Genomic DNA, 57,671 nt, shown 5'->3' with positions numbered 1-57,671 from the left:
AGCTTTGGCTAATGGGCTACCTTATCTAAGTAATTATTGGAGGCGTAAATTATGAATGAAATTCATTTATCAATTACCGAATTAATTGGCAAAACCCCGATTGTTAAATTAAACCAAGTTGTTCCAGAAGGAGCAGCAGACATTTTTGTTAAATTAGAGTTTTTCAATCCTGGAAGCAGCGTGAAAGATCGGATTGCTTTAGGGATGATTGAACAAGCTGAAATAGATGGTAAATTGAAAGCTGGCGATACTATTATTGAAGCAACTTCAGGGAACACCGGGATTGGTTTAGCGATGGTGGGGGCGGCGAAAGGCTACCATGTGATTATTGTGATGCCTGATACCATGAGCGTTGAGCGACAAAAACTGATGAAAGCTTATGGAGCTGAATTAATTTTGACACCAGGTGCGGAAGGGATGAAAGGGTCAATTGCTAAGGCTAGTGAGTTAGAAGCTGCAAATAATTATTTTATGCCTTTACAATTTGATAATCCTGCTAATCCAGCTGTTCATGAAAGAACGACGGCGCGTGAAATTCAGGAAGCTTTTGAATATCATGGCTTAGATGCTTTTGTTGCTGGTGTCGGAACTGGTGGCACGTTAACAGGCGTCGGTCGGGAACTAAAACGAATTTACCCTGAAATCGAAATTGTAGCTGTTGAGCCGAAAGAATCAGCTGTTTTAGCTGGTGAACCAGCTGGACCTCATAAAATTCAAGGGATTGGCGCAGGGTTCATTCCTAAAATTTTGGATACTAATGTTTATGATCGTTTAATTGATGTAGCCGGCGACGATGCTATAGCAACTGCACGAGCAGTCGGACAAAAAGAGGGCATCCTAGTAGGGATTTCGGCAGGAGCAGCCATCTTTGCAGCAATTCAAACGGCTAAAGAACTAGGAGCAGGCAAAAAAGTTTTAGCAATCGTACCAGATAATGGTGAGCGCTATTTGTCTACTGCTTTATATGATTTTGATTAGTTATTAATAATAATAGCCATTACAATTCTCGCAAGTGGGTTGTAATGGCTATTTAGCTATCAATCAAAAGTGAAATATGCTAAAATTTTTAAGAGAACTGAGATTTTTTGAAAGTGGTGAAACTTTGAATTTTTATTATAATCAACAAAATAAGCAGTATCAAAAAATAATTAACCAGCCACTTTTTAGTGAGATTGTTGCTTATTTTCAAGAGCATCAAGAAACCGAAATTATTTTGCGGAGTTTGAAAAAGCAATTTCCCCAAAAAAACTTTGAAGCCCTTTTAGAAAAAATGATTCAGGCGGGCTTAATCTTGCGAGAAAATCGTCGTTATACTTTAGCTTTTTCGATAATTGCGGAGAAAAAGCTAGATTATCCTAAATTGGATTTTGGTTTTCCGGTGGTTGATGCCGAAAAGTTAGCTTTTTTTAATCGCTTATATGAGCTTTGGTTTGAAGATACAGATTATTTTTTTGCAACTAGTGAAATAGTGCCTTTTTATGAAAAGCGTCTATCAAAAAATCAAAAACTACAATTTACTCATATTGTTAAAAAAGTAGAAAATCAGCAACAATTAGCAGATTATTTTTATATTTTGCAAAATGGCTTGGAGATGCCTAGTAATCTTCAAAGCGTGGAAACTTTAATTGGTGATGTTAATCCTGATTATTTTCTGAATCAAGTGGCTTTGATTATGGAAAATATCAAAAATGGTAAAAAAAATCGTGAGAGTATTTTTTTAACTGCTTTAAAAGAAACGCTGGTAATCAACCAACTAGCTAATGAAATTATTTTGCCAGAAGTGAAAACTCATTTGCTGGCTTTGCCGGAAGCTTTAACGGATTTAACTTTTAGTCAAGATACAACTACTGATCTTTATCAAAAATGGTATTATTTTGATTATTTATTAGCTGAAGCAGGGCTTTCTTCAATCGCTTTTTATGAAATAGCCGAAAAATAATAAAAAAATGATAAAAAAACGCGAATAAGTAGTATCTTTCATGGGCATGTGCTAAAATATTAATAGTAAATGTGAAAAAATGATAGGATGGATTTAATGGAAAACAGTGTTGTGAATATTAAAAGAAAACATGCACGCTTCCCAGTGTATGATGATGAAATTGGTGTAAAAATTAGAAGAGAAAAACGTCGTCGTTTATTTGAAGATAACGATACGATTATTACTGCATCTTTTGGTGGTAGTGATTATGAGGATCGACGTTCTTTGCGTCGTCACTCGAAAGCTGCTCAAGAGAAGTCTGGTCATAGTATTGCCCAACAAGAAGAGTTAAGTCGCCACCGTGCTAACTTACCTGATTACGGCAAAAGAAATCGGATTGAAAAAACACCAACAGGTAAGACACAATTATTTGGTGGTAATGTGAATCAAACTAGCTATGTGCCACGGAATCATCAAGAGCCTACTTCAGCTTACGAAGTGCCAAGAGAAAGCTCAGCTGTAGCAAAAGCTAACGCCAAGAAATTTGTGCCAACTTATGTACCAGCTTCAGTGATTCCTGATAAAGTGGAAAATGAAATCACTAATGTTGAACTAATTGATGCTATGAGAAAACGCTCTAGCTCATTAATAATGTTTGATACAGAACCAGCTGCTTATCAAAGCAAGAGCCATGAAGATGAGCCAACTGTTTCTCAATTTAAAATTGAAAAACCTCAAGCAAAAATGACTCGTAGTGAATATAAAAAATTAGGCAAGAAAAAAGGCTTATTTGATAATAACCGTAAATCTGTCTTAGAGCGTTCATTAAGTGGTTTAATTGAAGAAGATCAACAAGAAATGGAACGTAACGGCGGTTACTTCTCACAAGATTAATAATTTCAAAAGGATACTATCGCAAAGGTAGTATCCTTTTTTGTATAAAAAAGTTCGCAAAAAAAGGACTGGCAATTGCCAGTCCTTTAACAGACTAATTAAGTTAATTAAGCTTTGTTAACGTTAGTTGCTTGAGGGCCACGTTGACCATCTTCAACATCAAAAGTTACTGCTTGGCCTTCTTCTAAAGTTTTGAAGCCGTCACCTTGGATAGCTGAGAAATGTACGAATACATCGTTTCCGCTTTCTGCTGTGATAAATCCAAAACCTTTGTCTGCGTTAAACCATTTTACTGTACCTGTTTCCATAATAAAAATCCTCCTAGAAAATGTTTTTGCAATTACTTATTGGTGAATAGGAAGATGTTTATCTGAAACAAGCTACCACATTACCGAACAGAAACTACAATTAAGATTGTAACATACCCTAAAAGGAATAGCTAGTGCAAATCATATTTTTTTTGAAAAGGATTTCTTGGGAAAATATTTGAAATATCAAGGGATAAACTAGCTTTTTATTGTAAAAGATATGTGTTTTTTTACTGGGAAAAAGGAATTTGGTCGACTTTTCTATTAATAGCAGTGTAAGCCCTTTTCTAAAAAATTAAAAAGATTGCTCATTTATTAAATCAAACGTTAAGTTTTCTAATAAAAATCTTAGCAAATCGCTACGAGTTACTCATGTAAAATAAAAGAGAATGCGTTATTATTGATGTATGCCAATTATCCCGAATTGGTTTTTCATACTTACTCCTACCAAGAGTAAATAACAACCTTCATTTCCACCACATCTAATTGTGGTGGTTTTTTTGTGTTGTCTTACTACACGAGTTCATTACGCATTGCGATTTAACGATATTTTTCTTTAATAAAGTTCAACTAGATATCTTTTTGTAGTATAATTTTGAGAAACAGTGAAAAAATGTGAAACGAGAGGAGCTTTATGAAAAAGACTACATATGCAGTTGTGGATATTGAAACGACTGGAACTGATCCGAAAAAAGATCGCATCATTCAATTTGGCTGTGTATTAGTAGAAAACGACGAAATCGTTACGCGTTTTGCAACTGATATTAATCCCAATCAAATGATTTCTAAACAAATCCAAAGTTTAACAGGTATTTCAAATGGACGGGTACAAAAAGCGCCTTATTTTGAAGATGTTGCTTTGACGATTTACAATTTATTAGCGGACACGATTTTTGTGGCCCACAATATTTATTTTGACTATAAATTTTTGAATCACGAGTTGCAACGCTGTGGTGTTCCGGCATTGACAATTGCCGGGATTGATACAGTGGAGTTAGCGCAGATTTTTTTACCAACGGAAATGAGTTTTCGTTTAGGGGATTTGGCAGAATCTTTAGGCTTAGTTCACGATAATCCTCATCAAGCCGATAGCGACGCCGAAGTAACTGCCGAGCTTTTATTACTGATTCAAAAACGCATGCGGGCTTTACCATTAATTACTTTAGAGAAAATCGCCGAATTAAGCAATTTGACGGGGATGGAAACTAGCCAGTTTATTTTGCAAAATTTAGAGGAAATGCGGCAAGAGCCACAACCTTTAGCTGATAATTTGCAAGTGATTGCCGGTATCGCTCTTAGAAAAAAAGAAGTGACTTTATATCAGGAAGATTATTATTCTGAAAAAAAATATCCTAAAGCAGCCGCGGCGAAAAAGAAAGTTTTTAAAGAGAATTTAGAAGTTCGTAAAGAGCAAAATCAATTGATGAACTTAGTTTATAAGCATTATACCACCAGTCCTGATAAAAATTTGGTGATTGAAGCAGCTACGGGCTTAGGTAAAACGATTGGCTATTTGTTGCCATTAAGCTATTTAGCTACACCGGAAAAGCCTGCGATTATTAGTACCGCTTCAATTGTTTTACAGCAACAAATTTTAAATAAGGATATTCCTTTATTAAATCAAGTTTTAGATAAAAAAATTCAAGCCACTTTAGTTAAAAGTTCACGGCATTATTTGGATTTGCAACGTTTCTATCATAGTTTAGCTGCCCCAGTGCAGCAAAAACAGTATGCCTTATATCAAATGGCGGTGTTAGTTTGGTTGACGGAAACGACGACTGGTGATTTTGATGAATTGCAAATGACCAATTTATCCCATGTATTTTGGCAAGAAGTTTGTCATCAAGGGAGCAACTACTTATCTGAAAACCAACCCTTTTATCAAGCGGATTTCTTATTGCATTTACAGCGGAAAATGCAACAGAGTAATTTTTTAATTGTCAATCATGCTTATTTGGCGCAAGAAAGCGTGCGGGAAACAGTGCAATTGCCAGCCAGTGATTATTTACTGATTGATGAAGCTCATCATTTACATACGCAATTAGAAAAAATCAGCCAAGAGCAATTTTCAGTTAATGCTTTTCAAAAGAAAATTCAACAAGTTTTAGCAGCAGAACAAATTTTTGAAGAATTGCAAGGAGTTTGTCAAAGTAATCAAAATCTTTCAAGAGAACTGGCTTTATTACAGCGAATTTTAGAAGATTTATTAGAAGAACAACAAGATTTTTTCCCACAACTGATTAAGTTATTGCCAAAAGAAAAAAATAGCAATTATCAACGGGTAGAAGGAATGTTTGAAAAGCAACAAATTGAAAGTCTTTCAGCTTTTGGTTTTGCGAAGTTGCAGCAAATTTTGTTGCTTTATAGTGATTTACTGACTTTACAACGGGAGATTCATCAAGAGTTATTAACGACTTTAGGGAGCTGGCAAGCTTATGAAGCTCGTTTGTACGGGGAACTCTTTCAATTGTTTGCCTTTACGGAAAAATATCAACGAATTTTTGAAGCTTGGACGCAAAATTGGCAACCGCAAATTGTTCATTGCTATTATTATGACCCGAAAAAAGAAGATTTAGTCTTGTTTACCATTGATTTTCAAGGGGCCTTATTAGAGAAAACGACTTGGTATCAGCGTTATCCCAAAGTGCTTTTTTTGGGTGGGACTATGAAAATCGGCAACAATCGTCATTATTTCCCACAGCGTTGGGGAATCCCTGAAACCAAAGTTAAAGTGTTAGCGAATCCTTATGATTTTGAAAAACAAGTGAAATTATTTGTTTTAGATGAAGGGGTAGACGTGGGGAAAGTAACGCCTGCTCAGTATAATCAAGAGATTATTGCTAATTTGAAAGAAATTATTAAACAAGAAAACCGCCGACTTTTAGTTTTATTTACGGCTCATGATGTACTGCAAAAAGTTTTTTATGCTTTACATAGTGAGATGCTTGATGAAGGCAGAGAACTGTTAGCGCAAGGCATTAGTGGTGGGCGTGAGAAACTTTTAAAACGTTTCTTTTTATCTGATAATGCAGTTTTGTTAGGGGCTGATAGCTTTTGGGAAGGCATTGATTTACCAGGAGATACTTTACAGTTATTAGTGGTAACTCGTCTGCCATTTGAAAATCCACAACGGCCTTTTGTTAAAGCCTACTATCATTATTTAGAGGAGCAGGGCGTTAATACTTTTTATCAAGAAGCGATTCCTAAAGCTGCGATGCGTTTACGGCAGGCGCTAGGGCGTTTAATTCGTTCAAAAAATGATCAAGGTGTCATGATTGTTTTGGATCGCCGCCTGATTACCGCTAGCTACAGTCGCCAATTATTAAAGGCTTTTCCTGAAAGTTTAGCGATTCAAGAAGCTCCTTTAACCGAAATTTTGGAAGAAACACAAAAATTTTTAACAAAAAATCCGCAAGAAGACTAAATCTCTCTTGCGGAATCTGCTATAATGAATACTAATCAAAATCTTTCTCTAGTAAATGAAACATAGTAGAGAGAAAAATAATACATTAAACTGAGTTAGGGGCTTTTCTTTTGGAAAAACAAGTGAAAAAAGAGAAAATCTCAATTATTTTATTAGCGGCTTCAATTGGCGTTGTGATGATAGCGATAGCAGTCGGGATGTTGCTTTATCGAACAACACGTCCAACCCGCCAAGCGAAACGAGAAGCCATCGCAATTGCCGAAGAATATGCGGACTTAGAGACGGTAGAGAATTTTTATTGGTTCAATGGCCATAAAACTTATTTTAGCGTTTCTGGCGAGACTGGCGCTGGGGAAGATATCATTGTTGTGATTGCTCAAGATGGTCAAGAAATCGAAGTGGTCTCTCAACAAGATGGTTTAAATGAACCAGCAATCCGAGCGATTGTGCGAGAAGATTATAACGACCCAATGATTAAAAAAATCGGGATTGGTTTTTACGAAGACCAAGTCATTTGGGAAGTTGTCGGACAAGACGAACAAAGTGAGGAATTAACATACTATCTATTTTCTTTTGAAACTGGTAAAGAAGTGAAGGTAGTTGCTAATATTTAGAAAAAAATGAAGGAGTTATGTAGGATGAAACTTTCGAAACGGGCTGAAAGATTAGAGCCATCAGTAACACTTGCAGCAGCGGCTAAAGCGAAAGCTTTAAAAGCTAAAGGCATTGATGTATTAAGTTTAACTGTCGGAGAACCTGATTTTGTAACACCTAAAAATATTCAAGAGGCAGCCATTCAGGCGATTCAATCTGGTAAAGCCAGCTACTATACACCATCTGCTGGGATTCCGGAGTTGCGACAAGCGGTTGTTGAGCACATTGAAACTTATTATGGTTTAACTTATGAGATGAGCCAAGTGATTATCACTGATGGGGCGAAATCAGCGCTTTACAATTTATTCCAAGCAATTTTAGATCAAGGGGATGAAGTCATTATTCCTTTGCCTTATTGGGTGAGTTATGCTGAGCAAGTGAAATTAGCCGATGGCACACCAGTTTTTGTAACTTGTAAAGAAGAAGATCACTTTAAAGCGACCGTGGCACAATTAGAAGCTGCTCGTTCTGAAAAGACCAAAGCGATTATTTTAAATTCACCATCTAATCCAACAGGTATGATTTATACCAAAGAAGAATTGCTAGCCATTGGTAATTGGGCAGTTGCCAATAATATTTTAATTGTTGCTGACGATATTTATGGACGTTTGGTTTATCATGGTCATCAATTTACTCCGATTGCGACAGTTTCTGAAGAAATTCGCAAACAAACGATTATTATTAACGGTGCTTCAAAATCTTATGCCATGACTGGCTGGCGGATTGGTTATGCGATTGGCGATAGCGAAATCATCAAAGCGATGATTGATATTGCTTCACAATCAACCAGCAACCCAGCTGCTGTAAGTCAATATGCAGCTTTAGAAGGGCTGACTGGCACACAAGAAACTGTCGAAGAAATGCGGCAAGCTTTTGAAGCCCGCTTAGATGAAGTGTATCCGTTAGTGGCTGCTTTACCAGGCGTGAAGTTAGTCAAACCACAAGGTGCTTTTTATCTGTTTCCTAATGTAAAAGAAACTTTAGCGATTTGTGGTTATGATAATGTTACTAAATGGGTGGATGATTTATTGGAAGAAGCCCATGTAGCCTTAGTGACTGGTGAAGGCTTTGGGGCACCAGAAAACGTGCGTATCAGCTATGCAGCAGATTTAGAGACTTTAAAAGCCGCGATTCAGAGAATTGCTGATTTTATTGAAGCTAAGAGTGCAGCAAAATAATTTATTAGAAGTCAAGCTAATTCGGGATAATTGGTTGTAGGCAAACTTGCTTAACTAATAAAAGAATGTGATAATGGGGCAGAAAACATTATTACAAGTAAGAGGAGAGTCAACAGTGGAACAAATTCAAATTATTGAAGCAAAAAATCACGTAGGTGAAATTGTTCAAATTGGTGCTTGGGTAGCCAACAAACGCTCTAGCGGCAAAATTGCTTTTTTACAACTTAGAGATGGGACTGCTTATTTTCAAGGAATTGTCGTGAAAAGTGAAGTACCTGAAGAAGTTTTCCAATTAGCGAAAAACTTAACACAAGAAACATCTGTTTTGATTACTGGCCAAATTCGTGAAGATAGCCGTTCAAAATTTGGTTATGAAATTGGCGTAACCGCCCTTGAAGTAATTGGCGAAAGTCATGAATATCCAATTACCCCAAAAGAACACGGTACTGATTTCTTAATGGATCATCGTCATTTATGGTTGCGTTCTTCTCGTCAGCACGCAATTATGCAAGTGCGTAACGAAATTATTCGGGCTACTTATGAATTTTTCAATAAAAATAATTTTGTTAAAATTGATCCGCCGATTTTAACTGGTTCTGCACCAGAAGGTACAACCGATTTATTTGAAACTAATTATTTTGATCAAAAAGCTTATTTATCACAAAGTGGTCAATTATATATGGAAGCTGCTGCGATGGCTTTCGGCAAAGTTTTCTCTTTTGGTCCAACTTTCCGGGCTGAAAAATCAAAAACACGTCGTCATTTAATTGAATTTTGGATGATTGAACCTGAAATGGCTTTTATGCACCAAGAAGAAAGCTTAGAAGTGCAAGAACAATATGTGGCCTTTTTAGTACAAAGCGTCATTGATAATTGCGAGTATGCTTTAGATGTTTTAGGTAGAGATGTTGAACTTTTGAAAAAATATACTAAATTACCGTTTCCGCGGATTAGTTATGATGAAGCAGTTGAGTTGTTGCAAAAAAATGGTTTTGATGATATTCAATGGGGTGATGATTTTGGTTCACCACATGAAACCTTTATCGCTAACTCATTTGAGCAACCCGTTTTCATCTTAAATTATCCAAAAGCGATTAAACCTTTCTACATGAAACCACATCCAACACGCGATGATGTTGTCATTTGTGCAGATATGATTGCCCCTGAAGGTTATGGGGAAATCATTGGTGGTTCTGAGCGGGCGGTTGATTTTGATTATTTATTAGAACAAATCAAAGCTCATGGCTTAGATGAAAATGAATATTCATGGTATTTAGATTTACGTAAATATGGTAGTGTTCCTCACGCTGGCTTCGGTTTAGGTTTAGAGCGGACGGTCACTTGGTTAACAGGGATTGAACACGTACGTGAAGCAATTCCATTCCCACGTTTATTAAACCGTATTTATCCATAAAAGATAAAATTTTAAGCTAGAAATTGGCGAAGGCTGATTTCTAGCTTTTAGTAAATAGAAACTAAAATTTCTCAAGAAAAGAAGGTTGGTTATGGACTTAGTATTGGAGCATGTAAGCAAGAAGTTTGATGAAAAAACGATTATTGATGATGCTAGTTTTCATTTTGAAAAAGGTAAAATCTACGGTTTGCTGGGGCGCAACGGTGCGGGGAAAACGACATTATTTAATTGTATTTCAAAAAATTTAGCGATTGATAGTGGCGAAATTGCCTTAGTGAGTGATTCACAAAAAGAATTGAATTATGCCGATACGGAAATTGGCTTTGTTTATACTTCGCCTCATGTACCGATGTTTATGACGGCCTATGAATTTGTTAGATTTTTTATTGATGTTAACAAAGCACGTATCCTTGATGAAAAAACACCTGAAGAGTATTTATCTTCCGTAGGGATTAAGCAAGAAGACCAACATCGTTTGTTAAAAGATTTCTCTCACGGGATGCAAAATAAAGTTCAGATGTTAGTTTCTTTAATGGTAAGACCACCCGTTTTGCTATTAGATGAACCATTAACTTCATTTGACGTAGTGGCGGCCCATGAAATGAAAGAATTGATTTTAGGGATGAAAGAATATTCAGTTGTCATTTTTTCTACACATATTTTACAATTAGCACAAGATTTATGTGATGAAGTCGTCTTATTAAATAAAGGCAAATTACAAGGCGTCTTAGCTGATAAAATTCATGATAAGAATTTTGAAGAAGAAGTTGTGCAATTATTAACTGAGAAAGGAGACTAAGCATGAAAGAAATGCAGAGTTTTCTCAGAGAAGATTGGCTATTTTTTCGGTATCGCATAAATAAAAAAATTAATGGTTTTTTCTATTTTTTAAGAAAAATTCCTGGGCTAAAAAATCTAATCACGGCTGACATTTTCGCAGCCTATGAATTTAAACAAGCTTTTGCAATTTTGGCAACACTGGTTAGTTTTTTGATGGCTTTTGTAAAAAAAATCTTGGTGCTTGTTTTTACTGTTGGCTTGCATATTTTAGCGGTTTGGCGTTTTGATGAAGGGCGCAATTTTAGTGAAGCGGTGCAAGAATTTTTGCCGGGAAGTTTAATGCTGTGGTTTATGCTAGTAGCGATTATGGGCGGTTTTGGTAATCAGTTTTGGGCGATATTGCCTAAAGAGATGATTGCTTTTTATCAAGAGTTTCTTTTATCGAAAAAGCATTTTATTTTAGGGCAACGTTTTGTTGAAGTGTGGAAGCAAGGTCTGTTTTATTTGCCAGCGGCTTTAATTTATGGTGCTATTATCGGGAAACCGTTGCATATGATGATTTTTATTTTCTTTAGTTATGTAACGGCTAATTTTCTTTTTATGTTGCTGGGGAATAGTTTACAATTAGCATTTGTTAAAAAGCCAGCATTTCGTTGGTTGACGGGCATCATTTTTTACGTCATCACTACTGCTGCTGTAATTGCTTGTTATTGGTTCTTGCCTGATGGAATCAACAATCAATTATTATTACAACCATTAGTTTTATTATTGCTAATCCTTTTAAGTGTGGTCGTTTTTTATTTAGTTTGGAACTATCGTCGCAATCAAGAATATATTGATTTAGCTGTGAGTCGTTCCGCTTTTACTTATTCTAAATCAGAAACAACTAAACGAAATAACGCCCAATATATCGGTCAAGGGATTAAAATGCAAAAGCATTTAACATTAACCCACAACGAACGGGTTGAAAAACTAAGTGGTAATGATTATTTGAATGCTTTGTTATTCAGTCGCTATCGCGGGGCTTTTAATCAGCGCTTAAAATATATCGGTATTGGTTTTGCTGTTACAGCATTAATAATTGTTGGAGTAGGGATTTTGGATGGTTGGCAATTTTTAACAGAAGAAATAACTTCGCGCTTAATGCCATCGTTATTTTTAATCATGTATTTCCTATCTTTCGGTAAAGAAATCGTTCAAATGATTTTTGTAAATTGTGATGTTTCGATGTTATATTATCCTTTTTATCGGGAACCAAGAACGATTTTAAAAGGTTTTGGTTATCGCCTAAGACAAATTTTTTATTACAATTCAATTATTATTGTGGGGATTTTCGGTCTCTTTTTATTGTTGCACGTTGCTAATGGTTTTTATTTAAGTCTTTCATTTTTTGCGGTATTGTTATTGCTGTTGGTGAGTTTAACTTTCTTATTTTCTTTTCATGAGCTGTTTATTTACTATTTATTACAGCCATTTACAGATGATTTGGAGGTGCAAAACCCAGCCTATAAAGTGATTGCTGGCATTTTTTATGGCTTTGCCTATGGAAATATGCAGATAAAAACTGCTGGCACGATTTATTTAGTGATTGTTTCAGTTGTTAGCTTATTGTATGTTGCGATTGGCTTAGTAGTGATTTATCGCGTAGCACCAAAAACATTTAAAATTCGCCATTAATAAAAAATAAAACGAAAATCTTCTGAGAGATCACGGATTTTCGTTTTTTTTAATTGCTTTAACAAGAAAATAGCTTTCTTGGCTTTTTATAGAGGGGAACTTGTGCTAAAATAATGCCATTGTCAATGTGGATTAAGAGAGGGATTTTGAATGATAACTTTAGGAATTGATACTTCTAACCAAGCTTTAGCAGTCGGAGTTGTTGAAGATAAGCAGGTGTTAGGTCAAATTCAACTGAATGTAAAACAAAATCATAGTATTGCTTTAATGCCAGCGATTGATACTTTAGTAAAAAGTCTCGGTTTAACGCCTAAAGCAATTCAACGGATTGTTGTCGCAGAAGGCCCTGGTTCTTACACTGGTTTACGAATTGGTGTGACTGTCGCTAAAACTTTAGTTTATACCTTAAATCAAGAATTAGTCGGTGTCTCTAGTTTGCAAGCTTTAGCAGCGAATTGCGTAAGTCGAGAAGGTTGGATTATTCCACTATTTGATGCCCGGCGGGAAAATGTTTATGCGGGAATTTATCAGTGGCAAGCCGGGGAGTTAGTCAATCAGTTAGCTGATCAACATATTGCTTTAACGGATTTATTAACAAAAATTCCTGAAGGTCAAAAAGTTTATTTCGTAGGTAGTGATGTTGCGAAGTTTCAAGAGAAAATTAAAGCAGGCCTACCTCATGCAGAAATTAATCAAGAACCTCACTGGGATCTACCTAGTGGTGCTGTCGTAGCTTTGTTAGGAGAAAACGCCCAGCCAGTTGCTGATGTGCATAGCTTTTTACCTAAATATTTAAAACGGGTGGAAGCTGAAGAAAAATGGTTAGCGACCAACCAAGAGGAAGATCAAAATTATGTTGAAAAAATTTAAACGATTTATTATAAATTTTGGTTCTGCAAAAAAAGAATTTCCCCAAAAACAAGTCAATTTCCTCAATCAAGAGTTTCTGGTGCGAGGGTTAGCCGTTGAAGATGTCAAACAGCTCTTAGATTTAGAGAGGGAAATTTACCATGGCGAGTTGCCCTGGAAAAAAAGTGCTTTTACTTCTGAAATTCGTTCGCGGATTCCTCATTTGTATCTTGGGCTTTTTGATAAAAATGATTTGGTAATTGCTTTTATTGGTTGTCGCGTAATTGGCAGTGATGCCCATATAACTAATTTTGCAGTGAAACCTAAATTTCAAAAAGCTGGCATCGGCACTTTTTTAATGATAGAAGTTGAAAAATTTGCAGTAGAATATCGCTGTGAAACCATGAGTTTAGAAGTCCGTATGGGCAATAAAGACGCTCAGCGTCTTTATCGGAAATTAGGTTTTGTCTCTCAGCGGATTCGTAAAAAATATTATAACGAAACAAATGAAGATGCTTTAGCTATGATAAAGTATTTACAGTAATGATAAAAGATTAAATTAAGTGAGGCCTGAACGTGTTTGTAGCAGCAGAGATTTTCGAGAAAGCTGATTTAGCTGAAAAATTATGGCAATTAAGCCAAGAAAGCTATACTTTTGGTGCGCCTTGGAAGGCCAGCCAGTTTTTAAGTGATTTAGAAAATGAACATAGTCATTATTTGCTTTACATGGAAGAAAACCAGTTAGTAGCCTATCTCGGCTATCATAGTTTTTTAGATGAAGGTGAAATTATCAACGTGGCTGTGAAAAAAACTTTTCAAGGTCAAGGAATCGCCAAAGCGCTTTTAAATGAGTTAGAGGTTAAACTGCAAGAAAAAGCAGTTCAATTACTTTTTTTAGAAGTTCGTGAATCCAATCAAGCAGCCCAATGCCTTTATCAGAAAAATTGTTTTACTTCGGTAGCTTTGCGAAAAAAATACTATCAAAATCCTTTAGAAAACGGCATCGTTATGCAAAAGAAATTGAGGAAGAAATAATGTCTAAGCAAATAAATGAATTAATTTTAGCCATTGAAAGCAGCTGTGATGAAACTAGCGTTGCAGTAATTGCGGATGGCGAGAAAATTTTAACAAATATTGTCGCATCACAAATTAAAAGTCATCGTCGCTTTGGTGGCGTCGTGCCGGAAGTAGCTAGTCGTCATCATGTTGAACAAATTACTTTATGTATTGATGATGCTTTGTTGGAAGCGGAAATTACCCCGGCTGATTTAACAGCGGTGGCAGTAACTTACGGTCCCGGTTTAGTGGGGTCATTACTGATTGGTGTTTCTGCAGCTAAAGCTTTTGCTTGGGCGCATGATTTACCGTTGATTCCAGTCAATCATATGGCAGGGCATATTTATGCCGCTAAATTTGTGCAGCCGTTGGAGTTTCCTTTAATGGCGCTGTTAGTCAGTGGCGGCCATACGGAATTAGTCTATATGGTGGAAGATGGCTCTTTTGAAGTAATTGGTGAGACCCGTGATGATGCCGCTGGTGAAGCTTATGATAAAGTCGGGCGGATTTTAGGTTTGCCTTATCCCAGTGGGAAAGCTTTAGATGAGTTAGCGCAACAAGGCAGTGATACCTATCATTTCCCACGAGCGATGATTCATGAAGATAATCTTGATTTTAGTTTTAGTGGCTTAAAAAGTGCCTTTATTAATTTGGTTCACAATGCTGAGCAGAGAGCTGAAGTTTTAGTGCCAGCTGATTTAGCAGCCAGCTTTCAAGCCAGTGTGGTTGAAGTTTTAGTTGAAAAAACCAAACGAGCTTGTCAACAATATCCAGTTAAACAATTAATTATAGCCGGTGGCGTGGCAGCCAACCAAGGTTTGAAACAAGGCATGGCGGAAATGGTAGCAGAAAACTTTCCAATCATGCCCTTAATCATTCCGCCTTTACGTTTATGTGGTGATAATGCGGCGATGATTGGAGCAGCGGCTTACATTGAAGCACAAAAAGGTCATTTTGCTGAATTAGATTTAAATGCAAAACCTAGCTTAATTTTTTCACAAGAAAGATAAAAAAAGATTCAGAAACTATTCCTGAAGAAACTTTCAGCTAGTTTCTGAATTTTTTTGTTTAAAAATGATAGAAAATAAAATAAAAGTCTGTTATAATGTATAAAAATTCATCGAAGTGTAATATTTTTGGTGTTTAATGGATGTTTTAAACTTTTTAGTTGCTGAAATGTATAAATATCGTTATCAAAAAATGAAGTAGGGAGAGATAAAAAAATGATGCAATCAATTTTTCAAGGAAGAAGTTTTTTATCAGAGAAAGATTTTACAAAAGATGAATTACAATATTTAATTGATTTTTCCCAACATTTAAAAGCTATGAAGAAACAAGGCATTTCTCATAAATATTTAGCTGGTAAAAATATTGCTTTGTTGTTTGAAAAAACTTCTACGCGAACTAGAGCGGCTTTTACAACTGCGGCTGTTGATTTGGGGGCGCAGCCAGAATTTTTAGGAATCAATGATATTCAATTAGGGAAAAAAGAATCGGTAGCAGATACGGCACAAGTGTTGGGGAGTATGTTTGAAGGCATTGAGTTTCGTGGCTTTAAGCAAACTACCGCAGAAACTTTAGCTGAATATGCGGGGGTACCCGTTTGGAATGGTTTAACAGATACTTGGCATCCCACACAAATGATTGCGGATTTTTTGACGATTCAAGAAAATTTTGGCTGTGTTGGGGGGATTAATTTAGTTTATGTAGGGGATGGTCGTAATAATGTAGCTAGTTCGCTATTGGTGACGGGGGCGATTTTAGGAACCAATGTGACAATTGTAGCGCCAACAGCTTTGCAACCAGCAACCGAAATTATAGCATTAGCAGAAAAATTTGCCACAACATCAGGGGCAAAAATTACAGTTACTGCTGATGTGGCTAACGGTGTTTTAAATGCTGATGTATTATATACTGATGTCTGGGTGTCCATGGGTGAAGAAGATAAATTTGCAGAACGGATTGAATTGTTAATGCCTTATCAAATCAACATGGCGATGATTGAACAAACTAAAAATCCAAAATTAATTCTCTTACACTGTTTGCCAGCTTTTCATAATTTAGAAACTGAATACGCCCAAGAAATTTATCAAAAATTCGGAATTAACGAGATGGAAATCACCGATGAAGCCTTCAATAGTAGTTACGGTCGCCAATTTCAACAAGCTGAAAATCGACTTCATTCTATCAAAGCGATTATGGCTGTGACGTTAGGAAATTTATTTATTCCTAAAGTCTAAAAAAATCAAATAAAACCGTTGACACCGCTTTCAACCTTGGTGTATAGTAAGATTGTTGATACGGATGGTGATTATTAAGTTAAGCCAAACCTAATTAATGTCTATTTTTTGGACATTGATTAGGTTTTTTTTACGCCATTATTACGCCATCAAGTTCAGCAAAAAAATATTTTTGGGGGAATGAAATGATGAAAAAAGCAACAAAATTATTAGGTGTTTTAGGATTAGTTATGTGTTTGGCAGCGTGTCAAGATACTGCTGCAACAACAGATTCGTCAACTGCGGATACGAAAGAAACTGTAGTTAAAGATGCACCGGAACAAATTAATATTTATATTGCCCGTCATGGAAAAACGATGTTAAATACGACAGATCGCTCTCAAGGGTGGATTGATGCACCTTTAACACCAATTGGCGTTGAAGTGGCAGAATCTTTAGGTAAAGGTTTAACAGATGTTGAATTTGATGCGGTTTATTCAAGTGATAGTGGTCGAGCTGTTGAAACAGCAACTTTAGTTTTAGAAAATAACGGTCAAGCAGATTTAATTGATACCATTCATGAAGATAAACGTTTACGAGAATTCAATTTCGGAACTTATGAAGGCATGCCAAATGAAGATATGTGGACAGCAATTGCTGAAAAACAAGGGATTACATTAGAAGAATGGCAAGCAGAGATGGCAGAAGATGGCTTTGTTAAGTCAATTCACGGATTTGCTGATACATTACATGAACTAGACGTTGATAAATTAGAAGAATTAGGTGCTGAAAATGAAATTCCAGCTGATCAAGTAAGCTGGCAAGCAGAAGATTATCAAACAGTTGTTGATCGTGCTAATGATGCGTTGAATGAAATTGTTGCTGATGCTGAAAAAGCTGGGCAAGAAAATATTTTAGTAACTTCACATGGAATGACAATTGCCGCTTTGGTTTCATCTTTAGATGCCAATGCTGAAGTACCAGCAACTGGTTTGAAAAACGCCAGCGTGTGTAAAGTGGTTTACAAAGATGGTAAATTCATCGTTGAAGCAGTAAACGACTTAACTTATGTAGAAAAAGGCCAAGCAAAATAAACAAATAACTTTTAGGATTGCATCAATTTTTTAGAAATTGGGCAATCCTATTTTTTTAAAGTAGCTTTTGTTAAAAAATTCTGCTATAATTCTAGCTAGTTTAATAATTGATTATCAGCTTAAGAGAGTACTTATAATGAACATGTCAGCGAGTTTGGGTGGGTGAGAGCCAAATATAGCAATTATAAGGAAGCGCACTTAAGATAAATCTGGCAACAGACGGCCATCTACCGTTATTAGAAAAGTAGGTTCAATTTGATTGAACAAGCAGAGTGGTACCGCGGGAATTCTCGTCTCTAATGAAATTTATTATTAATTTCATTAGGGGCTTTTTTTATGTCTGATAACCATTTAGAAGATTTAATTCAAGGGGGAAAAATTGATGAATAACAAAGAAGTCGTGGCTTTAGCAATTTATGAAGTAGTTAAAGAAAATTTATCATTAGCAGAAGTTCAAAATTTATTAGAAAATCCTAAATCAGCGGATCATGGGGACGTAGCTTTTCCAGCGTTTGCTTTAGCAAAGGCTTTTCGCAAAGCGCCACAACAAATTGCGGCTGAATTAGCAGAACAAATCGATCCAACCGCTTTTGAAAAAATTCAAGTCGTGGGTCCTTACCTAAATTTCTTTATGAATAAAGGCGTGGTTGCTCAACAAGTTTTACAAACAATTGTAAAAGAACAAGATCAGTTTGGTTCAGCAAATATCGGTAATGGCGGGCAAGTACCAATTGATATGTCTTCTCCAAATATTGCTAAGCCAATTTCAATGGGCCATTTACGGTCAACGGTAATCGGTAATTCGATTGCTTTGATTTTAGAAAAAATTGGTTATCAACCAGTAAAGATTAACCATTTAGGCGATTGGGGTACACAATTTGGTAAATTAATTGTGGCTTTCAAAAAATGGGGTTCTGAAGAAGCTGTTCAAGAAAAACCAATTAGCGAGCTATTACGTTTATACGTGCAATTCCACGAAGAAGCTGAAAAAGACGCGACTTTGGAAGATGAAGCGCGGGCGTGGTTCAAAAAATTGGAAGAAGACGATGCCGAAGCGATTCGTTTGTGGCAATGGTTCCGAGATGAATCTTTACAAGAATTCAATAAAATCTACGGTATGCTAGATGTTGATTTTGATTCATTAAACGGCGAAGCTTTCTACAATGATAAAATGGCTGAAATCATTGAAATGTTGGAAGAAAAACATTTATTAAAAGAAGACAATGGTGCCGATATTGTTGATCTATCAGCTTATGATTTAAATCCCGCTTTAATTCGTAAATCAGACGGAGCAACGTTATATATTACCCGCGATTTAGCAGCTGCACTTTTCCGTAAACGGAATTACAATTTTGCTAAATCATTATATGTGGTAGGCAATGAACAAAGTTATCACTTTAAACAATTAAAAGCTGTACTTAAAGAAATGGGCTTTGATTGGTCAGAGGATATGCACCATATTCCTTTTGGTTTAATTACGCAAGGGGGTAAAAAATTATCTACGCGTAAAGGGAAAATTATTTTACTTGAAGAAGTGTTAAACCAAGCGATTGACTCTGCCAAAGAACAAATTATTGAAAAAAATCCTGATTTAGAAAACAAAGATGAAGTAGCAAAACAGGTCGGTGTAGGTGCGGTTATTTTCCACGATTTAAAAAATGATCGCTTAAATAATTTTGATTTCAATTTGGAAGAAGTCGTACGTTTTGAAGGCGAAACGGGTCCTTACGTGCAATATACTTATGCGCGGGCGATGAGTATTTTAGAAAAAGCAGACTTTACACCTAGTGAAACTGCCGATTATACTTTAGCGGACGAAGCTAGCTGGGAAATTATCAAGTTATTGCAAAAATATCCTGAAACCATTATGCAAGCGGCTGATAGCTATGAACCATCAGTCATTGCTAAACATGCCATTAAATTAGCACAAGCTTTCAATAAATACTACGCTCACACTAAGATTTTAGTTGAAGATGAAGGCAAACAAGCGCGTTTGGCATTAGTTTACGGGGTAACTCAATTGCTGAAAGAAGATTTACGCTTATTAGGCTTACAAGCACCGAATAAAATGTAATCAAGAAAAGCGAAAAGAGTTGTTCTGTACCTGAGTAAAGCGCAAAAATAAATTATAGCGGTGTTTTGTACCGCGAATTTCTTTTTCACTTTATCGAATGGTGCAAACTCTTGTAGCTGAACAATAAAAAAAGGGTTAGCAACCAACGCCAAATGACGTTGGTTGCTAATTTTTTTCATTCTTAAGGCTGATTTATCAAAGCTATCACCATGTTATAATAAGAAAAAGTGATCAATTAAATACTTTATACAGTGAAACTGATGATTGCTAAAATGGGAGGCATTGCTATGAATTCACAGGAAGCCCAAAGAAAATTTGCAGAAAAATCCAATATTCGTAATAGTGAATTTGATCGTCAAAATACCAATCAAACAAGAAATGCAGTTTCCACAAGTCAAGGAAGTATTTTTTTACCTAAAGATAATGTAACACCACAATCAAAAGTTTTATCAAGGGAGTTAGTGGCTGTATTAGTTGCTGCGGTCATCGGCGTTATGACATTTTTCTTAGTGAATTTACTAATGAAAAATATGGCACCAATCTTTTATCAGGGGCTATTGTTTTTAGGTTTGAATCTACTAGTTTCTTTTGCCTTAGCTTATTTTAGCTATAGACAAATCAAAAAAATTAGCTACAAATAAAAGTTTTGCCTTGAATTTTAACAACAATTCGTTTATGATGAATTTAATTAAGCGAAGGAGGTTTTCCTGCATTGAAATTTTAAGCCAATTTTTTAAAGAAGAACAAAATAGAAATTACGCAATTATCAATTGGGTGGGGTCTGTTCTTTTTCAAGATTGGTTAATGTCAATGAGTAGGGAAAACCAAAGTGTATGTCATTTTATTTGAGTGACTAGGCTTATTTTCAATATTCAATTTCTACGACTATCTTGAAAAGGATAGTCGTTTTTTATGTTTGACTAGGGGGAGTAACAGTGGAACTGCTAATCAAGTCCACTTCCGTTTTGATTGGAGTCTAGCTACATGAGCTTAGCTCTTGATAAAGTGAAGAAGAAATTCGCGGTAAAATCACCGCTATAATTTATTCTTGCACTTTACGCGGAAGCTGAACAAGTTCATTCCGCTTTTGATTGATAATTGAATATTGGAGGGAAAACTAATGAGTACAATTGAAATTAAAGACTTAACCTTTGCTTATGATGGAAAGACACCTTTGTTTCAAGAGGTGAATTTAGCTATTGATAGTCACTGGAAGTTAGGCGTTATCGGAAGAAATGGTCGTGGGAAAACAACGTTAATGAAATTATTACTAGGGGAAATCGAGTACACTGGTAAGATTTCTCATAAAGAAGTTTTTAGCTATTTTCCACAAAAGATTACCGATGACAGCCAATTAACTTATTATATTTTACAAGAACTAGCTGATTTTGAAGATTGGCAGCTTTTACGAGAATTTCACCAATTGGGTTTAACCGAAGAAATCTTTTGGCGACCTTTTAATTCTTTAAGTGGTGGCGAACAAACAAAAGTCTTGCTTAGCTTACTTTTTTTAGAGGAGAATGCTTTTCCTTTAATTGATGAGCCGACTAATCATTTAGATGCTGCTTCAAGAACTCTAGTTGCTAAATATTTACAAAAGAAAAAACAAGGATTTATCCTGATTAGCCATGATCGCCAATTTGTCGATGCTACCGTTGATCATATTATCTCTATCGAAAAACGGAAGTTGAGTGTTTATCAAGGAAATTTTTCAACTTATGATCAAGAAAAACAGCGAGAAGATGCTTTTGAACAGCAACAAAATCAAAAACTAAAAGGTGAAATCCAGCGCTTGAAAGTAACGGCTAAAGAAAAAACGCAATGGTCTAATAATCGTGAAAAAGATAAATATGGCAAAGCTAGCGTGAAAGGCAGTGGTGGCGTTCCTGATACAGGTTTTGTAGGAGCACGGGCGGCTCGCGTTATGAAGAAAGCCAAGAATTTAGAAAAACGTATGAATCAGTCGATTGCGGATAAAGAAGAATTACTAAAAAACATTGAATATATTGATCCTTTAAAAATGAAATACACGCCGGATTACCATCAACGAATTTTAACGGTGGAAGCAGTTGGTTTAGCTTACGGTGAAGAACCGCTATTTGCGCCAGTCAGCTTTAACTTGCAAAAGGGCCAACAAATCGTGATTGCTGGGGATAATGGCGCTGGTAAATCAGCTTTAGTTCAAGCGATTTTAGGTACTTTTAAAGGTGAGGTGGCCGGTACTATTGATTTAACGAAGAATTTAGCGATTTCTTATGTGAAACAAAATTTCGAAAGTAATCAAGGGAACCTTAAAGATTTTTCCGAGAAAAATCAGCTGGATTATGAACTTTTCTTAAGTAATTTAAAGAAAATTGGCATGGAACGCGATGTTTTTAATCAAAATATCGAAACTATGAGTATGGGGCAAAAGAAAAAAGTTGAAATTGCCAAATCCCTTTCACAAGAGGCGGCGTTGTATATTTGGGATGAACCCCTTAATTATTTAGATGTTTTCAATCAGAAACAAATTGAAGAAGTACTGTTGGCTGTTCAGCCAACAATGATTTTAATTGAGCATGATCAACAGTTTATTGAAAATATTCATGCAGATAAAATTATAAATTTAGTAAAATAAAAAAGAAAATGAGGTATTTTACTGGTTAATAAATTGATACTGGTGAAAAATTGAAATCAGAAAATAACAACTATACAAGCTAACTTTTTCGTGGAGATTACTGACGAGGCAGTATTTAATGGCAGTAATCCCAGAAAATTTCCAGTGATTCAAGCTGAAATCTGATATGAAATTATTTGACTAAGTAGTGGTCGTTTATTTTCAGGAAAATATTATTGCAATATTTACAATAATAATGTATACTATCAAAAGTGCTGTGAATCAGTACAAAATCCACATTTCTGTTGATCTGCGAAGGGGTGCTGAAATAATTCAGTTCTTCAAAGAGTTGAAAACAGGAAGAGGGAAATACAAAACCAAAATTGGAGGAAACACAAAATGGCAGTAATCTCAATGAAACAATTGCTAGAAGCTGGTGTACACTTTGGTCACCAAACACGTCGTTGGAACCCGAAAATGAAAAAATACATTTTCACAGAAAGAAACGGAATCTACATTATTGATTTACAAAAAACTGTTAAATTAGTAGACGTTGCTTATGACTACATGAAAGCTGTAGCTGAAGACGGCGGTATCGCATTATTCGTTGGTACTAAAAAACAAGCTCAAGAAGCAATTAAAGACGAAGCAATTCGTTCTGGTCAATTCTATGTTAACCATCGTTGGTTAGGTGGAACATTGACTAACTGGGATACAATCCAAAAACGTATTAATCGTTTGAAAGAAATCAACAAAATGGAAGCTGAAGGAACTTTTGATTTATTACCTAAAAAAGAAGTTGCTGGCTTAAACAAACAACGTGAACGTCTTGAAAAATTCTTAGGTGGTATCGCTGATATGCCTAGAATTCCAGATGTAATGTATATTGTTGACCCTCGTAAAGAACGTATTGCTGTTCAAGAAGCTCATAAATTGAACATTCCAATCGTAGCGATGGTTGATACAAACTGCGATCCTGATGAAATCGACGTAGTTATCCCTTCAAATGATGATGCAATCCGTGCCGTGAAATTAATCACTGCTAAAATGGCTGATGCTTTCATCGAAGGTAACCAAGGTGAAGATCAAGTAGCAGAAGAAGATTTTGTAGCTGATACAACAATCGAAGAAGCTTCTTCAATTGAAGAAATCGTTGATGTAGTTGAAGGCGACAACGCTGCTGAATAATTAAGAACGAATGGAGCTGTTTCAAGGGCTAGGCGACAAGCCTCACTCTCCTTTGAAGCAGCTTTTTTTGAAAGATAATTGAAAATTAATACTTTAATACGAACTAGGATGTCAGTTCCACTTGAACGAATATATTAGTGGAATGATATACGTGGTGAGAATCAAACTAATTTTTAGAAGAAAAATTAATACTTTAATACGAACTAGGAGGAAACACAAAATGGCAGATGTAACAGCTAAAATGGTAAAAGAATTACGTGACAAAACTGGCGTTGGTATGATGGATGCTAAAAAAGCGTTAGTTGAAGTTGATGGAGATATGGATAGAGCAATTGATTTATTGCGTGAAAAAGGTATGGCTAAAGCTGCTAAGAAAAATGATCGTATTGCAGCTGAAGGTTTAGCAGCAGTATCAGTTAATGGTAATTTTGCTTCAATCGTAGAAGTTAACTCTGAAACTGACTTCGTTGCTAAAAATGATAAATTCCAAAAATTGGTTAAAGATATTGCTGATTTAATGGTTGAACATAAACCTGCTGATATTGATGCGGCAATGAAAATTACTACACCAACTGGTACTATCGAATCTGATTTAATTGAAGCAACACAAGTAATCGGTGAAAAAATCAGCTTCCGTCGTTTTGAAGTTGTTGAAAAAGACGATAATGCTGCATTTGGTGGCTACTTACACATGGGTGGACGCATTGCTGTATTAACTGTTTTAGAAGGCACTACTGACGAAGCAGCAGCTAAAGACGTTGCGATGCACGTAGCAGCAATCAATCCTCGTTATGTAAATGAAGCTCAAATTCCACAAGCTGAATTAGAACATGAAAAAGCTATCTTAACTGAACAAGCTTTAAACGAAGGTAAACCAGAAGCAATTGTTGAAAAAATGGTTGTTGGCCGTTTGAACAAATTTAAAGCTGAAATTTCTTTGGTTGACCAACCTTTCGTTAAAGATCCAGACATGACTGTTGAAAAATTTGTCGCTTCTAAAAATGCAACTGTTAAATCATTTGTACGTTTTGAAGTTGGCGAAGGTATCGAAAAACGTGAAGATAACTTTGTTGAAGAAGTTATGAGCCAAGTAAAAAAATAGACTGTTATTTATAACAGGCGGGAACGCATGAAAGTGCGCTCCCTTTTTTTGAGCAAATACAGTATCAGTCGTTTAAAGTGGCTGCATTTTAAAGAATAACTAGATTTTTTTATGCAGAGCTGTAGAGAAAAATTTGGATTATGATAAAATAATGGATAGAGAAAATTGGAGGAAGCAATCATGAAACCTAAATATCAACGTGTTGTACTGAAATTAAGTGGTGAAGCTTTAGCTGGTAATGATGGTTTTGGCATTAAGCCACCAGTAATTAAGGAAATCATTAAAGAAATTAAGGAAGTTCATGAATTAGGTGTTGAAATGGCTATCGTGGTTGGCGGTGGTAACATCTGGCGAGGACAAATTGGTGCTCAAATGGGCATGGAACGCGCTCAAGCGGACTATATGGGCATGTTAGCGACAGTTATGAATGCTTTAGCATTGCAAGATACCTTAGAGAATGTTGGCGTACCAACTCGGGTACAGAGCTCAATTGAAATGCGTCAAATTGCTGAACCTTATATTCGTCGCCGGGCAGAACGTCATTTAGAAAAAGGTCGGGTAGTCATTTTTGCCGGCGGAACAGGCAATCCATATTTCTCTACTGATACAACAGCTGCTTTACGAGCTGCTGAAATTAATGCTGATGTTATTTTAATGGCTAAAAATAACGTGGACGGTGTATACTCAGCGGACCCTAAACTTGATAAAAATGCGGTTAAATTTGAAGAATTAACGCATTTAGAAGTAATCTCTAAAGGCTTGCAAGTGATGGATTCAACAGCTAGTTCATTAAGTATGGACAATGATATTCCATTGGTTGTTTTCAATCTAAACGAAACGGGTAATATTCGCCGCGCAATTTTAGGTGAACATATCGGAACTACAGTTAGAGGGAAATAGGTCTTTGACTTAGCTAAATTTGGATGAAATACCGCTGGCTCTGTTGTTGGTAACAAGTCAGCGGTATTTATTTTTTAAAAGGAAGGAGCGTCTTATGGAACCTGGTAAATATGCTTTGATGGTATGGTTAGCTTTTTATTTAGTACTAATTTTAACTTTTATTCAAAAAAAATTATTAGATTTTCTAACTGCAAAAATGGTTAAGTATCAATCTGTGAGTTTGAAAGTTATTGGGATACTAAATCGCTTTAAATATTTGTTTGTTCTTTATTTTTTTGTAGCAACATATTTTTGGATGCGGGAAGCAATAAGATATTATTTCCTTACTCAATTAATTGCTTGGATAATTATATTTACATTAGGATTATATGTCGTGCCTTTTATATTTCCATGGACTAGTATCATTCTACCTTTTCAGAAAAAAACAAATGAAGCAGTCAATCTTATGATTAGCTTAACAGGTATAATTAGTTTAGGCTGGATTGTTCGCTTGCTAAGAACGGGATATGTAATTACTTTAGATACTTCACCTTATGAAGGCCAGCAAACTAGTCAGCTATATAGATTCTTAGTTATCGGTTCAATTATTTTTCATTATATTTTTTCAATGCTTTATTATTTCAAACTGAATTATTCAAAAGAAGTTGAAAAAAACAAATAAAAAGCTTTATGTAAAAAGCTTTTTAACATATAATGGAAGTTAGTAAGAGCAACATCGCAATCATAAAAAATTATTAAAAAATTATTTTTTTGAACTATTGTAAGGGGGAAATAAAAATGGATACAGTTTTAGATGCTATGAAAGAAAAAATGCAAAAAGCTGAACAAGCTTTACAACGGGAATTAGGTCAAATTCGTGCGGGTCGTGCGAATGCAAGCTTATTAGACCGTATTAATGTAGATTATTATGGTGCGCAAACACCAGTGAATCAATTGGCTTCAATTACCATTCCAGAAGCACGAGTTTTAATGATTACACCTTTTGATAAATCTTCAATTGGTGATGTTGAAAAAGCGATTTTAGCTAGTGATATTGGTATCAGCCCAACAAATGATGGTACTGTGATTCGTTTAGTGATTCCACAATTAACCGAAGAACGTCGTAAAGAATTAGCTAAAGATGTGAAAAAAGCTGCCGAAGCTTCAAAAGTTGTGGTTAGAAATGCTCGTCGTGATGCGATTGATGCTTTCAAAAAACAACAAAAGAAAAGTGAAATTACTGAAGATGATTTGCGAGACTTAGAAAAACAAGTTCAAACTTTAACTGATAACAGCATTAAAGCTTTAGACAATATCACTGCCAATAAAGAAAAAGAATTACTAGACGTTTAAAAGCGAAAACTTTTAAAAAGGTTATTAATTGAAAAGAGTGCTTGCCCTAAAATACGGGTGAGTGCTCTTTTTTTACTTACTTTTAAAAAGTCTTTTTAAAATATTCTTAATAAATAGCAAAAACTTTTGATATTTCTAAGTAATTAATTTAAGTTATTGTTATAATAGATAAGATAAATTTTTAGTGAGAACTAATTTTCAAAGAAAAATTACATTAAAACGAACAAGGATGTCAGTTCGACTTACCAGAGCATCAAGCTAGTCGAATGATATACGGCGTGAGAATCAAACTAATTTTTCAAAGGAAAATTAGTACATTAAAACGAACAAGGAGGTTTTTCCGGAGATGTTTCATTTTTTTCCGCAAAAAGATAAATATGTTCAAGAAACAAGCGAATATAATTTTGACCATGAAGGGGCTGTGCCAAAACATTTAGCGGTTATTATGGATGGCAATGGGCGCTGGGCGCAAAATCGTCGTTTACCAAGAGTGGCTGGCCATAAAGAAGGAATGGAAACTGTAAAAAAAATCACTAAACACGCTTCTAAACTTGGTGTAAAAGTATTAACTTTATACGCTTTTTCAACTGAAAATTGGAAACGTGAATCTTCTGAAGTTAATTATTTAATGCAATTGCCAGTTGATTTTTTTGATAAATTTGTGCCAGAACTAATTGCTGAAAATGTAAAAGTGCATGTGATGGGCTATCAAGAAGCGTTGCCGGCTCATACTCAAGATGCCATTCAACGAGCGATGGCGGCAACTGAAAATAATACAGGCATGATTTTAAATTTTGCTTTAAATTATGGTGGTCGTGCAGAAATTGTTACGGCAACGGCAGAAATTGCTAAAGAAGTAGCAGCTGGGGAGCTTGCAGCTGATGCTGTAAATGAAGCGACAATTGCTGACCATTTAATGACAGGTTTTCTACCAGCTGATTTAAGAGAAGTTGACTTTTTAATTCGTACAAGCGGCGAAGAACGAATTAGTAACTTCTTACTATGGCAAATTGCTTATAGCGAATTATTTTTCACAGATGCTTTTTGGCCAGATTTCAACGAAGAATTATTAGAAATTGCCATTGCATCATTCCAAAACCGCAACCGTCGTTTCGGTGGCGTAACTAAAACCGACAGCCAAGTAGAAGATTAATTCTTCAGAATGATACACATGATGAAAATAAAATTATTTTTGAAAAAAATTAATACATTAATAATGAAACAGGGGGAAACATAACAATGAAACAGAGAGTGATTACCGCAGTAGTTGCGTTAGCCTTTTTTATTCCAGTGATTTGGTATGGTAAAATTGCGATTGAGTTAGTTGCTGCAGCGATGGCTGTGGTGGGCGTTTATGAACTATTTCGCATGAAAGGTTTAACGATTTTTAGTTTAGAAGGAGTTTTGTCAGCCGCTGGGGCAGCCATTTTGGTTTTACCTTTAGGTCGCTGGTTGCCTTTTTTACCTGATGGCACGAGTTCTTTTACAATTTATTATTTAATTGTCATGGTTTTATTAGGAATGTCAGTGATTTCTAAAAATACTTATACCATTGATGAAGCTGGTTTCCCAGTAATCGCAAGTTTATATACTGGGGTTGGTTTCCAACATCTCGTTACAGCACGTAATGCCAGTATTCAAGCCGTTTTATTAGCCTTGTTTATTGTTTGGGCAACTGATATTGGCGCTTATATGGTTGGACGAAAATTTGGTAAGCATAAATTATTACCAAGTGTTTCACCAAATAAAACCATTGAAGGCTCACTTGGTGGGATTTTAAGCGCAGTAGTTGTGGCGTTGATTTTTATTCTGATTTATCCAAGCAAAGAATATTTTGGTTATAGCACAATTGTAATGTTGCTATTTACAGTTGTCTTTTCAATTGTCGGTCAGTTTGGTGATTTAGTTGAATCTTCAATTAAACGTCATTACGAAGTGAAAGATTCAGGGAATATTTTACCTGGTCATGGTGGGATTTTAGATCGCTTTGATAGCTTGTTGTTTGTGTTCCCAATCATGCATCTTTTCGGCATCTTTTAAAAATAATTAAAAATCTTTGAAAAAAGCTGAGAAAATTGCTATTTTCTCAGCTTTTACTAGTATTAATTTGGTTATTCTTTCGTAATATGATAAAATGTGTCTAGCTTTTCCGTAGGCTAGCAAGCAAAATGGCAGTTAGCTCTACTAAAAAGATTAACAAATGAAGGAAGGATTACATGAAGACAGTTATTACATTTCTGATTGTGTTTGGCGTAATAGTGCTTATTCATGAATTTGGACATTTTTATTTTGCCAGAAAATCCGGGATTCTTGTCCGGGAATTTTCGATTGGTATGGGTCCAAAAATTTATGCGCATCAGGGGAAAGATGGCACCGCTTATACCGTTCGTATGCTACCAGTCGGTGGCTATGTAAGAATGGCGGGAGTTGAAGAAGATGATACCACTTTAACGCCAGGAATGCCCTTAGCTATTATGCTTAATGAAAACAATCAAGTCGTTAAAATTAATTTAAGTAAAAAAATTCAACTGCCTAATAGTGTGCCGTTGGAATTAACGAAGCACGATTTAGTTGATGCGTTAGAAATATCTGGTTTTGTCATGGGGGACGAAACCGAAGAAATGACCTATACTGTTTGTCATGATGCAACAATTATTGAAGAAAATGGTGTGGAAGTTCGTATCGCACCAAGAGATGTTCAATTTCAATCAGCGAAATTATGGCAGCGGATGTTAACCAATTTTGCTGGACCAATGAATAATTTCATTTTAAGTTTGGTTATTTTTATCGCGATTGCTTTTCTACGTGGCGGCGTTCCTGATAATCAACATCAGGAAGTTGCGATTGGTGAAATTGTCGCTGATAGTGTTGCTGAAAAAGCTGGTTTTCAAACTGGTGATCAAATCTTAACGATTGACGGCAAAGCGATTAATACTGGCGATGAAGCGATTGAAATTATTTCCGCTCATCCTGAAGAAGAAGTCGCTTTTGAAGTGTTGCGAGATGATCAAAAGCAAACGATTAAAGTAGCACCGAAAAAAGAAAAAGTTGATGGTCAAACGGTTGGTCGCTTAGGCGTGGGTATTACAACCATGGCTAAAATTACTAAAGCAAGTGTTGGGGAAAAAATTATTTGGGGTGCGAAAGAAACTGGTAATCAAATTTTATCAATTTTTGACTCTCTGAAAAGTTTAGTTAAACGTTTTAATATTAATCAACTTGGTGGACCAGTAATGATGTTCCAGCTGTCAGCACAGGCTTCAGAAGGCGGCGCAATGACTGTTTTACTATTGATGGGTTGGTTATCAATCAGTTTAGGCATTATGAATTTGCTACCAATTCCTGGGTTAGATGGCGGTAAATTATTGCTTAATATTATTGAAGGATTGAGAGGCAAACCCCTTAGTCAAGAGAAAGAAGGTATTATCACCCTGATTGGGGTTGGGTGCATGGTACTGTTAATGTTGGCTGTTACATGGAATGATATTCAACGTTTCTTGTTCCGTTAAATTTGAAAATTGAATAAGTAAGGATGGAGAAAATGAAACAATCTAAAATGCTTATACCTACATTACGTCAAGTACCAAATGATGCAGAGGCTTTAAGTCATCAAATGTTGTTACGGGGTGGTTTTATTCGGCAAGTGGCTTCAGGAGTGTATTCCTATTTACCATTGGCGAATCGAGTTTTAGAGAAATTAAAAAACATCATGCGTGAAGAATTTGATAAAATTGATGCGGTTGAAATGTTAATGCCAGCACTTTTACCGGCAGAATTGTGGATTGAATCAGGGCGTTATGAAACATATGGTCCTAATTTATATCGCTTAAAAGATCGTCATCAACGTGATTATCTTTTAGGTCCAACTCATGAAGAAGTTTTTACAGATTTAATTGGTCATGAAATTAACTCTTATAAACGTTTACCACTTTCTTTGTATCAATTTCAAACGAAGTTCCGTGATGAAAAACGTCCACGTTTTGGTTTGTTGCGAGGTCGCGAGTTTATGATGAAAGATGGCTATTCTTTTCATGCAACAGAAGAGTCATTAGATGAAGTTTATCGTAGCTATGAAAAAGTCTATCATGCGATTTTTGAACGTTGTGGCTTAGAATTTAGAGCGATTATTGGTGATGGTGGTGCCATGGGAGGTAAAGACTCTAAAGAGTTTATGGCAATTGCTGAAATTGGTGAAGATACCATTTGTTATTCAACTGAAAGTGACTATGCTGCTAATTTAGAAATGGCAACTAGTTTATATACACCGAAAACTTCTCATGAAGCTGAGCTAGCTTTAGAGAAAGTAGCTACGCCAGAGGTGGAAACGATTGAAGAAGTCGCGAATTTCTTTGAAATTTCACCACAAAAAACGATTAAATCAATGTTATTTATGGCTGATGGAGAACCTGTACTGGCTTTAGTTCGGGGAGATCATCAAGTTAATGAAATTAAACTGAAAAACTTTTTAGCAGCGGATTTCTTAGAAGAAGCAACTGCTGAAGAAGCTTTAAAATATTTAAATGCTGAGTTCGGTTCGCTGGGGCCAGTAGGTGTTTCCCAAGAAGTTAAAATTTATGCAGACCTTTATGTTCAAGGGATTGCTAACGGCGTTACTGGTGCGAATCAAACGGGTTATCATTATCGTAATGTCAATCCTAGTCGTGATTTTGAAGTTATTGCTTATGAAGATCTACGTTTTGTTCAAGAGGGAGATCCTTCTCCTGACGGTAATGGCGAGTTGGCCTTTACTAAAGGGATTGAAATTGGCCATATCTTCAAATTAGGAACACGCTATAGTGAAGCTATGAACGCAACGGTTTTAGATGAAAATGGTCGTGAAATTCCGATTATTATGGGCTGCTATGGCATTGGCGTTAGTCGCTTATTGTCAGCGATTGTTGAACAAAATGCTGAGGAAGATGGCATCAACTGGCCACGGGGGATTGCGCCTTTTGATTTGCATATTGTGCAAATGAACATTAACGACGAACATCAATCAAAATTAGCTGAAGAAGTGGAAAAAACCATGTCGCAAGCTGGTTATGAAGTTTTAGTTGACGATCGTAACGAAAGAGCAGGGGTTAAATTTGCAGATGCAGATTTAATTGGTTGCCCGATTCGCATCACGGTTGGGAAAAAAGCTGTCGACGGTGTTGTTGAAGTTAAGATTAGACGGACCAATGAGATGTTGGAGGTTCGTAAAGATGAACTGGCTAGTACGTTAAGTATTTTATTAAATCCAGCATCAGAATAAGTAACCTTTCCACCCGTGGAAACGGGTGGATTTTTTCATGTTGCTGACTGCTATAAAAATACTTTTTACGTGAAAATTTGGCAATTCTATTTATTAAGTTACTTTTAAATTATGCGGTAAAGATTTTTTTATGGTAGAATGTTCGGTAGTATAAATTTATCTTGAAAAGTTTGGATGAAAATAAATGAAAAGAAAACGAAGAGGTCCAATTGGTTGGCTATTTAGAATTATTCGCTGGATAATATTAGTCTGCTTGATTGTAGCCATCTATTTTGGTTATAAAATTTATAAAAATGTTGAGCAAGTTTCTTCTTATCGCCAACAAGTAACTCAGCTGACGCAGCAATATCAGCTAGAAGGTTATGAAAATTTAGTTTTAGCAATTATTTATACAGAATCTAAAGGTAATGGCACTGATTTGATGCAAAGCTCTGAAAGTTTAACGGGAGAACAGTCCTTAATTCATTCGCAGGAAGAAAGTTTGAATCAAGGGATGCAATATCTTTCACAGGCGATTCAAGCCGGACTCGATGCTGATTGTGACCTTTGGACAGCTGTTCAAGCTTATAATTACGGGCTTGATTATATTGATTATGTAAAAATTAACGGTGGAACTAACACAACTAAGTTAGCTGAACGATATTCTAAAGATGTCGTGGCGCCTTTTTTAGGCAATAGCACGGAAGAAACTTATCGTTATTGGCGAGTTCAGTCGCTTTTATATAATCGTGGTTATTTATATAAAAACGGTGGTAACTTTTTTTACGCTGAAATCGTTAGAGATAATCAAGTTTTTATCGAGCTCTATCAAAAATTCTTTAATTAACTTCAAGTTTAGTTAGCAAAAATTTAATACATTAGTTAGGAGTATTTTCATGGATAAGAATCAATCAAAAGAAAAATCTCAGTCACAAGGTTGGCTGTTACGCTTTGTAAAAGGTATGTTTATTGGCTCTGGTTTTATTTTACCAGGTGTCAGCGGTGGGGCTTTAGCAGCGATTTTTGGAATTTATGAGCGGATAATTTCTTTTTTAGCCCATATTACAAAAAACTTTAAGGAAAATGTCTTGTTCTTTATTCCAGTTGGCTTAGGGGGTGTAACCGGGGTATTTTTACTTTCTTTTGCGGTTAGTTTTTTATTAACAGAATATGAAACACCGATTTTGTGGTTCTTTGTGGGTTGTATTATTGGTACGGCGCCGGCTTTATGGAAAGAAGCAGGTAAGGAAGGCCGTAATAAAACTGATCTTGGAATTACGGCTGTTACCAGTGTGGTTGCTTTTATCTTTTTACTATTCGGTGCCAAATTATTTGGTGGTCATGTAGAACAAAATTTCTTCACATGGATGATTGCGGGGGCTTTAATTGGTTTAGGGATGATTGTACCGGGGTTAAGTCCTTCTAATTTTTTAGTTTATATGGGCATGTACACAGCAATGGCTGACGGGATTAAAGCGTTAGATTTTGGCGTAATTATTCCGATTGGAATTGGCGGAATCGTTTGTGTTTTAGGATTATCAAAAGTAATGGATTATATTTTTAGTAAAGCTTATGCCAAATTATATCATTTCATTTTAGGGGTGGTTTTGGCGTCAACCGTGATGATTATTCCAACTAATTACGCTGGTATGGGCTTCCTTGGCTATGTTGCTTGTTTCTTATTATGCTTAGCAGGAGCGGCATTAGGCTGGTGGATGAGTCGCTTAGAAGAACGTTATAAATAAACAAAAAAGAATTTCAGCGGGAGTTAAAAAACTTTAGCTGAAATTTTTTTTTAAGTTCTATTTGTTTTTCAAAAGATAATTAGGCTAATTTTAAATATATTCGCTTTTATTGAAAAAACTAGGGTAAAGACTTGAAAAATAACCAAATTGTGATAAAATTGACAATGTATAATTGTGTCTTGTTATCAAATCGTACCTAATATTTCATTGGTGCGATTTTTTTCAACTAAGTACTACAGTTTTTGATGATTTTCATCAAAAGGTGACTGTTGGGTAGGCCTAACTTGTTCAAGTGGTCCTTTAAGCAAGGGGGGATTGAATGGCACAGAAGATACCAGCGGAAACGATTGACGAAATACGCAGTAAAACCAATATTGTTGATGTGATTGGTCAGTATGTTCAGTTGAAAAAATCCGGCAAAAATCATTTAGGTCTTTGTCCTTTCCACGAAGAAAGAACACCTTCTTTTTCGGTGGCCGAAGATAAACAGATATTTCACTGTTTTGGCTGTGGTAAGGGTGGAAATGTCTTTACCTTTATTCAAGAAATTGATGGGATTAGCTTTCCTGAAGCGGTAATCAAAATTGCTGAAATGGAACAATTGCCAATTGATGCAGCTTGGAAAACTTCTGAAACGAGCGTTGACAATCCGCAACTAGCTAAACAGCGAGAATTGATTCAGTTACATGAAAAAGCCCGTGAATTATTTCACCATATGTTGGTTCACACTAAAGCTGGCGAAGAAGCTTTGGACTATTTGCTAGACCGGGGCCTAACGATGGAGTTAATTGAGACCTTCCAAATCGGGTTTGCGCCGCAGCAACGAGAATTTTTGGGTAAAATTTTTCAAAATGATCAAGTTCAACAACAAGCAATGGTTGATTCAGGTTTATTTATTCAAAGAGAAGACGGCTCATTAGCTGACCGGTTTTATCAACGAATTATGTTTCCTGTTAAAGACTTTCAAGGTAAGACAATCGGTTTTTCCGGGCGGTTTTTACAAACGGCTGAATTTTCAGGAAAAGATCAACCAAAATATTTGAACAGTCCAGAAACTGAGATTTTCAACAAGCGGAATATTCTTTATAACTTTGATGCGGCCAGACCAACGATTCGCAAAGAGGAAACAGTCTTTTTATTTGAAGGCTTTATGGATGTGATTTCGGCTTGGCAAGCAGGCATTAAAAACGGTATTGCTTCCATGGGAACTAGCTTAACCAATGAACAAATTAATGGTATTCAACGGGTCAGTAAAAATGTTGTCATTTGTTACGACGGCGATTCTGCTGGGGTTGAAGCAACGCAACGAGCAGTTCAACTGCTGCAACAACACAGTGCTTTAAAGCTAACCGTTGTCAGCTTACCTGAAAAAATGGATCCTGATGATTACCGTAAAAAATATGGTGATGAAGCTTTAAAAGAATTACTATTTCATGGACAACAAACGACATTTGCTTTTCAGATGAGTTACCTAAGAAAAAATCGTAACCTGCAAAATGAAAAGGAAATGCTAGATTATTTACAAGAAGTTTTGCAAGCACTAGTGAAAGTTCCTTCACCGATTGAGCAAGATCGCTATCTGGTTCAATTAGCACAAGAGTTTCAAGTGAGTCGTGAATCATTGCAACAACAGTTTCGTTCTTTGCAACAAAATGTCCGACAAGAAGAACGGGCCGCTTACTACTCTTCACCAGAAGGACAATTTCAACCAGCTGTTGCTACAAATGATTTAACTATACAAACGCAAGCTAAACCATTAACACAAGTGGAAAAAGCTGAGCGGATGCTGCTGTATCGTTTATTTAACGAGGCAACACTACGTGGAGAACTTCAAAGTCAAGATTTTCACTTTATCCATGATGAATATCAAGAAATCTATTTATTGATGGATACTTATTTAACGGAAACAAATCAGTTTAATTTAGCTGATTTTATCGATTTTCTTAAGGATGAGGCACTTAAGAAAGTCGTAATAGAAATTGCCTATTTAGAACTTTCTGAAGAAAGCACTGCGCGGGAAATCCAAGATCTATTTCACGTGATTGCCAAGGCTGAAATTGCTGAAAAAATCGCTGAAAAGAAAAGACAGCAGCAAGAAGCCAGTCGTAATGGCAATCGCCAATTAGATACGGAGTTACAAATTGAAATATTTGAGTTAACCAAGCAGCTTAAGCAAGCCTAATAGTTTTGAAAGGGGCCTTCCTACATGGCAGAAGAATCAAAAAAAGTAACATATGATGAAGCATTAGCCGCTTTTATCAAAGAGAACAAAAGTAAAGGACAAGTTGTTTACGATGAGTTAAGCAATCAATTGGCGACACCTTATTCATTGAACGCAGACGAAATGGAGAAATTAATCCAAAAAGTTGAAGATTCAGGAATTAGTGTTGTTGATGAAAATGGTGAACCTAGTGTTCACAGCTTAAAGAAAGATGAAAAAACAGCTGTTAAGGCCCAACAAGAAGATTTATCTGCACCGACTGGGGTAAAAATTAATGACCCCGTTCGGATGTATTTGAAAGAAATTGGTCGTGTACCTTTGTTAAGCGCCGAAGAAGAAGTTGCTTTAGCATTAAAAATTGAAGAAGGCGATCAAGAAGCGAAACAACGCCTTGCTGAAGCTAACTTACGTTTGGTTGTAAGTATTGCTAAACGTTATGTAGGCCGGGGAATGCAATTCCTTGATTTAATCCAAGAAGGTAATATGGGCTTAATGAAAGCTGTTGAAAAATTCGATTATCGCAAAGGTTTCAAATTTTCAACTTATGCGACTTGGTGGATTCGTCAAGCTATCACGCGAGCAATTGCCGATCAAGCAAGAACGATTCGGATTCCTGTGCATATGGTGGAAACCATTAATAAATTAATTCGGATTCAACGTCAATTATTGCAAGATTTAGGTCGGGAACCAACACCAGAAGAAATTGGTGCAGAAATGGATTTACCAACTGAAAAAGTTCGCGAAATCTTGAAAATTGCTCAAGAGCCTGTTTCATTAGAAACACCAATTGGGGAAGAAGATGATTCTCATTTAGGTGATTTTATTGAAGACCAAGAAGCAACTAGTCCAGCAGAACACGCTGCCTATGAGTTATTAAAAGAACAGTTAGAAGAAGTTTTAGATACTTTAACTGATCGTGAAGAAAACGTCTTGCGATTACGTTTTGGCTTAGATGATGGCCGAACACGGACATTGGAAGAGGTAGGTAAAGTATTTGGTGTCACTCGTGAACGGATTCGACAAATTGAAGCAAAAGCTTTGCGGAAATTGCGCCATCCTTCTCGTTCTAAACAATTACGGGACTTCTTAGAATAAATATTTGTTAATATTTTGGCCCGATAAGTCCTTTTGCTTATCGGGTTTTTCTCTTTTTTAACTCGTTTTTGAAGATTCTTTTGTGTTTTTATAGGAAAAAAAGTCAAGTTTTGTAAAAAATTTCATCTGAAGTATTGGAACAAAAGGCTTTCTATGTTAGATTAAAAGTTAGATGATTAGAGGAAGGAGTTTATGAATTCCGTGAAACATGCATGCCCAAAATGTGGATTTGAATATGTTGGTGACTTAGATAAATGTCCTAACTGTGGTTTTTTAATTAAAGAAGATAGTAATGATAATATAGAAGGTTCTCAGCCGTTAGAAAATTTGGCTGCCGAACGAAAAGATACTTCAAAGGAAAATGAGGTTGATGCAACCATCTCAGAAACGAAAGAGTTTGCGATTTCTGATATCAACGATGATATTCAATGGTCTGACTTTGAAGATATGTCGATTGGTTCAGTTGCTGAAATTTTGAATGATACTTTAGATGAGGATGACTTGAAAGAATTACAAGCATTGACTGATAAAGTAGAAAATGCAGAAAAAGAACAGTTGGCGGAACAAGCAACAACTGAAGATGACGATACAAAAGAATTTGATTTTGAGTTATCAGAGAATGATGTTTTAGCACAATACATCAAAGCACATCGTCATTCAACTACTCATGAAGGTCAAGAAATCACTGATGGAGAGACTGAAGAGTTAGTTACTTCCCTTGAAGAAACAACTGAAATAGAAGTTTCTGACGAGTTATCTGATACAGTAGCAGAGGAAAGTGAAGTTCTTGAAACAGAAGTCAGCGATGCTACTGAAGAAACAACAGTGGAAGTAGTTGCAGAAGATGACGCTGAGACACTTACTGAAGAGGTTAAAACGCCAGAAATTGATATGCTTGACTCTGAAGAATTGGAAGAAGCAGTCGTTTCTGAGAAAGTCAGTGAATCAGCAGAAGAAGTTGTAGAAGAAACCGAAACTGAAGCAGTTGTAACCGCGACAGAAGAAGTTTCTGAAGAAGTGACTGAAAATACCGACGAACAAAGAAAAGGCAACGATACACCGCCTAATCTTTTCGTCTTAGATACTGAGGAAGCGAAACGTTTAGCCGATGAAATTGCGGAAAGAGATGCTTATCATGAAGCAGCAGAGGAATCAGAAGATTACTTTGAATTTGATGACCCTGATTTAGTACCCCTTCCTTCAGAAGATGAAAGTGTAGCGAAAAAATTTGCTAATCTGCCTAAATTTAATGAAACAGCTAAAAATTTAGATAATCATTCTCGTTTGCAACCTTTACCAGAGTTCAATCGGAAAAAATTAGAGCAGCAATTACAACAAAAACGTAAAACAGATTTATCTGACACTAAAGCAATTGTGCCACAACCAGAACCAACTGCTAAAGACGTCAGAAAACCAGAAGTACAATCGCAACCAGTTCTGCCAGAAACAACAAATGAAGCAGCTGAAACAGCGCCTAAGAAGAGTCGGAAAAAATGGCTTTATCTTGGTGCCGCAGCGGTTTTATTAGCTGGTGGTGGTTCTTATTATGTTTATTATCAAAATCAACAAAAAGTTGCTGAAGCTGCTCGTGTAGCTAAAGAACAAAAAGCAACAGCCGAAGCTATGACTAACATTGAAAAAGAACTAAATGCTTTTTATACTGATGATACCCAAGAATTTATTAAGAGTGAAAAAGTCAATGCTAGCTTAGGAACGATTAAAGTTGAACTTGATAAATATAGCAAAGAAGATGGCTATCAAGATTTAGTAAAAGCCTTTGATAAAGTTAAAGAAAAAGTGACAACAATTAAAGATGTCAATGGTCTTTTCACGACACCAATCATTAATGGTCATGGTTTAGTTGAAAATCCAATGCTGAAAGCTGATAAAGAAATTACTTTAACCAAACCTGAAACAACAGGTGGGTTTGATACTTTAGTTAAACAAGCAATTGAAGTGGCTGAAGAACAGTATCAAACGTTACAAACGGCTAAAACAAAAGTAGCGTTAGTTTATCAATCTGGAAGAGTTTTAGATTCAGCGACTCGGGAAAATTATGATGTAGCAGTGGCAGCTGTAGCAGCAATAAAAAATTCTGCTTTAGCTAAAGATTTGCAAAGTCAATTAAAGGATGTTAACACTTATTTAACTGAGAAAGAAGCGACAACTAATCCAGCTGGTCAAAACGGTAATAGCACGACAAGTGGTAGTACTGCAAATACTGACGGTTCTGTTTCAAACAATGGCACTGCTAACAATAATAGTGGTACAAGTAGCAACGCCGGCAGTGGTAGCAGCTATGGCTATACAATTGGCGATGGTGGTGCAGTAATTGGCTTTACTATGAACACAGAAGGCAAGCCAATTGTAGAGACTAATACTAATGATGTTAATGACACTGCTAATTCTGCTTGGGTCTGGGCTGGCGATGTTAAAGAAACTGTGATTAATAAATGTATTGAACGGGGTTATATTACTGCTGATGCTTATACCTTACAACCAGCAGTAATTGTTAATGGCAACGGGATTTATAACTTATTCCGTGGTGACGGTAGTTATGTTGTTTCAATTAACTGTAAAACAGGTTGGTTTAAAGGGAATGGACCTGGTGGACCAAATACTCGTGTAAATTAAAAGCGAGTTCTAATGTGATTTAAGAAAGAATGTCGAGAGTGGAACGAAAGTTTAATGTTCCACTCTCGCTCCAGTTTTAAAAAGATGAAGTTGTGATTTTAAAGTGAGGTTTTAAGTATGGAAGATGTTTCAGTTGGCTATCGCACTTTTCGGGAAGGTGTGAAGGCTTGTTTGCCAACAGTTTTAGGCTACGTAGGCATTGGGATTGCTGCCGGTGTAGTTGGTAAAGGTGTCGGTTTAAGTGTTTTAGAAATTATGGCGATGTCGGTTTTAATTTATGCTGGCAGTGCGCAGTTTATTATTTGTGGGATGTTAGCTATTCAGGCACCGATAGTAGCGATTATTGCGACGACCTTTTTAGTTAACCTACGCCATTTTTTAATGAGTATGTCAGTGGCAGGATATTTTAAAAATGTGCCGCTACTTAAAAGTATCGGTATAGGTACGCTGTTAACAGATGAATCTTACGGGGTTTTAGTGACAGCATTAAATAATCAACATAAAGTTTCGGTAGCTTGGACCAATGGCTTAAATATAACGGCTTATTTAACTTGGATTTTAGCAACTGGGGTAGGTGGAATTTTAGGTAATTTTTTACCGAATCCAGAAATGTTAGGGATGGATTTTGCTTTAACTGGGATGTTTTTAGGCTTATTTGTTTTACAAGCGGATTTACCTATCAGAAAACGGACAAAACAAACGATTTTACTTTTAATCGTGGTTTGTAGTAGTTTATTTATATTAATGAAATTTGTATCGGCAGAGTTAGCAGTGATTATTGCTACACTACTAGGTTGCTTAGTTGGGACGGTGACGCAAAATGAGTAGTCAATTTATTTTGTTATTATTAGGTGGCTGTCTGATTACTTGGTTACCTAGAGTCGTGCCGTTTTTGTTATCTAAAAAAGTTGATTTCCCAAAATGGTTAAATGACTTTTTAGCTTATTTACCTTTGTGTATTTTGACGGCTTTATTATTTCAAAGTATTTTAGTTTATCGCCAAGGGCAATTTCCAGCGGTGAAAGTGCTGGAGTTAATTGCTTGTCTGCCAACTTTTGCAGTAGCAATCAAAACAAAAGACTTAATGAAAACTGTGTTAGTTGCTGTGGTGACTATCGCTTTGCTACGGTTTATTTTTTAGGGAAAGAACCTAATTAGAAAGATTGAGGGAACATAATGAATGAATTATTAGCCACCGTTTTTACCGGTGTGATTATTGATGAAAATGCTGACAGTTATTTTGTGCAAAAAAATGGTGTTACTTTTCAATTAAGTAAAGAGGAAGGCGAGCATGCACTAGGGGAAGCAGTTGAAGGTTTTGGTTATTTAAACCAGAAGCAAGAGGCAGTTATCACAACAAAAATTCCTAATGTCCGAATCGGCCATTATGCTTTTGGGGAAGTTACCGAAGTGCGCCGCGATTTAGGCGTATTTGTCAATATTGGTTTAAAAGATAAAGATATGGCGGTTTCGTTAGATGAACTACCAACTATGCGGGAATTATGGCCAAAAGCTGGCGACAGATTATTAATCTCTTTAAAGGTCGACAATAAAGATCGCATTTGGGGCGTTTTAGCCAGTGAGAAAATGTTTACTGCTATGAGCCGTCGCGGCAATGAAGAGATGAAAAATAGAGATATCAAAGGAACAGTTTTTCGGTTGAAATTAGTCGGTACTTATTTATTAACCGAAGACTATTATATCGGTTTTGTTCATCCTTCTGAACGTTTTAAAGAACCCCGTTTAGGGGAAATTGTAGAAGGCCGAATTATCGGAGTTAGACCAGATGGCGTTTTAAATGTTTCGTTAAAACCACGGGCTCATGAAATGATTTCTGATGATGCCGCGATGCTGTTAGTATTTTTAGAGCGTGCCCCTGAGAAAAAAATTCCTTACACAGATAAATCTGATCCAGAAGAAATTAAACAAATGTTTGGGATTAGTAAAGGGCAATTTAAAAGGGCAATTGGTACCTTATTGAAACAGCGTAAAATCAAACAAGAAAATGGTTTCACTATTTTAATTGAAGAAGATAAATAACATATTTTCTAATTAAAATAACTAGGCGTAATAACACAAGTTGTTTTTCTAATTGAGAATAACTTGAATTTTTTGTTAAAGTATTTTATAATTGTTTTAATTTGTTAGTGAAGAAGAATATTCTATTTTAGAATTATTATAATTAATCGGAGGATATGAAATGGATACCTCATTAGCTTTACAAAAAACTAAAAAACATTTACGCGAGTCTGGCTTGAAGTTAACGCCGCAGCGGGAAGCAACCTTATTGGTTTTATTAGAAAACGAAAAAGATCATCTTTCGGCTGAAGAAGTTTATTTTTTAGTGAAGAAAAAAAGCCCAGAAATTGGTTTAGCTACAGTTTATCGAACTTTAGAAATTTTAACAGATTTAAAAATTGTCGATAAAGTTAGCTTTAATGATGGCTTAGCTCGCTATGATTTACGTAAAGAGGGCGCCCAACATTTTCATCATCATTTATTATGTTTAGAATGTGGGAGTATTGAAGAAGTGGAAGAAGATTTGTTAGGTAGTGTTGAACAAATTATTGAAGATAACTATCACTTTTTAGTTAAAGATCATCGTTTAACTTTTCACGGTGTTTGTAAAGTTTGCCAAGCAAAAGCAACTGAATAGTTGAAATAATTAAATTGAAAGCAGTTAAGCTGAAGGACTTAACTGCTTTTTTGCTGTCTAGGTAGATAAAAAAATTATGAATTTTCCTTGATGGAGCTAATTACATGGCGGACTTTAGATATAGAAGTTTGTGCTTCTTCATGATTATTAAACATCAAAATCACTAATAATGAATCTAAGATGCTTAATTGTGAAATTCTGGAAGCTAATGCTTCTGAACGAAAGGCTGTTTCTTCTGAAATCGAAATTAAGACGACATCACCAAGTTTTGCTAATGGCGAATGAGAGTGACTAGTTAGTACGATAATTTTAGCGCCGACTTCTTTAGCGACTTCTGCTAAAATAATGGCTTCTTTAGATCTACCACTATGAGAAATAACAATGGCACAATCATTTTCAGTCAATAAGGAAGCTTCCATTAATTGAATATGGTAGTCAGTGCTATGTACAACGGAAATAGGGGAGCGTAAGAATTTTTGATAAGCGTCGGTAGCGACTATTTCAGAACCACCTACCCCAAAGAAAATTAAACGATTAGATTGATTGATTAAATCGGCCGCAGTTTTTAAATCTTCTTGCCGCAACAATTTTTTAGTATCTTGTAAAGCTGAGATGCTAGAGTCGAAAACTTTTTGTGCCATTGTTAATTCGGTATCATCGTTTTGAATATTTTCATGAGCAGTAATTCCTGAAAAATCTTCTCCTTGAACTAACATCGTCATTTTAAAGTCCTTGAAGCCGTTATAACCTAGCTTTTTGGTAAATTGAAAGAGGGTAGAATCGGCAATTCCTAATTCTGTGGCTAAGTCGCTAATCGAGCTGTGGCTGATTTTTTCAGGATTTTCTAAAATATAATCAGCAATCGCTTGTTCTTTAGGACTAAAATCGTTATACATCGTTTTTATTTTTAAACGAATTGATACTTCCATGGTGGTCACTCCTAGTTGAGATATTAAAGTAAAGCTTTCTGTAATAATTATTCTATTTATTAAATATACTATGCTCTATAAAAATATTCAACAAAAAATATTTTTTTATTTTCTATTTACAAAAAAATATTTTTTGTATAATGGAGTTATAAAGAAAACGAATACATTTTAGAAAGTAAAAAAATAATTTAGTTGACGTTAGCTTTTTATACTCGAGGAGTTCGCTGAATTATCTTGACTGTATTCTGATAGAGATGGGGCGGTTTAATTTCAATTTAATTTAGAAACGCTAAAAGAGGGGAGAAGAAGACTATTTTATCTCACTAGATTGAAAGCGTATTCGATAATTTTAAAAAATTTAATTTTTTCTCAGAAGAAGAAAAGGAGTTTTGTGAAATGTCAAAATATAATATTGCCATTGTAAATTCCAGCAGTTTCGGAAAAATATTTCCAGAGCATTTAAAGCGTTTAGAAAAAATCGGAACAATTAAGCATGTAACAGTTGATAGCGAAATTGGTGGTAAAGAATTAGCTGCTGAACTTGCTGGTTATAATATCGTGATTGCCAGTGTTACGCCATTTTTTACTCAGGAATTTTTTGATCATAAAGATGAACTTATTTTAATTAGTCGTCATGGCATTGGTTATAACAATATTGATTTAGCAGCTGCTAAAAAGCATGATACGATTGTGACGATTATTCCGGCGTTAGTTGAAAGAGATGCGGTAGCTGAAAATAATATTACTAATTTATTAGCAATCTTGCGACGTACGGTAGAATCAAACAATCGGGTGAAATCAGATCGTTGGGAAGATCGCGCTGAATTTGTCGGGCGAGCTTTATTTAATAAAACCGTTGGTGTGATTGGTGTAGGTAATACCGGTAGCGGTGTGGTAGAAGCGTTAAGAAATGGTTTTCGATGTAATGTTTTAGCTTATGATCCTTATAAATCTGAAATGTATTTACAAAGTTTCGGAGCTAAAAAAGTCGAATTTGCTGAGTTATTAGCTTCAGCCGATATTATTTGTTTATGTGCTAACTTAACCGCAGAAAATTATCATATGATTTCTCACAAAGAAATCGCCGCTATGAAGGATCATGTTTACATTTCCAACAGTGCTCGTGGTGCGCTGGTAGATGAAGAAGCAATCATCGCTGGCTTACAGTCAGGAAAAATTGCGGGCTTTGCTACCGATGTTTTAGAAGAAGAGCCTGGCAGAAAAGATCATCCTTATTTAGCTTTTGAAAATGTTGTGATGACCCCTCACACTTCAGCTTATACTCGAGAGTGTTTAGAGGAAATGGGCGAAAAATGCGTAAGAGATGTTGAAGCAATTGTAAAAGGGGAACTACCTGTTAGAGCAGTTCAAGAATATAGTAAATATCTTAAGGTAGGAAAGGATGAAAAATAATGTTAGATGATTTAAAAGTCAAGGTTGGACCAGGTTTTTATCGCTATCATGTTGGAGCAATTGATTTTGTGCCAACAGTCTTAACTGAATTTGTTGCTAAAAATATTTTAATTGTTCACGGCACTGTTTCATGGGAAAAAGCCAAACCGAAAATGCATTTTCTGGAAGATAGCAATTACAATTTTAGTTACCATCAATATACTGGCGAATGTAGTTATTACGGTGCCGATTTAATTGCTAAGGCAGTTAAAGAAAATAATATCGATTTCATTATTGGCGTCGGTGGTGGGAAATTAGCTGATTTAGTTGGCTATGCTGCTCATACGTTAAATATTGATTTTGGTGTGATTCCGACGTTAGCAAGTAACTGTGCCCCATGGACACCTTTATCAGTTATGTATAAGGAAAGTGGTGAATCAGAAGGCAAGTCAGAGCACTTTTTACGACAAGCGGCCTTTTTCATTACCGATCCTGAACTAGTGATTGATTCACCTGTTGAATATTTTATCGCTGGTTTAGCTGATACAATTGCTAAATGGTATGAATCAGTTGCGATTTTGGCACAAGACCATTTAATTAATGAACCATTTTTAAAAGTAGCTGGTTATACAGCACAATTATGTAAAGAAGCGATTATGCAAGATGCTAACCAAGCAATTGTTGATATGAAAAAAGGTGAAGTAACCGAAGCTTTTGTTCACTTATCAGAAATTGTTTTTGCAGTAGCTGGAATGGTTGGGGGTTTAGGCGACAAATATGCCCGCAATGCTGCGGCTCATGCGATGCACGATGCTATGAGTAAATATATTCCTAAAAGTCATGATTATCTTCATGGAGAAAAAGTTGCTTACGGTATTTTCTATCAATTAGCCATTGAAAATCAGTGGCAGATGATTGACGAATTACTACCAATGTATAAAGAATTAAATTTACCAGTATCTCTTCATCAAATGGGGATGTTTCCTGAAGATGAAGCAGTAATTGAAAGCTTAGTGGAATTTATTGACTCTAAGGAAAAAGTTCACTTAATTCCGATTCCGATTACCAAAGAATTATTGCGGGATTCAATTTATAAGCTAGAAGATTATATTGCTGAGAAAAACTTTTAAAACATTTAATTAGGTTATTTAAACACTATGCTTTATGTAGTGAAAAAAATTATTATTTTGAAAGGAAATAGGAGAATTTTATGGATACTTTAACTGTAGTACAAAGTTTATTAATCGCTTTATGGGTTGCAGCGGTAATGTCACGTTGGTTAGGTGGAGGCGCAACATTAACTTTACGTTTTTCACCGTTAATGACAGGTTTGGTTTGTGGAATTATTATGGGGAATGTCCCTCAAGCAATGATTGTAACAGCGTCACTGCAATTGATTTACATGGGTGTTTTCTCACCTGGTGGCTCAATGCCAGCAGAACCAGCTGTTGCTGCAGCGATTGCAGTTCCAGTAGCTTTAATTGGTGATTTAACACCAGAAGCAGCGATTGCTGTTGCCGTACCAGTTGGTTTATTAGGAAGCTATTTATATCAATTCCGTTTCTTCTTAAACACATTTTTAGGAAAATATACGGATAAAGCAGTTGAGGATTTAAATGCTAAAGCAATTAATCGTTCAATTATTCTATACCCAACAATTGCTTCATTTGTTTTATTCGTGCCATTAGTTTTTATCGCACTTTATTATGGCGCACCAATTATTGCGGATGTCATTACTGCTCTTGAAGGAACTGTTGTCTTGCATATTTTAGATGTTGTAGGTGGTGGCTTAGCTGCTATCGGGATTGCTACTACTGTTTATGTTATTGGTCGTAAAGATTATATGGTTTTCTTCTTCCTTGCTTATTTTATGAGTGTGGTTTTCAAATCATTAGAAATTACCATGGTTACTTATGCAATCTTTGGCGTTTTAATCGCGTTAATTTTTGTGCAATCTCAAAAAGGCAAAGCTGCACCAGCACCAGCACCAGCTGCTGATAGCGGTCATAGCAGCGTTGACTTTGATGATGACGATGATTATGATGACGGCTTTTAAAATAGCGATTGGCTTGCCGATGATTCAAACAGACAAAACCAATCTAGCTTGAAGCACACTTTAAAAAGTGTTGCTAGCTTTTCAAAACGGAGGGAATAAAATGACAGAGGAAGTAAAAAATACAAATTTAGCGCCAGAAGAAATAACTAAAAAAGATATTACTAAAGCGTATCTTAGATGGCATTTTGCCAATGAGATTCCCCATTCATTTGAGCGCTATATTGCGCCATCGTTGCTTTATGCAATGGCGCCACTTTTAAGAAAACTATATAAAGACGATACAGCTTTAAAAGCAGCTTACAAACGCCAATTATTATTCTTTAATACTCAGCTTAGCTGGGGTGGTGGTGTTATTACTGGTTTAATGTCTTCAATGGAACAGCAACGGGCTGAAGAAGAGTACGAAGGCAAAGAAATTTTAATGCAAGATGATTTAATGTACAATACTAAAGCTGGTTTAATGGGGGCTTTAGCAGGAATTGGCGATGCGATTGATTCAGGGACAGTTCAATACATTTTTATCGCTATGGCTGTGCCGTGGGCGCAAGAAGGTAGTGCTTTAGGAGCTTTGTTCCCATTTGTATGTTTCGCTTTATATCAATTAGCTCTAGGTTTATTCTTTGCAAGACAATCTTTTGCGATGGGGCGAAATGCTACTGGTTTAATGCAAAGTGCTGGTGTACAAACAGCGATTGAAACATTGTCAGTATTAGGGCTGTTTATGATGGGTGTGTTAGCTGGAAATTATGTAAAAGTTAGTTCAAGTCTCTCTTTTGACATTTCTGGTAAAGAATTTGTGCTGCAAGAATTGCTGGATAAAATTATCCCAGGAATATTGCCATTAGCGGTTGTAATGGGTGTTTATCTGTTCTTTACGAAAAAAGGTTTAAAAGTAACACAAGCATTATTAGGCTTAACTGGAATTTTAATTGTATTAGCCGGAATTGGTATTTTATAATTAGCAATAACACTATAAAAAGAAACACTTAATAGATGAAAAGGAAGTGATTTTAATGGGCGAAGTAAATTTAGCTCGTGTGGATGAACGTTTAATTCACGGACAAGTAATGGTAACTTTATCACAAAAAAATGGTGTAAATTCAATTTTTGTTGTTGATGATGTGGTAGCTAAAGATAAATTTATGCGTGAATTGTATAAAAGTGCCGGTGGCCGTACAGGTCAAAAAACAATCGTAATTACTCCTGAAAAAGCAGCTTTTTATTGGGATGAATATCAATTTAAAGATTATAGCTGTATTTTAATCGCTAAAACAGTCAGTGTCATCTATGATTTAGTGAAGCATGGCGTTCCGATGAAAGAATTAAACATTGGTGGAATTGCCCAAAAAGATCCAGAAAAAGATATTTTAGTGACTAAATCTGTTTATTTAAACAAAAATGATGCTGAAAAATTAAAAGATTTAAATGAAAACTATGGAGTTGAAGATATTTATTTCCAAGCAACACCATCAGCTCCTAAATCAAACTTAAAAGATATTTTAAAACAATTTGATTTATAAAAATTAAAAGAATTTTGTAAGTTAAGAGAGTGGGAAAAAAGTTTAACTTCCCATTCTCTTATAAAAAATAAGGTGGTGAAGCAAATGCAAAAAAGTGAAAAATTTAATGATTGGCTGCTTCGTTACCAATATATTTATGCCATCAGAAGAAGTGATAAAAGTAAACAACGTTTTCTTTCAGCAATAATTAAAGATATTCTTGAATACCGTGATGATATTCAAGTAATTGCTTTTAATGAGCAAAAGAAAACTGCTTCTCGAAACATTTATGTGGGAAATATTGAACAAGCTGATCGGATAATTTGTACTTATTATGATACACCACCTAAAAATTTTGGTCCTTACAATTTATTTAATTCAAAAGAGCAAGGGAAAAAGACATTACTTTTTATTTTAACCACGACAATTTTAATGATTTTATTAGGATTATTAGGAACTTTTGCCTATATGAAGAATGTCTCTTCTGCTTTTGATTTAAGTTCTTTTACAACTTGGCTCTTTATTGGTTTGTTTGCTGGTTATTTCTTTTTACTAGGAAAAGTTAGTCAAGGCTTATCAAATCGACAAACATTGATTCGTAATACTTCGTCAATACTAACTTTATTATTGCTGCTCAAAGACAAGCAAAATCCTAAGACAGCTTTTGCTTTTATTGATGAAGGTAGTTATGGGGAGCAAGGTTTAGCGGTGTTAAAAAGCTCTTGCAAAAAACAAGCTAAAATCTTCTGTTTGGATAGTGTGGGTAGCCAAGCTACTTTAACTGTAAGTGGCAATGACTTTAAGCCGCAGCAATTAGCTAATTTAGGCGTTCAGCAAGTGGCTGCTCAATCAGAAATAAATTATATTTTCAGTGGCAGACAAACGGCGGATTCACAACCAGCTTTTTATTTAACAAAAGCTGATTTAAAACAAAAAACATTAAACTTTGAAAATTTAGAAAAAGTAATTTCCTTATTCAATTAAAAAACAGAGGAGGCTTACGTAATGTTAGGGATTGTAATTGCCACCCACGGTAAGTTAAGTGATGGCTTTAAAGATTCAGCTGAAGTGATTATTGGCGCAACCAATAACATCGCTACTGTCAACCTAAATCAAGGGGATGATGTGCAAGCTTTAGGGGAGAAAATTAAAGCTGCCATCCAAGAAGTTAATCAAGGTGACGGTATCATTGTTTTAGTAGATTTATTAAGCGCTAGCCCTTATAATCAATCAGTTTTGGTTGCTAGTAATTTAGAAAAAGAATTACAAGAAGCGGTTTATGTCATTGGTGGCGTCAACCTACCAATGTTATTGGAAACCATCAATCATCAAATTCTGGGGACAGCCGTAGCAGAGGCTGCTGAAGCAATCATCAAACAAGGTAATGATAGTGTTAATTTATGGCATATTTCCTTGATGGAAGATACAGATGATGACGAAGATGACTTTTAAATAAGAAAAGCTGCGCGAGTTGCTCTGCACCTGAGTAAAGTGCAAGAATAAATTATAGCGGTGTTTTGTACCGCGAATTTTTTCTTCACTTTATCGAGTGGTGCAAATTCGCGCAGCTAGACAATAAGAAAAGCGGAGTGGCTTGCCCTGCACCCGAGCAAAGTGCATAAAAAATTTTTGCCGTGAATTTATTTATCACTTTGTTGAGTGGTGCAAAGCCACGTAGCTAGACAACAAGAAAGGCGGATGCAATTTGAAATGGGGATTTAGATGGTATGGAGAAAAAGGCGATACCATACCTTTACAACATGTTCGGCAGATACCTGGTATCAACGGCATTGTCGGGACATTACTAGATAAATTGCCTGGCGATGTTTGGGAAGTAGCTGAAATTCAAGCATTAAAAACTTCCATCGAAAAAGAAAATTTAGAACTATTAGGAATTGAAAGTGTAGCGATTCATGATGCTATAAAAGCTGGAACAGCTGAAAGAGATCAATATATTGATAATTACATTCAAACCATTAGAAATTTAGCAAAATGTGATGTTCATCTGATTTGCTATAGCTTTAAACCAATTTTTGGTTGGGCCAAAACAACTTTATCTTACGAAAATGAAGATGGTAGTTTTTCATTAGTTTATGATCAAGCGGTTGTTGATAATATGGAACCAAGCGAAATGTTTAAATTAATTAGCAGCCAATCAAAAGGTTTCCAATTATCCGGTTGGGAAGAATCACGCTTGAAAAAATTCAATGGCTTAATGGAAATGTATGCTGGCGTAACGGAAGATATGTTAGTTGAAAACTTGAAATATTTCTTAGAGCGAGTGATTCCAGTCTGTGAAGAAGTCGATGTTAAGATGGCGATTCATCCGGATGATCCACCGTGGGAAATTTTTGATTTACCAAGAATTACTCGTAATTTAGCTGATTTAAAACGAATTACTAGCTTGGTGGATTCACCTTATAATGGCATCACCCTTTGTACAGGTGCTTTAGGGGCAGACCCTAATAATGATATGGTGGAAATCATTCATGAAGTGGGGGATCGCATTAATTTTGTACATTTCCGTAATGTTGAATTTATGGCAGAACGCAAATTTAAAGAAACGGCACATTATACACCTGAAGGCTCTTTAGATATGTTCAAAATCATGGAGGCTTTAATTGATGTCGGCTTTGATGGTGTGGTGCGTCCTGATCATGGACGAACAATTTGGGGTGAAGTAGCTCGACCTGGCTATGGTCTTTACGATCGTGCTATGGGGATTACCTATATGCAAGGTCTTCATGAAGCTATCACACAAATGAAGGGCTAAAAAATTTAGTTTACAATTAAAGTGGCTAGGGGTTAATTAAAGCCCTAGCCCTTAAGTTTATATTAGGAAAGTGGGAACTTAAAATGTTAGCGAATATGAACCATGAATTATATCAAAAAATTGCCCAAACCAAGTTGTTACCTTTATATACAGCTACTGATTTATCTTGTTTAGGCCGCTTAGAAGAAGTTTTAGTTAAAAATGAAGTGCGCTTTATTGAAGTGACTTATCGAAGTGATTTAGCAACAGCAGCGATTAAACAATTAGCGGCATCTGGGGAATTAATCGTTGGCGCTGGAACTGTTAGAACATTGGCAGAAGCTAAAAGCGCAGTCGCTAATGGCGCTAAATTTATTGTTTCACCAGCGTTAGTGCCTGAAGTAATTGAATATTGTATCGCTGAAGATATTCCTGTTTTCCCGGGAACAGCTACGCCAAATGATATTCAACGGGCTTGTGAGTACGGCATTAAAGTAGTGAAATTTTTCCCTGCTGATATTTACGGGGGCTTAAAAGCTATTAATGCTTTAAGCGGACCTTTTTATGATGTGAAATTTTTACCAACTGGTGGTATTAATGAAGAAAATTATTTAGAGTATCTGGAAAATGAGCATATTATTGCGGTTGGCGGTTCCTTTATTATTTCTGAATCAGCTCTTAAAAAGGATAATGGTCAAACAGCAGACGAAAATTTACGGAAATTAGTCGAAAAAAGAGATAATAAGCTAAAATAATTCAAGAAACTTAGGTGAAATAAATGCATAAAATAAAGTTATTTATTTTTGATATGGATGGCTTATTAATAGAAACAGGTCGTTTAGCCTATCGCGCATATTTAAAATCGGCTGAAAAATATGATTATGAGATAACACATAATGTTTATTATTATTTAACCGGGCAAAAAGAAGATGCGATTCGGTTAGGTATGGAAGAATTATACGGGGCAGACGTTCCTTATAATGAATGGCGAGATGCCATGAATCAATTTAAAAATGAAATCTACGCTGAAGAAAAAAGGGTCTATAAAAAAAACGGTGCCGTTGAAATTTTAGAGTTCGCTAAAGAAAATCAGTTAGTTATCGCTTTAGCTTCATCAAATCATCAAGAAAAAATTGCTGAGTTCTTAAAAGTTGAAGGCTTAACGGATTACTTTGATGTGATTATTTCTGGTGATGAAGTCAGTTCTGGTAAACCTAATCCAGAAATCTTTTTAGCAGCTTGTGAAAAAACAGACATTTCGCCAGAAAATGCTTTAGTTTTTGAAGATTCAGCTGCTGGGATTGAAGCGGCTAAACGGGCAGGGATTTTATCTATTTTGGTCGAAGATAATATTACGGATTTACCTACTAGAAAAGGACATTATCCGTTGTTAAAAGACTTATCTTTTGTTAGAGAAAAACCAGCACCCGCGGATTTTCAATTTTTTGATTTACACCATGCTAAAAACTTCTTAGCTAAAAAAGAGTTATATTTATGATAAATAAAAAATTAGTCAAAAAGCATTGTACTTTTTGACTTTTTTTGTGGTTTAGAATTTTATTCAGGCGTTGAACAAACGTCCTCCATTTTTTTTAATCTAGCTACGCGGGCTAACTCTCTTTGACAAAATGAGAATAAAATTCGCGGTATAAAACACCGCTATAATTTAATTCTGCATTTTGCTCGAGAGCTGAACGAGCCCTCTCCGCTTTTTTTGTAGTCTAGCTGCGGACGTTAACTCCACTCAATAAAATGATAAACAAATCCGTGGTAAAGAACACCACTATATTTGTTTATGCATTTTACTCGGGAGTTGAGCGAACGTTCTCCGCTTTTTTGTTCCTCGGCTATTCTTTTCTTTTTGGTGAGAATTTGTTATGATAATAAGGTTAGCTAGCTTTTTTTGTTAAGTTGGCTTGTAAGATAATCATAAGGTGATGAGAGTGATGAAGAAGCAAGTTGAAGAGTATTTGCATTATTTGACGATTGAGCGGGGACTTTCTTATAACACGCGGATTAGTTATGAACGGGATTTAAATCATTATTTAGAATTTTTGACTAGTTGTCAGATTACGGATTGGCAGCAGATTGATCGTTATACAATTGTGGATTTTTTGCAAAAATTGCAAAATGATGGTTTGGCAACCGCCTCAATCACGCGGATGATTTCAACTTTGCGGCGTTTTCATCAATTTTTGCGGCAGGAGCGTTATAGTGAGCATGATCCCATGCAACATATTGATTCTCCGAAAAAATCACAAAAATTACCTCATACTTTAAGTCTTGAAGAAGTGGAAAAAATTATTGAAACACCTGATACAACTAAGCCTTTAGGGATTCGTGATCGAGCCATTCTTGAAGTGATGTATGCGACAGGGGTGCGGGTCAGTGAATTAATCGGTTTGAAATTAGGGGATTTACATTTATCTATGGGGCTATTACAAACGATTGGTAAAGGGGATAAAGAACGGATTATTCCTTTAGGTGACTATGCCATTCATTGGATTGAACGCTATTTATCGGAAGTCAGACCACAGTTGGTGAAAAAAAATCCTGATGAAGTGTTATTATTTGTTAATAGCCATGGTAATGGCTTAACTCGCCAAGGAATCTGGAAGAATTTAAAAGCAACTGTACAAAAAGCTGGTATCACTAAAACAGTCACTCCCCATACTTTACGTCATAGTTTTGCGACGCATTTGTTGGAGAATGGGGCTGATTTACGGACAGTGCAAGAATTATTAGGTCATGCGGATATTTCCACAACACAAATTTATACTCATATTACTAAAAAACGTATGACAGATGTTTATAAAGAATTTTTCCCAAGGGCTTAATACAGAATCATAGGAGCTAATGATATTGGATGAAATTATAGTAAAATTAGATGTTTTTGAAGGGCCTTTAGATTTATTACTACATCTAATTAAAAAATTAGAAATCGACATTTATGATATTCCGATTGTTGAAGTGACGGAACAATACATGGGTTATATTCACGCAATGCAAACGCTGGAGCTAGAGCTAGCTGGTGATTATTTAGTAATGGCGGCAACTTTAATGGCGATTAAAAGCCAGATGCTATTACCAAAACAAGAGTTGGCTTTTGATGAAGATGAAATGATTGAAACCGGCGAAGACCCGCGGGATGCTTTAGTTGCTCAGTTGTTGGAGTATCGTAAGTTTAAATATGCTGCCGAAGTGCTCTCTGACAGAGCGGATGAACGTAGCTTGTATTATAGCAAAGAAGCTATGGATGTCAGTCAATATCGAGAAGAAGTGGCTGTGAAACCTGAAAAGCAGTTTAACACAATTGATTTGTTTTTAGCTTTTCATAATATGTTAGAAAAGCGTAAAAAGAAACAGCCCGTTGAAACAACGATTACGTCAGAAGAAATTTCCATTGAAGAAAAAATGGATTATATCGAGCAGAAATTGCATAAAATATCTGGCGGTCAATCTTTTGAAAGCTTTTTTAGTAGCTATTCTAAGCGAGAAGTTGTCACGACATTTATGGCGTTGTTAGAGTTGATGAAAAAAGGTTCGATTCGCGTGGAGCAAACGGATAACTATAGTCCGATTATGTTGTATGCTGGCGCAAAGGTTGAAGAAGCGAAATAGTTTTAGGAGCGAAAAAAATGAGTACTCAAAGAAATTTAGAAGCACTACTTTTTGTTGTGGGTGAAGAAGGTATTAGTTTAGAAGAATTAAGTTATCTATTAGATGAAACAACGGCAACTACTTACGAAATGTTAGAAACTTTAGAAGCCCATTATGGTGAAATTGAAGATTGTGCTTTACATATTATGGAAACAGGCAATCATTTTGTTTTAACCACTAAAAAAGCTTGTGCGCCTTTATTGAAAAAATATGCGCAATCACCAATTTCTAACAACTTATCGCAAGCGGCTTTAGAAACTTTATCAATTATTGCTTATAAACAACCGATTACCCGGATGCAAATTGATGAAATTCGTGGTGTGCAGTCTTCAGGGGCGGTTCAAAAATTAGTTGCTCGCCAGTTAATTCAAGAAAAGGGTCGAGTTGAAGGTCCTGGTCGGGCAATTTTGTATGGAACGACGCCGTATTTTATGGATTTCTTTGCTTTAAAATCATTAGAGGAATTGCCAGCGATTGATGATATGGAAATGGAGTTAGAGGCGGAAATGCCTTTTGATTTATTCTATAATCGCTACAACAAAACAGATTTAGCCTTAGAAGAAGAAAATGAAGCTTCTGATGCAGAGGAAGTTCTTCCAGAAAGCACTGAGCTGGAAGAACAATAAGGGGGATACATCATGGAACGTTTACAAAAAGTAATTGCCCATGCAGGGATTGCTTCAAGAAGAAAAGCCGAAGAATATATTTTAGCTGGTCGTGTAAAGGTTAACGGGAAGGTCATTAAAGAATTAGGCGTACAGGTGGGCCGTGGTGATCAAGTGGAAGTTGACGGTATTCCGATTACTCAAGAAAATCATGTTTACTATTTATTGTATAAACCTAAAGGTGTTATCTCGGCCGTTAAAGATGATAAAAATCGTCGTGTAGTGACTGATTTAATCGGTGATGAAACCCGACGGATTTATCCGGTAGGACGCTTAGATTACGATACTACTGGGCTTTTATTGTTAACAAACGATGGAGAGTTCGCGCAAGTGTTAACGCATCCTAGTAATGAAATTGATAAAGTCTATGTAGCAAAAGTAAAAGGCTTAGCAACAAAAGAATTATTAATGCCTTTAAGAAAAGGAATTCGGATTGAAGGTAAAAAAACAGCGCCCGCGCGTTTTAATATTATTTCAGTTGATCCAAAAACTAATAGTAGTGTGGTAGAATTGACGATTCATGAAGGACGCAAACACCAAGTGAAAAATATGCTTCAAGCCGTGCAGTTGCCTGTACAAAAATTAAAAAGAGAACGTTTTGGTTCTTTAACTTTACAAGGCTTACGTCCGGGACAATTTCGTGAGCTTTCAAAAAAAGAAGTCAAACAACTATTGCATGAAGCTAAAAATTAGAGTTGTTTTTTAAGTAAAAATGATATAAAAATTCACTAACTTTCTTAAATCATAATAAACGCTCACAAACCCATATACTATACGGATTTGTGAGCGTTTCAGACATTTGCACTTTTTCTATTAAACTTGCTTAAATAATGCACCTAAAAAGTAGTACATTATGTAGTAGAAAGCTTGGCTATTAGCCGTAACATTTTAGCCTGAGCCGTTTTACTACTGCCGTGTGAGTAATAGTTAAGTGTCATATAAGCTGGCGGGTTATATTGATTGTTATTAAATTGATATTTACTGACCGACAAACTGGAAGTTGTCAGGTTAATTAATTAGGCTCTCCACCGTTTGAGTTTAGGAAAGAATGATTGCATTTTAGCTACAGCTTCCTGCTCATTGTAATTGGAATCATTTGCAAAAATCTCACTCATGTGCTCTCGGCTAATTTCAATCATTTCATCCATTGTCACATCCTGAGTAAATTCCCCATCCTTAAAGCAATAAATACAATAATCCTCATTTTTGCTTTGGTCAGTATTTGTACCAACCACCTCATGTTTGTCCAATGGCATACCACAGCTTTGGCAAAATTTTTGTTCATTCATATTCATTTCTCCTTTATCATTTTATTTGACTGCATAACTGACTAATCTTTCTACTATATTTAAAACTCATTGACAACTTCAAATTTATTTAATTATATCAGTAAAAAAAGAAGATATGAAACACTATATATGGTAGAAAAGAAACTTTATTTTAATTAAATTGAGCAAAAGTATTGTATTTTTAAGTTAAGTAAGTATAATCAAAGGTGAAATAAAAAATTAAACAAGGTTCGTCTTCAGGGGCAGGGTGAAATTCCCGACCGGTGGTAATAGTCCACGACCCACTAATTGATTTTAGTGGCCGATTCGGTGAAATTCCGATACCGACAGTAAAGTCTGGATAAAGAAGATAGGGGCTTATTTGAGCGAAATAAATTTCGAGCGAGTAACTCTATTTTTCCCTGCGGAAAAATAGAGTTTTTTAGCGTTGAAGGAATGTTTTGTTTAACTATGTCACGGAAGATGTATCCTTAATAGGAGGATTTCTGTTTATGCAAAAAAATCGTGTTCACAAAATGATGGCTGTCGCAATTCTGGCAGCGATGGGAGTCGTACTACAATTAGTAAGTTTCCCTGTAATACCAGGCTTTAATTACTTAAAAATTGATTTTAGTGATATTCCGGTTATGATGAGTTTATTTTTATATGGGCCTATGGCTGGGGTGGCGACGGCTTTTATTCGTTCCTTAGTTCATTTGGCAATGACGGGTTTTTCTCTTGATAATTTGATTGGTGATGGGGCGAGTTTTTTAGCAACGATTATGTTTACCATGCCGATGTTTTTCTTTTTTAAAAAGCAAACAAATACAAAACGAAATAAAGTTTTAGGTGTTTTCAGCGGAATTTTATTAATGACGGTGTTTATGAGTATAGCGAATTATTTTGTGCTAACGCCTTTATATCTGAAAATTTTAGGATGGCCCTTAGGGATGGCGTTAGAGCGCTATATTTTAGTGGCGATTGTACCGTTTAACTTAGTAAAAGGCAGTATTGTTAGTGTAGTCTTTTTAGTGCTACATGCTAGATTGTTACCGTGGTTAACTCGCCAACAAAAATATATTGGCGAGACCATTTAAAGATTTTTTTCAATAGCAAAGGGGCTGTGACATAAGTAAATTATGTTCGTAGTTTCAAAAAAAAGAAATTCTATGAAAACCATTATGGTTTTGTGGGATTTCTGTTTTTTTA

54 protein-coding genes, 1 riboswitch and 1 other annotated feature are annotated in these 57,671 nt (G+C 35.7%); of the genes, 51 read left to right on the top strand and 3 right to left on the bottom strand.

What is annotated here, in order from left to right; all coding sequences use genetic code 11:
* Nucleotides 1-51 precede the first annotated feature (51 nt).
* The 3 genes from cysK to M2139_RS09810 all read left to right on the top strand — a co-directional run bounded on the left by cysK (nucleotide 52) and on the right by M2139_RS09810 (nucleotide 2,812).
* Nucleotides 52-978 (top strand): cysteine synthase A, encoded by a 927-nt coding sequence (gene cysK / locus M2139_RS09820; protein ID WP_280738665.1) that lies wholly within the window; start codon nucleotides 52-54, stop codon nucleotides 976-978.
* A gap of 124 nt (nucleotides 979-1,102) precedes the next feature.
* Nucleotides 1,103-1,939 (top strand): DUF1803 domain-containing protein, encoded by an 837-nt coding sequence (locus M2139_RS09815; RefSeq protein WP_280738664.1) that lies wholly within the window; start codon nucleotides 1,103-1,105, stop codon nucleotides 1,937-1,939.
* Nucleotides 1,940-2,035: 96 nt separating this feature from the next.
* Complete coding sequence (locus M2139_RS09810) at nucleotides 2,036-2,812, top strand: hypothetical protein (RefSeq protein ID WP_280738663.1); 777 nt, start codon at nucleotides 2,036-2,038, stop codon at nucleotides 2,810-2,812.
* Nucleotides 2,813-2,919: 107 nt separating this feature from the next.
* On the opposite strand, the gene M2139_RS09805 is transcribed toward M2139_RS09810, so the two are convergent.
* The gene (locus tag M2139_RS09805) at nucleotides 2,920-3,120 is read right to left on the bottom strand and encodes a cold-shock protein (protein ID WP_280738662.1); all 201 of its coding nucleotides are present in this window, start codon (nucleotides 3,118-3,120) and stop codon (nucleotides 2,920-2,922) included.
* A 634-nt stretch (nucleotides 3,121-3,754) separates the two neighbouring features.
* On the opposite strand from M2139_RS09805, the gene M2139_RS09800 reads away from it, so the two are divergent.
* From M2139_RS09800 to M2139_RS09640, 33 genes are all read left to right on the top strand, one after another.
* Nucleotides 3,755-6,544 carry a helicase C-terminal domain-containing protein gene (locus tag M2139_RS09800; protein WP_280738661.1) on the top strand — a complete coding sequence of 930 codons (2,790 nt, stop codon included), beginning with the start codon at nucleotides 3,755-3,757 and terminating at the stop codon, nucleotides 6,542-6,544.
* Nucleotides 6,545-6,654: 110 nt separating this feature from the next.
* Nucleotides 6,655-7,158, top strand: a complete 504-nt coding sequence (locus M2139_RS09795) for a DUF5590 domain-containing protein (RefSeq protein ID WP_280738660.1) — start codon at nucleotides 6,655-6,657, stop codon at nucleotides 7,156-7,158.
* Between the two features lie 24 nt (nucleotides 7,159-7,182).
* Nucleotides 7,183-8,376: a pyridoxal phosphate-dependent aminotransferase gene (locus tag M2139_RS09790; RefSeq protein WP_280738659.1), complete on the top strand. Its 1,194-nt coding sequence runs from the start codon at nucleotides 7,183-7,185 to the stop codon at nucleotides 8,374-8,376.
* A gap of 115 nt (nucleotides 8,377-8,491) precedes the next feature.
* Entirely contained in the window at nucleotides 8,492-9,790 is a 1,299-nt protein-coding gene (asnS, locus tag M2139_RS09785) for an asparagine--tRNA ligase (protein ID WP_280738658.1), read from the top strand.
* A gap of 91 nt (nucleotides 9,791-9,881) precedes the next feature.
* Nucleotides 9,882-10,589: an ABC transporter ATP-binding protein gene (locus M2139_RS09780; protein WP_280738657.1), complete on the top strand. Its 708-nt coding sequence runs from the start codon at nucleotides 9,882-9,884 to the stop codon at nucleotides 10,587-10,589.
* Between the two features lie 2 nt (nucleotides 10,590-10,591).
* Nucleotides 10,592-12,247, top strand: a complete 1,656-nt coding sequence (locus M2139_RS09775; RefSeq protein ID WP_280738656.1) for a hypothetical protein — start codon at nucleotides 10,592-10,594, stop codon at nucleotides 12,245-12,247.
* Nucleotides 12,248-12,397: 150 nt separating this feature from the next.
* Nucleotides 12,398-13,117, top strand: a complete 720-nt coding sequence (gene tsaB / locus M2139_RS09770; protein ID WP_280738654.1) for a tRNA (adenosine(37)-N6)-threonylcarbamoyltransferase complex dimerization subunit type 1 TsaB — start codon at nucleotides 12,398-12,400, stop codon at nucleotides 13,115-13,117.
* Nucleotides 13,101-13,640, top strand: coding sequence for a ribosomal protein S18-alanine N-acetyltransferase (gene rimI / locus M2139_RS09765; protein ID WP_280738653.1), 540 nt, complete (start codon nucleotides 13,101-13,103; stop codon nucleotides 13,638-13,640). Before tsaB ends, rimI (M2139_RS09765) begins: the two co-directional genes overlap by 17 nt.
* Before the next feature lie 32 nt (nucleotides 13,641-13,672).
* Nucleotides 13,673-14,131 (top strand): ribosomal protein S18-alanine N-acetyltransferase, encoded by a 459-nt coding sequence (rimI, locus tag M2139_RS09760; protein ID WP_280738652.1) that lies wholly within the window; start codon nucleotides 13,673-13,675, stop codon nucleotides 14,129-14,131.
* The gene (gene tsaD / locus M2139_RS09755; protein WP_280738651.1) at nucleotides 14,131-15,162 is read left to right on the top strand and encodes a tRNA (adenosine(37)-N6)-threonylcarbamoyltransferase complex transferase subunit TsaD; all 1,032 of its coding nucleotides are present in this window, start codon (nucleotides 14,131-14,133) and stop codon (nucleotides 15,160-15,162) included. The genes rimI (M2139_RS09760) and tsaD overlap by 1 nt, the downstream gene beginning before the upstream one ends.
* Nucleotides 15,163-15,375: 213 nt before the next feature.
* Complete coding sequence (gene argF / locus M2139_RS09750) at nucleotides 15,376-16,392, top strand: ornithine carbamoyltransferase (RefSeq protein ID WP_280738650.1); 1,017 nt, start codon at nucleotides 15,376-15,378, stop codon at nucleotides 16,390-16,392.
* 185 nt (nucleotides 16,393-16,577) lie between these two features.
* Nucleotides 16,578-17,465: a histidine phosphatase family protein gene (locus tag M2139_RS09745; RefSeq protein WP_348522606.1), complete on the top strand. Its 888-nt coding sequence runs from the start codon at nucleotides 16,578-16,580 to the stop codon at nucleotides 17,463-17,465.
* Between the two features lie 106 nt (nucleotides 17,466-17,571).
* Nucleotides 17,572-17,766 (top strand) — a binding site (T-box leader).
* Between the two features lie 81 nt (nucleotides 17,767-17,847).
* Nucleotides 17,848-19,539 carry an arginine--tRNA ligase gene (argS, locus tag M2139_RS09740; RefSeq protein ID WP_280738649.1) on the top strand — a complete coding sequence of 564 codons (1,692 nt, stop codon included), beginning with the start codon at nucleotides 17,848-17,850 and terminating at the stop codon, nucleotides 19,537-19,539.
* A 287-nt stretch (nucleotides 19,540-19,826) separates the two neighbouring features.
* Nucleotides 19,827-20,180 (top strand): hypothetical protein, encoded by a 354-nt coding sequence (locus M2139_RS09735; RefSeq protein WP_280738648.1) that lies wholly within the window; start codon nucleotides 19,827-19,829, stop codon nucleotides 20,178-20,180.
* A gap of 479 nt (nucleotides 20,181-20,659) precedes the next feature.
* Nucleotides 20,660-22,156, top strand: coding sequence for a ribosomal protection-like ABC-F family protein (abc-f, locus tag M2139_RS09730; protein WP_280738647.1), 1,497 nt, complete (start codon nucleotides 20,660-20,662; stop codon nucleotides 22,154-22,156).
* A 378-nt stretch (nucleotides 22,157-22,534) separates the two neighbouring features.
* Entirely contained in the window at nucleotides 22,535-23,323 is a 789-nt protein-coding gene (gene rpsB, locus M2139_RS09725) for a 30S ribosomal protein S2 (RefSeq protein ID WP_280738646.1), read from the top strand.
* 220 nt (nucleotides 23,324-23,543) lie between these two features.
* Nucleotides 23,544-24,425, top strand: a complete 882-nt coding sequence (gene tsf, locus M2139_RS09720) for a translation elongation factor Ts (RefSeq protein WP_280738645.1) — start codon at nucleotides 23,544-23,546, stop codon at nucleotides 24,423-24,425.
* 177 nt (nucleotides 24,426-24,602) lie between these two features.
* Nucleotides 24,603-25,325: a UMP kinase gene (pyrH, locus tag M2139_RS09715; RefSeq protein WP_280738666.1), complete on the top strand. Its 723-nt coding sequence runs from the start codon at nucleotides 24,603-24,605 to the stop codon at nucleotides 25,323-25,325.
* A gap of 94 nt (nucleotides 25,326-25,419) precedes the next feature.
* On the top strand, nucleotides 25,420-25,986 hold the full coding sequence (locus M2139_RS09710; RefSeq protein ID WP_280738644.1) for a hypothetical protein: 567 nt from the start codon (nucleotides 25,420-25,422) through the stop codon (nucleotides 25,984-25,986).
* 116 nt (nucleotides 25,987-26,102) lie between these two features.
* Nucleotides 26,103-26,657, top strand: a complete 555-nt coding sequence (gene frr, locus M2139_RS09705; RefSeq protein ID WP_280738643.1) for a ribosome recycling factor — start codon at nucleotides 26,103-26,105, stop codon at nucleotides 26,655-26,657.
* Between the two features lie 346 nt (nucleotides 26,658-27,003).
* A complete protein-coding gene (locus M2139_RS09700; RefSeq protein ID WP_280738642.1) occupies nucleotides 27,004-27,810 on the top strand; it encodes an isoprenyl transferase in 807 nt (268 codons plus the stop codon).
* An 86-nt stretch (nucleotides 27,811-27,896) separates the two neighbouring features.
* The gene (locus M2139_RS09695) at nucleotides 27,897-28,697 is read left to right on the top strand and encodes a phosphatidate cytidylyltransferase (protein WP_280738641.1); all 801 of its coding nucleotides are present in this window, start codon (nucleotides 27,897-27,899) and stop codon (nucleotides 28,695-28,697) included.
* Between the two features lie 176 nt (nucleotides 28,698-28,873).
* Nucleotides 28,874-30,166, top strand: a complete 1,293-nt coding sequence (gene rseP / locus M2139_RS09690) for an RIP metalloprotease RseP (protein ID WP_280738640.1) — start codon at nucleotides 28,874-28,876, stop codon at nucleotides 30,164-30,166.
* A gap of 32 nt (nucleotides 30,167-30,198) precedes the next feature.
* Nucleotides 30,199-31,911, top strand: coding sequence for a proline--tRNA ligase (locus tag M2139_RS09685; RefSeq protein WP_280738639.1), 1,713 nt, complete (start codon nucleotides 30,199-30,201; stop codon nucleotides 31,909-31,911).
* A 184-nt stretch (nucleotides 31,912-32,095) separates the two neighbouring features.
* Nucleotides 32,096-32,737, top strand: a complete 642-nt coding sequence (locus tag M2139_RS09680; protein ID WP_280738638.1) for a lysozyme family protein — start codon at nucleotides 32,096-32,098, stop codon at nucleotides 32,735-32,737.
* Nucleotides 32,738-32,786: 49 nt separating this feature from the next.
* Nucleotides 32,787-33,635 (top strand): DUF368 domain-containing protein, encoded by an 849-nt coding sequence (locus M2139_RS09675; RefSeq protein ID WP_280738637.1) that lies wholly within the window; start codon nucleotides 32,787-32,789, stop codon nucleotides 33,633-33,635.
* 319 nt (nucleotides 33,636-33,954) lie between these two features.
* Entirely contained in the window at nucleotides 33,955-35,817 is a 1,863-nt protein-coding gene (dnaG, locus tag M2139_RS09670) for a DNA primase (protein ID WP_280738636.1), read from the top strand.
* Between the two features lie 24 nt (nucleotides 35,818-35,841).
* Complete coding sequence (gene rpoD / locus M2139_RS09665) at nucleotides 35,842-36,951, top strand: RNA polymerase sigma factor RpoD (protein WP_280738635.1); 1,110 nt, start codon at nucleotides 35,842-35,844, stop codon at nucleotides 36,949-36,951.
* A 201-nt stretch (nucleotides 36,952-37,152) separates the two neighbouring features.
* Nucleotides 37,153-39,585 carry a cell division site-positioning protein MapZ family protein gene (locus M2139_RS09660; protein WP_280738634.1) on the top strand — a complete coding sequence of 811 codons (2,433 nt, stop codon included), beginning with the start codon at nucleotides 37,153-37,155 and terminating at the stop codon, nucleotides 39,583-39,585.
* A 117-nt stretch (nucleotides 39,586-39,702) separates the two neighbouring features.
* The gene (locus M2139_RS09655) at nucleotides 39,703-40,413 is read left to right on the top strand and encodes an AzlC family ABC transporter permease (RefSeq protein WP_280738633.1); all 711 of its coding nucleotides are present in this window, start codon (nucleotides 39,703-39,705) and stop codon (nucleotides 40,411-40,413) included.
* Nucleotides 40,406-40,726, top strand: coding sequence for an AzlD domain-containing protein (locus M2139_RS09650; RefSeq protein ID WP_280738632.1), 321 nt, complete (start codon nucleotides 40,406-40,408; stop codon nucleotides 40,724-40,726). The genes M2139_RS09655 and M2139_RS09650 overlap by 8 nt, the downstream gene beginning before the upstream one ends.
* Nucleotides 40,727-40,761: 35 nt before the next feature.
* The gene (locus tag M2139_RS09645) at nucleotides 40,762-41,625 is read left to right on the top strand and encodes a S1-like domain-containing RNA-binding protein (RefSeq protein WP_280738631.1); all 864 of its coding nucleotides are present in this window, start codon (nucleotides 40,762-40,764) and stop codon (nucleotides 41,623-41,625) included.
* A 160-nt stretch (nucleotides 41,626-41,785) separates the two neighbouring features.
* Entirely contained in the window at nucleotides 41,786-42,241 is a 456-nt protein-coding gene (locus tag M2139_RS09640) for a Fur family transcriptional regulator (RefSeq protein WP_280738630.1), read from the top strand.
* Between the two features lie 74 nt (nucleotides 42,242-42,315).
* Here the strand turns inward: M2139_RS09640 and M2139_RS09635 are convergent, their stop codons facing one another.
* Nucleotides 42,316-43,170 (bottom strand): MurR/RpiR family transcriptional regulator, encoded by an 855-nt coding sequence (locus tag M2139_RS09635; protein WP_280738629.1) that lies wholly within the window; start codon nucleotides 43,168-43,170, stop codon nucleotides 42,316-42,318.
* 396 nt (nucleotides 43,171-43,566) lie between these two features.
* On the opposite strand from M2139_RS09635, the gene M2139_RS09630 reads away from it, so the two are divergent.
* From M2139_RS09630 to M2139_RS09565, 14 genes are all read left to right on the top strand, one after another.
* Nucleotides 43,567-44,583, top strand: a complete 1,017-nt coding sequence (locus M2139_RS09630) for a D-isomer specific 2-hydroxyacid dehydrogenase family protein (RefSeq protein WP_280738628.1) — start codon at nucleotides 43,567-43,569, stop codon at nucleotides 44,581-44,583.
* Nucleotides 44,583-45,692, top strand: a complete 1,110-nt coding sequence (locus M2139_RS09625; protein ID WP_280738627.1) for an iron-containing alcohol dehydrogenase family protein — start codon at nucleotides 44,583-44,585, stop codon at nucleotides 45,690-45,692. Before M2139_RS09630 ends, M2139_RS09625 begins: the two co-directional genes overlap by 1 nt.
* An 80-nt stretch (nucleotides 45,693-45,772) precedes the next feature.
* Nucleotides 45,773-46,618 carry a PTS sugar transporter subunit IIC gene (locus M2139_RS09620; protein WP_280738626.1) on the top strand — a complete coding sequence of 282 codons (846 nt, stop codon included), beginning with the start codon at nucleotides 45,773-45,775 and terminating at the stop codon, nucleotides 46,616-46,618.
* A gap of 100 nt (nucleotides 46,619-46,718) precedes the next feature.
* Entirely contained in the window at nucleotides 46,719-47,576 is an 858-nt protein-coding gene (locus M2139_RS09615) for a PTS system mannose/fructose/sorbose family transporter subunit IID (RefSeq protein WP_280738625.1), read from the top strand.
* Nucleotides 47,577-47,631: 55 nt separating this feature from the next.
* The gene (locus M2139_RS09610) at nucleotides 47,632-48,138 is read left to right on the top strand and encodes a PTS sugar transporter subunit IIB (protein ID WP_280738624.1); all 507 of its coding nucleotides are present in this window, start codon (nucleotides 47,632-47,634) and stop codon (nucleotides 48,136-48,138) included.
* An 84-nt stretch (nucleotides 48,139-48,222) separates the two neighbouring features.
* Nucleotides 48,223-49,101, top strand: a complete 879-nt coding sequence (locus tag M2139_RS09605; RefSeq protein WP_280738623.1) for a hypothetical protein — start codon at nucleotides 48,223-48,225, stop codon at nucleotides 49,099-49,101.
* A gap of 21 nt (nucleotides 49,102-49,122) precedes the next feature.
* The gene (locus tag M2139_RS09600) at nucleotides 49,123-49,569 is read left to right on the top strand and encodes a PTS sugar transporter subunit IIA (protein ID WP_280738622.1); all 447 of its coding nucleotides are present in this window, start codon (nucleotides 49,123-49,125) and stop codon (nucleotides 49,567-49,569) included.
* Between the two features lie 253 nt (nucleotides 49,570-49,822).
* Complete coding sequence (gene uxuA, locus M2139_RS09595; RefSeq protein ID WP_280738621.1) at nucleotides 49,823-50,890, top strand: mannonate dehydratase; 1,068 nt, start codon at nucleotides 49,823-49,825, stop codon at nucleotides 50,888-50,890.
* 83 nt (nucleotides 50,891-50,973) lie between these two features.
* On the top strand, nucleotides 50,974-51,624 hold the full coding sequence (locus M2139_RS09590) for a bifunctional 4-hydroxy-2-oxoglutarate aldolase/2-dehydro-3-deoxy-phosphogluconate aldolase (protein WP_280738620.1): 651 nt from the start codon (nucleotides 50,974-50,976) through the stop codon (nucleotides 51,622-51,624).
* A 23-nt stretch (nucleotides 51,625-51,647) separates the two neighbouring features.
* On the top strand, nucleotides 51,648-52,367 hold the full coding sequence (locus tag M2139_RS09585; RefSeq protein WP_280738619.1) for an HAD family phosphatase: 720 nt from the start codon (nucleotides 51,648-51,650) through the stop codon (nucleotides 52,365-52,367).
* 448 nt (nucleotides 52,368-52,815) lie between these two features.
* A complete protein-coding gene (xerD, locus tag M2139_RS09580; protein ID WP_280738618.1) occupies nucleotides 52,816-53,706 on the top strand; it encodes a site-specific tyrosine recombinase XerD in 891 nt (296 codons plus the stop codon).
* A 25-nt stretch (nucleotides 53,707-53,731) separates the two neighbouring features.
* Nucleotides 53,732-54,490 carry a segregation/condensation protein A gene (locus M2139_RS09575; RefSeq protein ID WP_280738617.1) on the top strand — a complete coding sequence of 253 codons (759 nt, stop codon included), beginning with the start codon at nucleotides 53,732-53,734 and terminating at the stop codon, nucleotides 54,488-54,490.
* Between the two features lie 17 nt (nucleotides 54,491-54,507).
* Nucleotides 54,508-55,155 carry an SMC-Scp complex subunit ScpB gene (gene scpB, locus M2139_RS09570; RefSeq protein WP_280738616.1) on the top strand — a complete coding sequence of 216 codons (648 nt, stop codon included), beginning with the start codon at nucleotides 54,508-54,510 and terminating at the stop codon, nucleotides 55,153-55,155.
* Nucleotides 55,156-55,167: 12 nt separating this feature from the next.
* The gene (locus M2139_RS09565; protein ID WP_280738615.1) at nucleotides 55,168-55,887 is read left to right on the top strand and encodes a pseudouridine synthase; all 720 of its coding nucleotides are present in this window, start codon (nucleotides 55,168-55,170) and stop codon (nucleotides 55,885-55,887) included.
* Between the two features lie 323 nt (nucleotides 55,888-56,210).
* Here the strand turns inward: M2139_RS09565 and M2139_RS09560 are convergent, their stop codons facing one another.
* Complete coding sequence (locus M2139_RS09560; RefSeq protein WP_280738614.1) at nucleotides 56,211-56,483, bottom strand: zinc ribbon domain-containing protein; 273 nt, start codon at nucleotides 56,481-56,483, stop codon at nucleotides 56,211-56,213.
* Nucleotides 56,484-56,711: 228 nt separating this feature from the next.
* A riboswitch (FMN riboswitch) is annotated at nucleotides 56,712-56,838 on the top strand.
* 136 nt (nucleotides 56,839-56,974) lie between these two features.
* Here M2139_RS09560 and M2139_RS09555 point away from each other — a divergent pair.
* Nucleotides 56,975-57,559 (top strand): ECF transporter S component, encoded by a 585-nt coding sequence (locus M2139_RS09555; protein WP_280738613.1) that lies wholly within the window; start codon nucleotides 56,975-56,977, stop codon nucleotides 57,557-57,559.
* The last annotated feature ends 112 nt before the right edge of the window (nucleotides 57,560-57,671 follow it).

This window comes from Enterococcus sp. PF1-24 (assembly GCF_029893325.1).
In the GTDB taxonomy this organism is placed as follows: Bacteria; Bacillota; Bacilli; order Lactobacillales; family Enterococcaceae; genus HY326.
The sequence above is the reverse complement of the archived record's forward strand: the minus strand, read 5'-3'. Positions and strand labels throughout refer to the sequence as shown.

What these genes read in the sequence shown, in the direction of transcription:
- cysK (WP_280738665.1), top strand. Translation starts at nt 52, where the DNA reads ATGAATGAAATTCATTTATCAATTACCGAATTAATTGGCAAAACCCCG.
- M2139_RS09810 (WP_280738663.1), top strand. Translation starts at nt 2,036, where the DNA reads ATGGAAAACAGTGTTGTGAATATTAAAAGAAAACATGCACGCTTCCCA.
- M2139_RS09805 (WP_280738662.1), bottom strand. Translation starts at nt 3,120, where the DNA reads ATGGAAACAGGTACAGTAAAATGGTTTAACGCAGACAAAGGTTTTGGA.
- M2139_RS09800 (WP_280738661.1), top strand. Translation starts at nt 3,755, where the DNA reads ATGAAAAAGACTACATATGCAGTTGTGGATATTGAAACGACTGGAACT.
- M2139_RS09790 (WP_280738659.1), top strand. Translation starts at nt 7,183, where the DNA reads ATGAAACTTTCGAAACGGGCTGAAAGATTAGAGCCATCAGTAACACTT.
- M2139_RS09780 (WP_280738657.1), top strand. Translation starts at nt 9,882, where the DNA reads ATGGACTTAGTATTGGAGCATGTAAGCAAGAAGTTTGATGAAAAAACG.
- M2139_RS09775 (WP_280738656.1), top strand. Translation starts at nt 10,592, where the DNA reads ATGAAAGAAATGCAGAGTTTTCTCAGAGAAGATTGGCTATTTTTTCGG.
- tsaB (WP_280738654.1), top strand. Translation starts at nt 12,398, where the DNA reads ATGATAACTTTAGGAATTGATACTTCTAACCAAGCTTTAGCAGTCGGA.
- rimI (WP_280738653.1), top strand. Translation starts at nt 13,101, where the DNA reads ATGTTGAAAAAATTTAAACGATTTATTATAAATTTTGGTTCTGCAAAA.
- tsaD (WP_280738651.1), top strand. Translation starts at nt 14,131, where the DNA reads ATGTCTAAGCAAATAAATGAATTAATTTTAGCCATTGAAAGCAGCTGT.
- argF (WP_280738650.1), top strand. Translation starts at nt 15,376, where the DNA reads ATGATGCAATCAATTTTTCAAGGAAGAAGTTTTTTATCAGAGAAAGAT.
- M2139_RS09745 (WP_348522606.1), top strand. Translation starts at nt 16,578, where the DNA reads ATGATGAAAAAAGCAACAAAATTATTAGGTGTTTTAGGATTAGTTATG.
- argS (WP_280738649.1), top strand. Translation starts at nt 17,848, where the DNA reads ATGAATAACAAAGAAGTCGTGGCTTTAGCAATTTATGAAGTAGTTAAA.
- M2139_RS09735 (WP_280738648.1), top strand. Translation starts at nt 19,827, where the DNA reads ATGAATTCACAGGAAGCCCAAAGAAAATTTGCAGAAAAATCCAATATT.
- abc-f (WP_280738647.1), top strand. Translation starts at nt 20,660, where the DNA reads ATGAGTACAATTGAAATTAAAGACTTAACCTTTGCTTATGATGGAAAG.
- rpsB (WP_280738646.1), top strand. Translation starts at nt 22,535, where the DNA reads ATGGCAGTAATCTCAATGAAACAATTGCTAGAAGCTGGTGTACACTTT.
- tsf (WP_280738645.1), top strand. Translation starts at nt 23,544, where the DNA reads ATGGCAGATGTAACAGCTAAAATGGTAAAAGAATTACGTGACAAAACT.
- M2139_RS09710 (WP_280738644.1), top strand. Translation starts at nt 25,420, where the DNA reads ATGGAACCTGGTAAATATGCTTTGATGGTATGGTTAGCTTTTTATTTA.
- frr (WP_280738643.1), top strand. Translation starts at nt 26,103, where the DNA reads ATGGATACAGTTTTAGATGCTATGAAAGAAAAAATGCAAAAAGCTGAA.
- M2139_RS09700 (WP_280738642.1), top strand. Translation starts at nt 27,004, where the DNA reads ATGTTTCATTTTTTTCCGCAAAAAGATAAATATGTTCAAGAAACAAGC.
- M2139_RS09695 (WP_280738641.1), top strand. Translation starts at nt 27,897, where the DNA reads ATGAAACAGAGAGTGATTACCGCAGTAGTTGCGTTAGCCTTTTTTATT.
- rseP (WP_280738640.1), top strand. Translation starts at nt 28,874, where the DNA reads ATGAAGACAGTTATTACATTTCTGATTGTGTTTGGCGTAATAGTGCTT.
- M2139_RS09685 (WP_280738639.1), top strand. Translation starts at nt 30,199, where the DNA reads ATGAAACAATCTAAAATGCTTATACCTACATTACGTCAAGTACCAAAT.
- M2139_RS09680 (WP_280738638.1), top strand. Translation starts at nt 32,096, where the DNA reads ATGAAAAGAAAACGAAGAGGTCCAATTGGTTGGCTATTTAGAATTATT.
- M2139_RS09675 (WP_280738637.1), top strand. Translation starts at nt 32,787, where the DNA reads ATGGATAAGAATCAATCAAAAGAAAAATCTCAGTCACAAGGTTGGCTG.
- dnaG (WP_280738636.1), top strand. Translation starts at nt 33,955, where the DNA reads ATGGCACAGAAGATACCAGCGGAAACGATTGACGAAATACGCAGTAAA.
- rpoD (WP_280738635.1), top strand. Translation starts at nt 35,842, where the DNA reads ATGGCAGAAGAATCAAAAAAAGTAACATATGATGAAGCATTAGCCGCT.
- M2139_RS09655 (WP_280738633.1), top strand. Translation starts at nt 39,703, where the DNA reads ATGGAAGATGTTTCAGTTGGCTATCGCACTTTTCGGGAAGGTGTGAAG.
- M2139_RS09650 (WP_280738632.1), top strand. Translation starts at nt 40,406, where the DNA reads ATGAGTAGTCAATTTATTTTGTTATTATTAGGTGGCTGTCTGATTACT.
- M2139_RS09645 (WP_280738631.1), top strand. Translation starts at nt 40,762, where the DNA reads ATGAATGAATTATTAGCCACCGTTTTTACCGGTGTGATTATTGATGAA.
- M2139_RS09640 (WP_280738630.1), top strand. Translation starts at nt 41,786, where the DNA reads ATGGATACCTCATTAGCTTTACAAAAAACTAAAAAACATTTACGCGAG.
- M2139_RS09635 (WP_280738629.1), bottom strand. Translation starts at nt 43,170, where the DNA reads ATGGAAGTATCAATTCGTTTAAAAATAAAAACGATGTATAACGATTTT.
- M2139_RS09630 (WP_280738628.1), top strand. Translation starts at nt 43,567, where the DNA reads ATGTCAAAATATAATATTGCCATTGTAAATTCCAGCAGTTTCGGAAAA.
- M2139_RS09625 (WP_280738627.1), top strand. Translation starts at nt 44,583, where the DNA reads ATGTTAGATGATTTAAAAGTCAAGGTTGGACCAGGTTTTTATCGCTAT.
- M2139_RS09620 (WP_280738626.1), top strand. Translation starts at nt 45,773, where the DNA reads ATGGATACTTTAACTGTAGTACAAAGTTTATTAATCGCTTTATGGGTT.
- M2139_RS09615 (WP_280738625.1), top strand. Translation starts at nt 46,719, where the DNA reads ATGACAGAGGAAGTAAAAAATACAAATTTAGCGCCAGAAGAAATAACT.
- M2139_RS09610 (WP_280738624.1), top strand. Translation starts at nt 47,632, where the DNA reads ATGGGCGAAGTAAATTTAGCTCGTGTGGATGAACGTTTAATTCACGGA.
- M2139_RS09605 (WP_280738623.1), top strand. Translation starts at nt 48,223, where the DNA reads ATGCAAAAAAGTGAAAAATTTAATGATTGGCTGCTTCGTTACCAATAT.
- M2139_RS09600 (WP_280738622.1), top strand. Translation starts at nt 49,123, where the DNA reads ATGTTAGGGATTGTAATTGCCACCCACGGTAAGTTAAGTGATGGCTTT.
- M2139_RS09590 (WP_280738620.1), top strand. Translation starts at nt 50,974, where the DNA reads ATGTTAGCGAATATGAACCATGAATTATATCAAAAAATTGCCCAAACC.
- M2139_RS09585 (WP_280738619.1), top strand. Translation starts at nt 51,648, where the DNA reads ATGCATAAAATAAAGTTATTTATTTTTGATATGGATGGCTTATTAATA.
- xerD (WP_280738618.1), top strand. Translation starts at nt 52,816, where the DNA reads ATGAAGAAGCAAGTTGAAGAGTATTTGCATTATTTGACGATTGAGCGG.
- scpB (WP_280738616.1), top strand. Translation starts at nt 54,508, where the DNA reads ATGAGTACTCAAAGAAATTTAGAAGCACTACTTTTTGTTGTGGGTGAA.
- M2139_RS09565 (WP_280738615.1), top strand. Translation starts at nt 55,168, where the DNA reads ATGGAACGTTTACAAAAAGTAATTGCCCATGCAGGGATTGCTTCAAGA.
- M2139_RS09560 (WP_280738614.1), bottom strand. Translation starts at nt 56,483, where the DNA reads ATGAATGAACAAAAATTTTGCCAAAGCTGTGGTATGCCATTGGACAAA.
- M2139_RS09555 (WP_280738613.1), top strand. Translation starts at nt 56,975, where the DNA reads ATGCAAAAAAATCGTGTTCACAAAATGATGGCTGTCGCAATTCTGGCA.